This window comes from Bacillus cereus group sp. BfR-BA-01355 (genome assembly GCF_022663675.1).
In the GTDB taxonomy this organism is placed as follows: Bacteria; Bacillota; Bacilli; order Bacillales; family Bacillaceae_G; genus Bacillus_A; species Bacillus_A thuringiensis_S.
In genome coordinates this window covers 1-41,430 of sequence record NZ_JAKUFY010000046.1, presented here as the reverse complement: position 1 = coordinate 41,430, position 41,430 = coordinate 1, and the positions used below count along the sequence as shown (strand labels likewise).

Genomic DNA, 41,430 nt, shown 5'->3' with positions numbered 1-41,430 from the left:
ACGAAAGCACCTGACAAAACGTTAACGGCTAATCTATGTGCAGAAGCAAATAAGCGTGGGTTACTTTTATTATCAGCAGGAACGTATGGAAATGTTATACGTGTGTTAATGCCTTTAATTATTACAGATGAGCAACTTGAAGAAGGATTAACAATAATTGAAGAATCGTTGCAAGCTTGTTATGAGCAAACAAACATCGCTCGCGTTTAAAAACTGAAGTATAAATAGCAAACATTCTAGCTGACTCTATATTAAATGCAGAAAATTCACTTTATAATAAAGGTAGTGAAGTGGATCGATGGATTTGAAGTTAGGGGTGGCTAGGATGGTTGCAGAAAAGGAACGAGTGTTAATGGATTTAAAAGATGTATTTGAATATGCGTTTGACGAAATTTTTGTTACAGATGAGCAAGGGATCGTTGTGCGTGTAAATAGTACATGTGAAAGGCACTACCAACTAGCTGCCGAAGAGTTAGTGGGTAAGCATGTAAAAGAACTACAAAAGGATGGAATCTTTTATCCATCAGCGACATTAGAAGTGATTGAAAAAAAGAGGCCAATTGAACTCGTTCAAACTACAAAATCAGGAGAGTATTTACACGTTCGTACAAGGCCTGTTTTTGATGATGAGGGAAATTTAAGAAGAGTGATTAGTTATTCTCGCGACCTTACTGAACTCTATCAATTACGTCAAAAGGTAGAGGAAATGGATAATCAGCTAAAAACATATAAAAAAGAATTAAGAGAAACATATGAGCATGAAGGACTTATTTTTAAAAGTCTAGCTATGCAAAAAATAGTCGATACAATCAAAAAAGTATCTGTAGTGGATAGTACTGTTCTCGTTTTAGGCGAGACTGGAGTAGGAAAAAGTCGATTAGTACGCCATTTACATGAGGTGAGTCATCGGAAGAATGAAAGTTTCTATGAAATTAATTGTGCGGCATTGCCAACTAATTTAATTGAATCGGAGCTTTTTGGATATTCAGGTGGATCTTTTACAGGTGCAAATCGTGAAGGGAAAAAGGGACTATTAGAATCCGCGCATAAAGGAACTCTTTTTTTAGATGAAATCGGTGAAATGCCGATTGAAATTCAAGCGAAGCTTTTGCAAGTATTGCAAGAAAAAACATTTCGTCCTATAGGCGGAAGAGAATTAAAAAAAGTGGATGTTCGAATTGTCGCGGCAACAAATAGAGATTTAAGCGAGATGGTGAAACAAGGAACATTTCGGAAAGATTTATACTATCGTCTGAATGTCATTCCAATTGCAATTCCCCCGCTTAGGGAAAGAACAGAAGATATTTTACCGCTTATTTATCATTACTTGCAGCACTTTAATAAAAAGTACGGACGTGATGTGAAACTAGCACCGGGTACATTACAAATGTTTGTTGGATATCCGTGGGAAGGAAACAATAGAGAAATAGAGAATGTAATTGAGAGAATTGTTATTACTGTCGATGATGTTGTAACGGTAGAGGATTTGCCACTCTCTATGCAAGAGGCTGCAGTTGAACAATCGGGGCAAAGCCTTTATAAAATGCTGGAAGAGGTAGAGAGAAATATTATTCTTAAAGCGTATAAAACGTATGGATCAAGTTATAAAGTGGCTGAGTTTTTGCAAATTAGTCAATCTGCTGCTACTAGGAAAATTAAGAAGTTCATAGAGGGGGAAGAAAACATTGGATAAAAAGGCGACTTTCGTAAGTATAGATAAAAAGGCGATGTATATAAATGGTGAGTGGATTACACTACAAGAACAAATTGAAGTAAATAATCCTGCGACGAAGGAAATATTTGCAACTGTACCAAAAGGCGGAGTAACAGAGGCAAAGCAAGCTGTTGATGCTGCACATGAAGCTTTTAAAACGTGGTCTAAGTTAACGGCAGCGGATCGTGCAGCGAAGTTAAAAAAGTGGTTCACACTTATTGATGAAAATAAGGAAGAGATCGCAGCGATTATGACGAAGGAACAAGGAAAGCCGTTTGCAGAAGCGCTTGGTGAAGTAAATTATGCAAATAGCTTTGTTGAATGGTATGCAGAAGAGGGGAAACGTGTATATGGTGAAATGATTCCTGCTTCTCATCCGAATAAGCGCATTTTAGTTATGAAGCAACCAGTTGGCGTTATGGCAGCTATTACACCATGGAACTTTCCAGCTGCTATGATTACGAGAAAGGTAGCCCCAGCGCTTGCAGCAGGCTGTACAGCAGTTGTAAAACCTGCAAGTCAAACACCACTAACTGCATTAAAATTAGCTGAATTAGCACATGAAGCGGATATTCCAAAGGGTGTAATTAATATCGTAACAGGTAGTGCAAAAGCAATTGCTGATACGTGGATGGAAGATGGTCGTGTGCGAAAAGTGTCCTTTACAGGGTCAACGGAAATCGGAAAAGAGTTAATGGCTAGTGCGGCGCAAACGATGAAAAAAGTTTCACTTGAGTTAGGTGGTCACGCTCCGTTTATCGTAATGAATGATGCAGATTTAGATAAAGCAGTAGAAGCGGTGATTGGTTCGAAATTCCGTAACGCAGGACAAACGTGTATATGTACAAACCGAGTATTCGTTCAAGAAGAAGTATACGAAGTATTTGTAGAGAAGTTCCAAAAGGCAGTAGGGCAGTTGAAAGTAGGAGACGGTTTCGGTGACGGAACGACTGTCGGACCACTTATTGATGAGAATGCAGTTTCAAAAGTACAAGAACATATTGAAGATGCTATTCAAAAAGGTGGAACAGTTTTATATGGTGGTCAAAAGGTCGCAGAGTTAGAGGGACATTTCATTCAACCGACTGTAATTGGGTTGGCAAATGATACGATGCTTTGTATGAACGAAGAAACATTTGGGCCAGTGGCACCAGTTGCGAAATTTAAAAAAGTTGATGAAGTAATCGAACGTGCAAATAATACACCATACGGTTTAGCTGCGTATATTTTCACGAAAGACATTAGCCAAGCATTCCAAATTAGTGAAGCGCTAGAGTACGGTATTATTGGTCTAAATGACGGTCTTCCATCAGTTGCACAAGCACCATTCGGTGGCTTTAAAGAAAGTGGTATCGGCCGTGAAGGAGGCCATTTCGGCATCGAGGAATATTTAGAAATTAAATATATTTCATTAGGACTATAAGTAGTATACTAGAATCTCTATAAGGTAACAGAGAAGGAGATTCTAGTATGGTATATTGGCTATTATTACTTGTTACAATTATTTTTGAAGTGGCTGGAACAATTGCGATGAAACTATCAAATGGTTTAACAAAGCTCGTTCCAAGTGTATTGATTTTCGTATTTTATGGAATTTGTTTCAGCGTGTTCGCCATCGTTGTGAAGAAGATTCATTTAAGTATTGCTTATGCTATTTGGTCTGGCGTTGGAACATTACTTATTACAATCATTAGTGTGTATTTTTTTAAAGAGCACATTAGCTTATTCCAAGCATTTTGTATTCTTTTTATTGTTTTGGGTGTCATTGGTCTTAAGGTTTCATCGGCATCCTGAAAGCTATCTTTTGTAGAAGATAGCTTTTTTCTATTTGTGCAGTTAGCAATTAATACGACAAAATATGACAAGAAAGAGTAAAGCGTTTTGTTATGATACATATGAAATATTGTCTTATGTGGAGGAAAGAGTATGTTAAAAAAGGTGAGTCAAATTGTTTTAATTTTTGGCATAGCTTTTAGTTTAAGTGCTTGCACTGAGACTAAAGATAGTAATGAAAGTAAACAAGAAGATGTTCAAGATAAAGTGTATAAAATAGGGGAGACAGTAGACGTAGATGGTTTGCAAGTAACTATCGATTCAGTTAAATTAGGATATCCGGATTATGATGAGGATAAAAAGAAAGAAGAGATTTTGGGGGTTATTTTCAAAGTGGAAAATAATAGTAAAAAGGAAATACCTTTTGCATTTTATGAATTTGAGATTATCGATAAGAAAGGTACAAGATTTAAAGAATATAATAACCCTGATAGCTTTATTAGTAAAAAGTTAGCACCAGATGAAAAAATTCAAGATATCATGCTATTTGACGTAGCGAAAGAAAATACGTATATCGCTACGTATAGACCGGAGTTTACGCGTGAAAATAGAACGATAAAATTTGAATTGAAACCAAATAAATAAAAAACACATTGGATTATCCAATGTGTTTCTTTATGGTAATAGATTTAAAACGCCCAGTTACCTTTACGGAAGATAGGCTCATGTCTGCCATCAGCTGTAATACCATCGATATCAAGCTCAGCGGATCCAATCATGAAGTCGTTGTGTGTAATACTAGCGTTTGCACCGTTTTCAGCAAGTTCTTCTTTAGACATTGTTTTTCCGCCAACTAAGTTAAATGCATAAGCATTTCCGATTGCAAGGTGGCAAGATGCATTTTCGTCAAATAGTGTATTGTAGAATAAAACATTTGTGTTTGAAATTGGTGAGTCATGAGGTACTAAAGCTACTTCTCCTAAGAAGTGAGAACCTTCATCTGTTTCTACTAAATGTTTTAAAGCTTCTTCACCAGCTTCAGCTTTATAGTCTACGATACGTCCGTTTTCAAATGTTAACGTGAAATTATCGATAATATTACCTGCAAATACTAACGGTTTTGTACTAGAAACTTGGCCGTTTACACCTGTTTTAAGTGGCATTGTAAATACTTCTTCAGTTGGAATATTAGCCATAAATGGTACGTTCTTTTCATTTAAGCTACCAGCACCAGCCCATACATGTTTTTCTGGAAGTTCGATTGTTAAATCTGTTCCAGGACCTGTATAGTGAAGAGCTTTATAATGCTTTTCGTTTAAGTAATCCACTTTTGTATGTAATGTTTCATCATGTTCTTTCCATGCTTCTACAGGATTTTCTAAATCAGCACGAGTAGCTTTGAAAATAGCATCCCATAACTTTGCTTCTTGTTCTTCTGGCGCTATGTCAGGGAATACTTTCGCAGCCCATTCTTTCGTAGGAACAGAAATTACACACCAGCTTACTTTATCGGCTTGTACGTAATCACGGTATACTTTCATCGCTTCTCCAGCTACTTTATGAGCTGTTGCGATACGTGTTGCTTCTACACCTTTTAATAAATCAGGGTTTTCTGCATAGATAGACATAAATGCAGCGCCTTCTTTTGCTAATTCCTCACGAGCATGTGCTTTCCAAGAAGGGAATTCAGAGAAAGCTTCTTCAGGAGCTAGATCGAACTTTAAGCGTGTTAAAGTCTCATCATTCCAATCCACATATACGTGTTTTGCACCAGATTTATATGCTTTCTCTGTAACGAGGCGTACAAATTGTACAGCTTCAAGAGGTGCACTAATTGATAAAGTTTGTCCAGGTTGAATATTAACACCAACATTAACTGCAAGAGCAGCATATTTCTCTAACGTTTGTTCAAATGACATATGTATAATCTCCTTTAATTTGAAAAATTTCTTACTATATATAATACAAGAAAATTCTAAAAATATATATAAATATAGCGCAAAAAGAGAGCTCAAAATGTATTGAGCTCTTACATTTACTTAATTGAAGAAGCAAATTGCTCTACAGTCGTTGTATGGTGTATACGAACGCGCTTCATCTTTAACAATTCATCAGGTTCACCCTTCGTAATGAATTGCCCAGGCTTTGTCGTCGTCGCAAATTGATAATACTTCTTCGTTTCTGCAACAACCTTATCATCTACATGGCCGAATGGATATGCGATTGCGATAACAGGCTTACCTGTTATTTTTTCTAGCTTTTCTTTTGAACCTTTTAACTCTTCCTCATAGTTTGTAATTTTCGGCAAGTCTGCATGTGTTGCAGTATGAGATTGCACCGAGAAAATGCCGGAATCAACCATTTCTTTTATTTCAGAAGTAGACAATGCTCCTTCTACATCAACGTTATCAACAATCATATATTCTGTTGCTGCCGGTTTGAAAGTATCATCTTTTAGCTTTTGTAAAACGCGAAATGCATTCATATTATTTTTCATACCGTCATCAAATGTAACGAAAATCGGCTTATTTACTTTATTTATATCACTCCAGCGTTCAAACGTTAACAGCGTATAACCATTGTCCTTTAAATGTTTCATTTGTGCTTCAAAGTTAGCTGGTGATACGAATAAGTCTTTAATACCTTGACCATGATAATCATCAATTGCGTGATACATAAGAACAGGAACCTTTTGTTCGAAAGTAATAGTAGATTTCGTAAGCGAGATTGTTTTCCCATCTTCTTTCATTCCTGTTGCTTCAATTTGGAACTCACCGCGTTTTCCTTCAAATTCTTTTATATCAAAAGGAAGTGTAAATTGTTTCTCTTTTTCTTTAGAAGAAAAAGATTTAGCACTTTCCTTTCCATCAGCTGTGCGCCAAATTTTATATTGTACCTCAGTTAAATTATCTTTTATATCTGTCATATGAATAGTAGTGTCTGTAGATTCGTATGTGATGGGAGTATAAGAAATTTTACCTTGTTCTTGTACAGTCTCTTTTTGTTTAGCTACTTCTTGAACCTTTTTCTCTTTTTTAGGTTCTTGGCTTACATTGCTAGTATTGCAGCCTGCTAGAATGGCAGACGTACATAAAGCAATTGTTGCGTATTTTCTCATAAAAATCACCTTCTATTGTGTAGTATGTTGCATATTGACATTAAAATCCCCACCGCTATAAGAGTGGTGGGGATATACCCTTGTTCATCATATCATTTGAAGAAAATGAGGGGAATATGATTTTTAGGAGGCTATTAAGGTAATAGATTAGTGACTTTGAATAGATGTATTTTTTTGTTTCTTATTAGAATTAATAATAATATAACCGACTACAAAGATAAGAGGAATAATAAAGACATAGATAGGCATTCCCCATACATAATAGCTTTTTAGGGTTAAGACTAGTAAATGTAAGAAATCGACAAGGGCATGAATTTTCATAAGGTCCTCCAATAAGTTTTTTACAAATTATAACATTTAAAACTTATTATTTGTATAATTTGGAAAGTGATTTAAGCTAATTTTAAAGTAAGAAGAAGACTTATTAATATGCAATTTTGCATACGGGTATGGATTCTATTAAAATATAAAGATTTTATACTATAATAAAAACCGCTATAAAACTAAGTAAGGATAATGTATGGAGTGGAGAATAGAAATGAAATATAAAAAAATAATATATATCTTTTTCATATCGCTATTTATAGTTGGTTGTCAAAGTGAAGTGAGTAAAGCAAATAGTGTGGAAGAGTATATTCCATCGCATCTTATGAATGCGGAAGTGACGGCGGATATTATGACACTAGAGATGGATCGTGATACACGTAAAAAAGTAGAGGTTATTACTAAAAAGATGAGTGATCATGTAAAGAATGATAAAGGGTGGTACATAAACTATATATCAGGGCATATAGATAAACAGGTGAAGCCGTATCATCCTAACTTTGGTATTACAGAAGAAGAATATAACTTTTTTAGAAACGCCGTTGAGAATAGTAGTTTATCTAATACAAGTGATGGAAAACTTCAATTTAAGCAAAAAAGTAACCATGAAATTGAAATTGTTTCAAGTAGAAACCTAGAACTATTCCAGCATCTAGTAATTGATACAGAGAAGAATATAATAAAAACTTCTTTTGGAGAATGTCAGTATGTTGGAGAAATAAAGCCATCTTCAGAAAAAAGAATATTAGGTCGAGTAAATGGCAAACAATGGATGTTACAAAAAGAAAATTTAATCTATTTATTCTCTTTAGGAAAGCTTGAAGGAGAAGATAAATCTGTTATGGTTATTTCAGTAAAAGGCATACACGAAGGAAAACTTATTAGTAACGAGGAAGTAGTCGAATTCCGTTCGATTTCATAAAGAATCAAAAAAATCACCTTACTCGTTAAAGTAAGGTGATTTTTTATTAAATAAACAATCCAGCGATTGTTGCAGATAAAATAGAAGCAAGTGTTGATGCAAATAGCATTTTCCAACCAAATTTAGAAACAACGCTTCCTTGTTTTTCAGAAAGGGCACGGATTGTACCAACGATTGCACCAATTTGGCTAATACTTGCGAAGCTAATTAAGAATACTGTAACGATTCCAACTGTACGTGGAGCTAATGTTGTAGCTGTGTCTTTTAAATCAAGGATTGCTACAAACTCGTTTAAAACAATCTTCGTACCCATAATACCACCAGCTGGGATAATATCTTGAGTTGGAATACCCATTAAGAATGCGAATGGAGAAAGTACGTAACCGAAGATTTGTTGTAAAGTAACAGCATGTCCCATTGCGCCTGAAGCTGCACTAATTACGTAGTTTACAACTTCCATCACACCGATAAAGGCGATCATTAATGCGGCAACGATACCAGCTACTTTTAAACCATCAAGCGCACCGTTAATCATTGCGCCGATAAAGCTGTCTCCGAATAGAGTTCTATCAAATTTTTGAATCACTTCATCTTCTTTTTTCGTATCAACTGGTGTTAATAACGAACAAACGATTAAGCTTGAGAATAAGTTTAGCGGAAGAGCTGCTAGTACGTATTTTGCATCTAACATCATTACGTATGATGCTGTAACAGAAGCAGAAACGGAGCTCATCGCAGAACAACAAATGATAAACATACGATTTTTATTGAAATGCTGTAAATCGTTTTTAATGACGATTAACGCTTCACTTGAACCGAAGAATACAGAGTTTACTGCGTGGAATGACTCAACGCGTGGCAAACCAGTAATTTTTGAAATTGCACCGCCGACAACACGAACGATGAATGGTAAAACACCTAAATAACTAAAGATTGAAAGTAGTGCTGAGAAAAATACGATAATTAATAATACGTTTAAGAAAAAGACAAAATCTCTGTGAATTCCATTAAAGAGAAAATCGACACCTGTCGTACCAAGTTTAATTAGTTTGTTGAAAACTTTACTAATGAAAATAATGATTTGTTGACCAATCTTTGTAGCAAACATAAACCAACCGATTAAAATTTGGAAACCAATCATAATTGCAATTGCACGGAAGTTGATTTTACTTTTGTTGTTTGACAAAGCAAAACATAAACCTAACACGGCAAGAATACCGATAATGCTCATTACATATTGCATGTAGTTGCCCCTTTCAGAAGTTCGTATAAAGTTTGTACATAAAACGTTCGTTATATTACTAAAAATAAAAGAACGAGGTTTTATGTCATACGTAAGATGTCTGACCTTTTAGAAAAATAAAAATAAAAAAAGACCCATATGGATTCACTTTCATCTATGAGAGAAAGCTAATCAATATGAGTCCTTTTTTACGCATAGGCTAATATTCATTAGTTTTCCCCATAGTCCAGCAATTTAAGGTTGCCGGGTAGAAACTCTCGATCCATATTATCAAGTATATATGAGGTAACATCGTCCGTATTAAATTAGTAGTAGCGTAACATTAACAGAGAAGTATCGTCAATAGCTTTTTTTCTTCCAATAGAAAAAGACCATATAAGTATGATAAAATGTAACGCAGTGTTATGAAAAAGAGAGGTCGGAAAATGAGTACTAAAATGACGCCACCAGTTGAGAAAAACGAGTTTATAGATGTAGTATTTGAAGATTTAACACATGATGGTGCCGGTGTTGCGAAAGTAAAGGGCTATCCTATTTTCGTTAAAAACGGATTACCAGGTGAAGAAGCGCAAATTAAAATTATTAAAGTGAAGAAAAACTTTGCATTTGGTCGTTTAATGAAGCTTCATACAGAAAGTCCATATCGTAAAGATGCAGAGTGCCCGGTATATAACCAGTGCGGCGGTTGTCAGCTTCAGCACTTAACTTATGAAGGACAATTACAGGCGAAAGAAAAGCAAGTACGTGACGTTATGCAGCGCATCGGAGGAATAGGCGATGTTCCTGTTCATCCTGTACTTGGTATGAAGAACCCGTGGGTATACCGCAATAAAGCACAAGTACCAATCGGAGAACGTGAAGGTGGGCTTGTAGCTGGTTTCTATCGTCAAGGAACGCATGACATCATTAATATGGAATCATGCTTAATTCAGGCAGAAGAAAACGATACATTAATTCAAGAAGTAAAACGTATTTGTGAAAAGCACGGTATCACTGCGTACAACGAAGAGCGTAACAAAGGAACACTTCGTCACGTAATGGCTCGTTACGGACAAGTAACAGGGGAAATTATGCTTGTCTTCATTACACGTACAGCAGAACTACCAAACAAAAAAGCAATTATTGAAGAAATTGCAGCGAAATTCCCAGAAGTAAAATCGATTGTTCAAAACGTAAATACGAAGCGTACGAATGTAATTTTCGGAGATAAAACGACAGTACTGTACGGATCAGAATATATTTATGACTTTATCGGTGACATTAAATTTGCGATTTCAGCACGTTCATTCTATCAAGTAAACCCAGAACAAACGAAAGTGCTATACGATAAAACGTTAGAATACGCAAAATTAAATGGTAACGAAACAGTAATCGATGCCTATTGCGGAATCGGATCAATCTCGTTATTCCTAGCGCAAAAAGCGAAAAAAGTGTACGGCGTTGAAATCGTCCCAGAAGCAATCGAAGACGCAAACCGAAACGCAGCACTAAACAACATGACAAACGCTGAATTTGGCGTAGGAGAAGCAGAAGTAGTCATTCCAAAATGGTACAAAGAAGGCGTAATCGCCGACACAATGGTCGTAGATCCACCGCGTAAAGGCTGTGACGAAGCATTACTAAACACAATCATCGACATGAAGCCAAACCGCGTCGTATACGTATCGTGTAACCCAGCAACATTAGCACGTGACTTAAAAGTACTAGAAGAAGGCGGATATAAAACACAGGAAGTACAGCCTGTTGATATGTTCCCGCATACGACTCATGTGGAGTGTGTGGCTTGGCTTAAGTTAGTATAATAGGAAAGCAGTTGATATAGGAAAATCTATACCATCTGCTTTTTGGTTTACAAAAATACCATTCATAAGCGATTTTAGTTAAAATAAATATTGCTGATTTTCACAAATTATAAATTGAGATTTTGAAATTGTATTCATAGTGAGAGGATTTGAATTTGAAATGATAGATAATTTTTGGCGTGAATTACCACGACCATTTTTCGTACTTGCACCAATGGAAGATGTGACAGACGTTGTTTTCCGTCACGTAGTAAGTGAGGCTGGTCGTCCAGATGTATTCTTTACAGAGTTCACAAACTCAGATAGCTATTGTCATCCAGAAGGTATGAAAAGTGTACGTGGTCGTTTAATTTTTACAGAAGATGAACAGCCAATGGTGGCACATATTTGGGGAGATAATCCTGAATATTTCCGTCAAATGAGTATTGGTATGGCAGAGTTAGGATTTAAAGGCATTGATATTAATATGGGCTGCCCTGTACCGAATGTAGCATCAAGAGGAAAAGGTAGTGGTCTTATTCTACGTCCAGACGTTGCAGCAGAACTTATTCAAGCTGCAAAAGCAGGCGGACTACCTGTCAGCGTAAAAACACGACTTGGCTTTAAAGCGTTAAGTGAGTGGGAGGATTGGTTAACGCACATTTTCAAACAAGATATTGCGAACCTTTCTATTCATTTACGCACAAGAGAAGAAATGAGCCAAGTAGATGCGCATTGGGAACTAATTCCGGAAATTAAAAAATTACGTGACCGTATCGCACCAAATACGTTAATAACAATCAATGGAGACATCCTTGATCGTAAAATGGGACTGGAACTTGCTGAAAAATACGGCATTGATGGTGTAATGATCGGACGAGGCATCTTCAAAAATCCATTTGCTTTTGAAAAAGAGCCAAGAGAGCATAGCAGTAAAGAGCATCTAGATCTTTTAAGACTACAACTTGATCTTCAAGATCAATATGCAGAAGTACTGCCACGCTCAATCACAGGACTTCACCGCTTCTTCAAAATTTATGTGAAGGGCTTCCCAGGAGCTGCGGAATTGAGAAATCAATTGATGAGTACGAAATCGACCAATGAGGTGCGTGCTTTGTTGGATAAGTTTGAGGATAGTGTTGGTGTTGCTCAGGATAGTGAGACGGTTTAACTTTTAAGCAGTTAAATCATTTCATATGTAGTGTATGACATGAGTGAGTTGAAAATAAGCGTAGAGCTGGAAAAGAACAGTGTATTTGAGAAATCAAAGCACTGTTTTTTTCTTTTAGTTAATGTTAAGAGAGAAATCTTTTTAAAGGCATATAAAAAACACGTAAGAGCTCTGTAGATACAATGATAGAGAAAAGTTCGGGTAAGACTATAAAACATATCTTTAAAATGTTAAAGTATTAATTTAGCGGACAATAACTAAAAGGTTAGATTTAAACATGATAATTTAAAGCACGTTATAGGATAAACTTTAACTGCTGAATAAATAATCAACATTTCAGGAGGAAACCCAATGGCAATGAGCAACAACGATATATTAAAAAGAGTACGATACGCTTTAGATATAAGAGATATAGATATGGTGGAAATCTTTAAACTCGGCGGGATGGAAGTAACGAAAGAAGACGTAGTTGATATGCTTACAAAAATAAAGAGAGCTCCTCAGCATGAAGCTGAAGATGCGGATGTAATCGAAGATGAGTACGTAAAAACATGCGATATGATGATGTTAGAGGCATTTTTCAATGGATTTATTACTTTAAAAAGAGGAAAGCAAGATCCGAAACCAGGGCAGCCTGCACCTGTACAGAGTAAGGAGAGTGCCAATAACCTTCTTCTAAAGAAAATGAAAATCGCACTATCTTTAACGAGTGAGGATGTACTTGATATATTAGATAGCGTAGGCGTTACGGTAACAAAAGGAGAGTTAGGCGCTCTATTAAGAAAAAAAGGTCATAAAAATTACAAAGAGTGCGGCGATAGATACGCAAGGAATTTCATTAAGGGATTAGGTGTAAAGTATAGAGGATAATGAGTTCGTTAAAGCAGTAAATGATATAATAGGTAGAGTAGGACGTTCGTATCCTACTCTTTTTTATTTGTAAAAATACTATGCTAGGTGATGAAATGGTACATACATATTTAGGTGAGACAATTAATTTTCATATAACTTATAAGAAGAAAAAGTCCGTGCGTCTTTTTGTGGATTCGTATGGAAATGTGGAAGTGCAGGCTCCGAAAGGGACACCTGTTGAATACTTAGTCCAGTTGCTAGAGGAAAAGTGGGATTGGATTCAGACAACTCGTAAGGAAATGGCGGAGCGAGCGCGTGGACCACAGGAAAAGGATTACGATCAAGGAGAAGGCTTTTTGTATTTAGGGAATACGTATCCGATACAGATTTCCCAAGATGCAAGTATTGAGCAAGACAATGCGATTTTTGAAGGGGATAAGTTACATATTTATGTAAAAGAGCTAAAGGATGAGAAAATACAGCAAGCTTTAAAACGATTTTACTATAAGCAGTGTAAATCTTTAGTAGAGAAGAGTATTAAAGCGCATCAAAGTAATTTCAAAACAAAACCACGTTCTATTCGTATTACAGATAGTAGTCGTACTTGGGGTACTTGCGATTCGAATTTACAACTAACATTCAATTGGAAGCTAGCAATGGCACCACAGCGAGTAATTGACTATGTAGTCGTTCATGAAATGTGTCATATGGTTCATTTAAATCATGATCGCTCTTTTTGGCGTCTTGTCGGGAAGATAATGCCTGATTATAAGGAAATGGAGAACTGGTTAGCTTTATCTAGTTGGAAGATGACGGTCTAATGTTGCGCTTTGTATAGGTTGCAATTATTGTCAATCTTTGTCGGTAAGTCGATATATTTCGAAAATCGCTGATATATTTAGAGTTGCGCCGATATATTTTGAAAATCGCTGATATATTTGGAGTTGCTATCGATATGTTCAATGAAGAGAAAGTAAAAGGAGATGTCATAGCAGACATCTCCTTTTTTCGAGTATATAGATTATCGCCCAAACTTCACAATGAAAGTATCTGCTGTTTTCTCCATCTCATACCCACGATACCCCTCCGAAAGCAAAGCCTGCTGTCCACTAGCATCACTCATTAGAATACTTTGAACATCCGCCCAATCTCTTTCATTATCTCCGCGCAATTTCTTCACAAAAACATACCGCAGACTACCACCATACTTTTCCTTCAACACAGCAATCTCCATCCCTTGCGCAAATTTATCCTTCAAACTCGGGATGTTAAAAGGAGCAACGGTGCAGCATACATAATCATATTTGCTATCTTCTTTTTGCAATTCGTCCATGATGACGTTTGCTAATATTTTTTGCATACCATTTCCTCGGCAGTTCGGATGAACGTTTGAGATTTCTTGATAGATGACGCGGTGCAGTTCACTTTCTGGCAAACCAATATCAAGCCCTAAATGTTCATCATCGATAGGCGGGACGAGTAGAGCGCGAAATGCGATGAGTTCGTTTTCGATAAAAGCACCGATCATCATGCCGTTTCCTTTTAGAATGTATTGAAATTCTTCTTGTGAGAGTGGTTGTAAACGACTTTTATCTTCTAGTGCTTCAACTACAATGTTTTGTAGTGATAAAATTTGTTCGATGTGCTCTAGTGATAGTAATGTAACGTGAAATGATTCGTTATTTTGTTTTAATGTTCCTTCGTATAGAACCGTCATATGATAGTCCTCCTTTAGCGTACAACGTCTTGAAAGACGGTTAGTTCTTGTAGTGTATCTTCGTTTATTTCAATGCCGAGTCCCGGCTTTTCGTTTAAGCGAATGAATGGTACATCGTAATGTAAGTTTCCGATGTCTTTTGTGAATTTTAATGGTCCTGTTAGCTCTACGCTCGTAATGATTTTCTTTGAGAAAGCGACATGGAATCCTGCGGAAGAGGCAACAGAGGATTCGACCATTGATCCCACTTGGCATTCAATGCCGGCCATTTCAGCTTGATGAGCGAGCTTTACAGCTGGATATATGCCGCCGCATTTCATTAGTTTTATATTCACTTTATCGGCAGCTTCTAATTTAATAATTTGGCGCATTTCACGAGAACTTTTTAGTCCTTCATCAATCATAAGCGGGAGATCTGTTTTAGAACGAATATGAGCCATGGCATCAATATCGTCCGCGATAACAGGTTGTTCAATCCAGTCAATGTTTAAATGTCCTAATGAACGCAGTGCTGTTAATGTGTTCGCGCTATTTTTCCAGCCTTGGTTTACATCAATGCGAATAGCGATGTCATTTCCTACACGTTCTCGTACAGCTTCAATACGTTTCACATCTTCTTTTACATTCGTACCAACTTTCATTTTGAAAGATTGGTAACCTTTTTGAATCATAGAAGCAGCTTCTTCAGCCATATCTTCAGGATCGGCAATACTTAAAACGTGAGTGACAGGGAATTCTTCATGATAGCGCCCACCAATTAATTGATATACAGGTTGATTTAGTTTTTTGCCCATTATATCAAAACAAGCAATATCAATTGCGGCTTTCGCTGTTGGAACACCGTAAATTGTATTGTCCATCATGTCGTGTATTTTTTCGATATTCATTGGATTTTTCCCGATTAGAGCAGGGGTTAGCGTATGTTTTAAAGTATGGAAAGTACTTTCCCATGATTCACCTGTGACGTGATCATCAGCAACGCCTTCACCGTAACCGATAATACCTTCATCTGTTTCCATTTTGACGATAATAGAGGGCATATCAGGATAAGAGCCATAACTAATAACAAACGGACTGCGAAGCGGTAAACGAATTGCGTAAAGATGAATAGCTGTAATTTTCATTGAATAGAAACTCCTTCCTGTTTACAATAGTTTTATACATTTGATATAGTTGACGTTAAATAGTCGTTAATTAATGATAAGGAGTTAGAGAAAATGATGATAAAAATTGCAGTTGTCGGTTCAAAGGAGTTTATGGAGAACCTTTTTCCTATTGCTCAAAAATTAGAAGGAATAGAAATTGATTCCTATATTTACCTTCATCCGGCAGAATCTTCTGAACTATTAAAGTGTCTAAAGCCTTGTGATGTCATCTTTTTCTCAGGTGCTTTACCTTATTATATGGCAAAAGAAGTAAGAGAACAATTACGAATTCCAAGTACATACTTACAGCAAGACGAGACAACTGTCGCATCTTCCATTCTTTCTATCATGTATCATCAAAGTATTCAACCACATAACATTTCCATCGATTTAGTAGACCGCTCGTTTATTACAAATGTGTTCCATGATATCGGTATAAAAGAAAGTCCGCAAGTGTTGGATTATGAAAATATGCTGTGGAGTAAAGATGAAATAAATAGAGTTATCGATTTTCATGTAGCTAAATATCAATCTGGAGAAGCTCATTTAGCTTTAACTAGTATTCACGCTGTTTACGACGAGCTTCAAAAAATGGGTGTTCCTTCAGAGCGTATGATTGATCCAACACAATCCATTATACATGGGCTAAAAGATGCAAAAATAAAAGCTGAGTTAGCAAAAAGCTATTCAGCTACTGTTGGTACTTGTATTATTTCGTCCTTAGAATTACGAACGAGTTTGCTTGAAAAACTAGATGTCATTTCAAAAGAACTACGTGGTTCATTTAAACAAGTGGATGAAATGACATGCATTTTGTATACAACTCGTGGTGATATCGAATCAATTATTAAAACAAATGCGATAGATAACTTGTTTGCGAGTGTAGAAGGAACGATAGCTATTGGATTTGGTTATGGAAAAACCGTGAAAGAAGCGGAGCAAAATGCAAAAATCGCTCAAAGTTTTGCAAAGAATAATCCAATAGATCGTTGTTTTTATATACTAACAAGTGATAAAGATTTGTTTGGTCCATTCCCGAAAGAACAGAGAGTACAAAGTTTGAAAAATGATAATCCGGAACTAATGAAAATAGCGAAGGAAACGAAGCTTAGTCCGGCCAACTTGTCAAAAATTATTCAATTTAGTCAATCGCATCCGTCATTGAAATTTACAGCAGCTGACCTTTCTGAGTACTTACAAGTGACTCGGCGATCGACAGAAAGGTTGTTAAAGAAATTAGTTGATTACGGGTATGCTCATATTTGCGGCGAGGAAATGCCCTATCAACAAGGGCGACCTCGCGCACTATATGAACTGAATTTACCGCTATTTTTAAGCTTCTAGTTGAGCTTTTTGTTTCTTTAGCAGTTCTGCTTTTTCAATGTCTGATAGTTTTACAATTGTGAAACCTGTTATACCATAAATGATTGAGATAATAGGTACGATGAAATTCAAAATAGCATAAGGAGCATATTCAAATGCACCTACGCCAAGTGTAGCGAGAATAAATACACCGCACGTATTCCAAGGAACGAAGACAGAAGTTAATGTTCCGCCATCTTCTAATGCTCTGGATAAGTTTTTTGAATGTAGTCCTTTTTCTGTGTATGCATTTGCGTACATTCTTGAAGGGACAACAATTGAAATATATTGTTCAGAGCAAGTAAGGTTTGTTGCAAAACAAGATGCGATAGTAGAAGCGATAAGCCCTTTTGCTGATTTCGCTAACTTTAAAATTTGATTTACAATTGAGCGAAGAATACCTGTATGTTCTAATACTCCTCCGAAAGTCATAGCGACAATTGTCATAGAGACTGTATTCATCATCGAATCTAAGCCACCGCGGTTAAATAGTTCGTCTACTAGCTTGTTTCCAGTGTCTATAACAAATCCAGCTTGGAGTGCACCGACAGATGCTGAGACAGAACCACCTTGAATAAAGACTTGTGATAAGAATCCTAAAATAATACCGACGAGAATGGCTGGTATGGCAGGAACCTTTTTAGCGACCAATACCATAACGGCTACGGGTATAATGAGTAGGAAAGGTGAGATAACAAAGTTTTGTTGCAATACTTGTAACGTTTGATCGATGCTCTTCGCATCAATATTGTTAGCGCCGAAGCTTCTTCCTAAGACCGCGTATACGATAAGAGTAATAATTAAACCGGGAACTGTAGTAAATAACATATGACGAATGTGTGCGAATAAATCTGTATTTGTTAATCCTGCGGCTAAGTTAGTTGTATCTGAAAGCGGTGACATTTTATCGCCAAAATAAGAGCCTGAAATAATGGCACCAGCAACCATTGGAGCTGGAATTCCCATACTTAGGCCAATTCCCATTCCAGCAACACCAATTGTACCCATTGTAGACCAAGAGCTACCAATCGCTAATGCAACGATAGAACAAATGACAGTAATGGAAACTAAAAATAGTGATGGAGTTAAAAGTTTTAAACCGTAATAAATCATCGTTGCGACAATTCCACCGCCAATCCAAGCACCAATTGTTAAGCCAACAAGAATAATAATGACGATAGCGGGTAATGCAAGACGAATCCCTTTATACATTGCTTCTTCAAGATCATTCCATTTGTAACCGTAACGCCAAGCGACAATAGAAGCAACGGTTGTACCGATAATAAGTGGAACGTGAGGGCTTTGTTTTAATACAACAATTGTAACCATCATAACTGCAACGGTAATGATAATAGGGATAATCGCTATTCCAAAAGGTATTTCTTTTTTCATAAAGTTCCTCCTTGTTACGTATGTTTGTTTGTATTTTTAAAATTGTCGTAAAATAGACGTTTATTAGGTTATGATAACTAAAAGTTTATGTAAGCGTCAACATAAAAAAAACAGAAAATAAGGAATGTTCTAGTTGTTTGTTTAGTTTGTAATATAGGTGAGTAGTAAGATTTTTAAGTATTTAAAAATAAACAATTGACTTTTTTCTTAAAATTCAATATGTTCATAAAAACATCTGTTTTTCATAAGTATAATTAACCCGAATCGTTTGTAATGTGGGAAGGAGACTGGAACGTTGAAAACATTAGAACTACAAGAGCGCTTAACGGAGATTTTTCAGCATTTACACGAAAACCCTGAAGTAAGTTGGAAAGAATATGAAACGACAGCGTATATTACTGACTTTTTAAAAGAAGAAGGAATTTCATATAGAACATTTGATGATTGTCCAGGTGTAATTGCTGAGATTGGAGGCGGGAATCCAGTTATTGCGATTCGTGCTGATATGGATGCACTTTGGCAAGAAGTAGATGGAGAATTTAAAGCGAACCATTCATGTGGTCATGATGCTCATATGACTATTGTAATGGGACTTATTTTACAATTGAAAAATATGAGATGGAAAAGTGGTACGGTTAGATTTATTTTTCAGCCGGCAGAAGAGAAGGGTAATGGTGCTTTGAAGATGGTGGAGAAAGGTGCTGTAGATGATGCTGATTTCTTATTTGGTGTCCATCTAAGACCGATTGAAGAACTATCTTTGAAACAAGCTGCCCCATCAATTCGCCATGGAGCAGCTGGATTTTTAGAGGGGATGATTCATGGGGAGGATGCACACGGGGCGAGACCACACCAAGGTGTGAATGCAATTGATGTCATTTCCATGATTAATATCGGTTTGAAAAATATTTGGTTGCCACCGCAAAGTTCCTATTCAGTAAAAATGACGAGATGCCAAGCTGGTGGCGATAATTTAAATATCATTCCGGGAAATGGTCATTTCAGTTTAGATGTAAGAGCAGAGAGTAATATACTATTAGAAGAATTAAAGGAAAAGATTGAGCATGTAATAGAATCAGCTGCATCGATGGGGTCGAAAACTTCATATGAATGGATGGATCTTGCACCAGGAGCAGAGGTTTCCGAAGAAGCAGAGCGCTTTATGCGTAAAGGTATTATCGAAGTGTATGGGGAAGAGAGATGTACGGGACCTCTCTATACGACAGGAAGCGATGATTTCCATTATTACACAGTGAAAAGACCACATTTAAAAGCTGTCATGCTTGGACTAGGAGCAGACCTACAACCTGGATTACACCATCCGTATATGAGGTTTGATCATAGTTGTATTATGGATGGAGTAGAAATATTGAAACAAACTGTATTGAAAGTGTTAGAAGACAGGGGCTAGAGAGCTCCTGTTTTTTTGTCGTGGATTGTCGGTAAATCGATATATTTGAAAAATCGTTGATATATTTGAAGTTACGATAGATATATTAAGAAAATCGTTAATATAATTTCACGTACCTATTAATTTGATTAAAAATGAATCTCCAGTACATGGTGTATAATAATAAGTACCATTTTTTAATAGGAGAAAACGAATGAACGAACAATATTACGATGCAGTTTTACATATAAAAACAGTCGGTGAGCAAAAGGGGTTTAACAAGTCTATGCATTATCACCGCTATGAACCGACGCCCTATAGCGGATTAGATGAGTTACTGAATCAATATGAAATACGAAGTAGCGACCGAATTGTAGACTTTGGGTGCGGAAAAGGAAGATTAAACTTTTATATGCATCATAAATGTGGTGCATCAGCAGTTGGAATTGAAATGAATGAAGAGTTTTATAAAGAAGCGATGGATAATCGAGATCGTTATGCAAGAAAGGTAAGAAACGGTAAAGATAAAATTGATTTTGAATGTTGTTTAGCGCAGGAATATGAAATTGATCCGCGTGATAACCGGTTTTATTTCTTTAATCCATTTTCTGTACAAGTGTTTATGAATGTAGTAAATAACATTTTGCTTTCGGTAGAAGAGGCGGAGAGAGAAGTCGATATTATTTTATACTATCCTTCTGAAGATTATATTTTCTTCTTGGAGAATCAGACAGCGTTTGAGTTGAAGCGGGAAGTAAGGTTGCCAGGGGCTTATGAGAAGAATGGGAATGAGAGGTTTTTAGTTTATAGATTGGAGTGCTAATGTATGGGGGCTTGGGGAGTAGCGATATTATCAGATGATATTGCTAAAGATATTCAGTTAATTTATAAGGACTTATTAGGAAATGAATATTCAAATGAAGAAGCAAGTAGGGTTGTAATTGATGAATACCAGACTGAACTAGATGATGAAGAGATACTTGTTTTTTGGTTAGCATTTGCTTATATACAATGGAAGTTAGGAAGGCTTCAAGACAATGTTAAACATGAGGCATTGCAAATAATAGAGAGCGGCGCAGATTTAGCACGCTGGGAAGAAGAACCTACATTACAGAGAAAACGTGAAGTAGTGTTAAATAAACTTAGAGAACAGTTACATTCTCCGCAGCCACAAGCTAAAAAAATACCGAAGAGATTTATAGCAAATACTTCTTTAAAAGCAGGTGATGCTGTTAGTTATGAATTAGTGTCGGGGAAGTATATTATTCTGAAAGTCATCGAGATTATTGAAGAATGGTATGGGGATCGATATCCTCTATTTGAAATATGTGATTGGGAAGGGAAAGAGATTCCTTCAAAAGAACAAATTGACCAATTAGACTTAAAGAAAAGAATTTATGAAGATGGAAAGCAGGAAATAATTAAGCTTGCTATTTATGCTTCAGGAAAAAGAGATAACCCAGAAAAAAGAATACAAGTAGTAGCAGAAGATGTAAATGTAGTATTAGATATAGAACCACCATATGATTTAATATGCTGGAAGGAATTTGACGAACATTTGGATACAATGTAATAAAAAAGACGCGCTACCTATTGGTAGCGCGTCTTTTTTATTAGTTACGGATTAAGTAATCAAATGCACCTAAAGCTGCGTTTGCACCTGAACCCATAGAGATGATGATTTGTTTGTACGGATTATTTGTACAGTCACCTGCAGCAAACACTCCTGGTACGTTTGTAGCGCCGTGCTTGTCTGTTACGATTTCACCGCGAGCGCGTTCAACTGTTTCGCCTAACCAGTCTGTGTTTGGCACAAGACCGATTTGTACGAATACACCTTGTAATTCAACGTGATGAACTTCTTCAGTTTCACGATCGATGTAAGAAATACCGTTTACTTTATCAGTACCAGTAATTTCTTTCGTTTGAACGTTTTTCAGAACAGTTACGTTTGGTAAGCTGTTAAGACGCTCTTGTAATACAGCATCAGCTTTTAATTCTGGCATGAATTCAAGAACAGTTACGTGCTTAACAATACCTGCTAAGTCGATAGCTGCTTCAATACCAGAGTTACCTCCGCCGATAACTGCTACGTCTTTTCCAGTGAATAATGGACCGTCACAGTGTGGGCAGTATGCTACACCTTTATTTTTGAACTCAGCTTCACCCGGTACGCCAACGTTACGCCAGCGAGCACCTGTTGAAACGATTACGCTCTTACTTTTCAGAATAGCGCCGTTTTCAAGTTCCACTTCAATAAGTTCTTTTTTCTCTAAACGTTTCGCACGTTGTAGATTCATTACATCGATATCGTATTCTTTTACGTGCTCTTCAAGACTTGCTACTAGCTTAGGACCTTCAGTCTTTTTTACGCTGATGAAGTTCTCAATGCCCATAGTATCCATTACTTGACCACCGAAGCGCTCAGCAACGATACCAGTGCGGATGCCTTTACGTGCTGCGTAAATTGCTGCACTTGCACCAGCAGGGCCGCCGCCAACAACAAGAACATCGTATGGATCTTTATCAGAAAGCTCTGATGCATCTGGACCGTTACCCATTTTAGCTAAAATTTCTTCAAGTGTCATACGACCGCTTCCGAAAGATTCGCCGTTTAGGTAAACAGTTGGTACTGCCATGATGTCTTTGCTTTCTACTTCCTCTTTGAATGCAGCGCCATCAATCATAGTATGTGTAATACTAGAGTTAAGAACGCTCATTACGTTAAGAGCTTGTACAACATCAGGACAGTTATGACAACTTAGGCTGATATAAGATTCAAAATGATATTCGCCTTGAATGTTTTTAATTTGATCGATTAATTTTTGTTCAACTTTTGGAGCGCGTCCACTTACTTGTAGTAAAGCTAACACTAATGATGTAAATTCGTGTCCTAATGGAATACCAGCGAATACGACACCAGTGTCTTCACCAGGGCGGTTTACGCTAAAGCTTGGTGTTCTCTCTAATTCAACTTTTTCTACTGTAATCTTAGATGACATAGTAGCTAATTCGTCTACTAGAGCTAACATATCTTTAGATACGTTATCGTCTCCTGCGCTTACTTTAAGTAAAATATCGTTCTCCATTAACTGAAGGTATTGGGATAGTTGTGTTTTTATATCTGCATCTAGTATCATTTTGATCGAACTCCTTAGATTTTGCCTACAAGGTCAAGGCTTGGTTTAAGTGTTGCAGAACCCTCTTGCCATTTAGCTGGGCAAACTTCACCTGGGTTGTTACGTACGTATTGAGCAGCTTTAATTTTGTTAACAAGAATGCTTGCGTCACGGCCGATACCGTCAGCATTGATTTCCATAGATTGGATAACGCCGTCTGGATCGATGATGAATGTACCACGAGCAGCAAGACCTTCTTCTTCCATTAAAACGTTGAAGTTTGTAGTGATTGTGCGAGTTGGGTCACCGATCATGATGTACTCGATTTTGCCGATAGTTTCTGAGCTATCATGCCATGCTTTGTGAGTGAAGTGAGTGTCTGTAGATACAGAGTATACTTCAACGCCTAAGTCTTTTAGAGTTGCATATTGGTTTTGTAAGTCTTCAAGTTCAGTTGGGCAAACGAATGTGAAGTCAGCTGGGTAGAAACAAACTACACTCCATTTTCCTTTTAAACTTTCGTCAGTAACTTGGATAAATTCTCCATTATGGTAAGCATTAGCTTTAAACGGTTTTACTTCTGTGCCGATTAATAACATGTTAAAATTCCTCCTAAATGTTGGTTTGAGCATCAAAAAATAGTGTGCTCATAAAATATATTTTTTAATTAACTATAATAATTCTAATTCGATATTAATTATCATATAGAATTGGTTATTTTGTCAAGCGAATAAACCAACTTTATTCCAATTTAATTAATATTTATTCTCAATTAAGGCTATCAGGGAATAGAAAGGTAATTTTAAGTCTATAAATTTTAGATGAGTGTTTGAAAAGTTTAGTGTGTATGTTAGAGATAGTGTGTAAGTTTAATTTTTTAGGAAGGAAATATTTCTTAGAAGTTGTGGTTTTGAAAAGGAACTGCTTACTTCTATTTTACAAAGAATTTTGTGATAAATAAAATAAAATGAATCGGAAATTTTTTGAACAATTTTTGTCATCTCAAATATATAATTAGGAAGTATATTAAGATGATAGTTAGAAACATTGACTCAAAGTGCTAACAAGATATAATAAAACCTAGATATATCTTTCAAAAAGAAGAATACATATTTATAGGATGAAAAAATTCAACCTATTATTTTTTATAGCTTTTAGAAAACGCTTACAATTAGTGTGGAGGGGAAACCATGTCTAAGTTCACGAAGTATTTTTTAATGGAAGCTAAAGATGTGATTGCATATGTGAAAGAGAAATTGTCTAAGTTTGAACATGCAAAGGAGTTACAGTGTAAAGAAATAGGTGATGGCAATTTAAATTATGTGTTCCGCGTTTGGGATGAAAAAGAGAACATGTCAGTCATCGTAAAGCAAGCTGGGGATACAGCTCGCATTTCAGATGAGTTTAAGTTGTCGACAAACCGTATTCGTATAGAATCAGATGTTTTGCAGTTAGAGGATGAGTTAGCACCCGGACTTGTTCCTAAGGTGTATTTATTTGATAGTGTGATGAATTGTTGCGTAATGGAAGATTTATCGGATCACACAATATTACGTACAGCACTTATAAATCATCAAATATTTCCGAGGCTTGCGGATGATTTAACTACTTTTATGGTAAATACACTTTTATTAACATCGGATGTTGTAATGAATCATAAAGAGAAGAAGGAACTTGTGAAGAATTATATAAATCCTGAATTATGTGAGATTACAGAGGACCTCGTATATTCAGAACCATTTACCAATCATAATAAGCGTAATGAGTTATTTTCGTTAAATGAGGGATGGATTAGGGAACATATTTATAGTGATAAAGAGCTTCGTATGGAAGTAGCGAAACGTAAATTTTCTTTTATGACGAATGCACAGGCATTACTTCATGGTGATTTACATACTGGTTCTGTTTTTGTAAGAGATGATTCTACAAAGGTTATTGATCCTGAGTTTGCTTTTTATGGACCTATGGGATATGACGTTGGGAATGTAATGGCGAATTTAATGTTTGCTTGGGTGAATGCAGATGCAACGATGCCACCTGGAGCGGAGAAAGATACGTATATGGATTGGTTACAAACTACGATGGTAGAGGTAATTGATTTATTTAAGAAGAAGTTTTTAGATGCTTGGGATATTCATGTGACCGAGATTATGGCGAAGGAAGAAGGCTTTAGCGAAGTATATTTACAATCTGTATTAGAGGATACGGCTGCAGTGACAGGTCTGGAATTAATTCGCCGTATTGTTGGATTAGCGAAAGTAAAAGATATTACTTGTATTGAGAATGAGGAAGCACGTGCTAGAGCGGAGCGAATTTGTCTTCAAGTAGCGAAGAGTTTTATTTTACGAGCGAATCAATATAGAACGGGTACACGTTTTGTAGAAACGTTAAAAGAACAGTCAATGCACTACGCGAAGTAAGGGGAGAATATGATGGAAGAGCAATTAATACCCATTCAGTGGAAAGATGATGCTTTAGTTTTATTAGATCAAACATTATTACCGAATGAGGTTGTCTATGAATCTTTCAAGACAGCTGAAAGTGTGTGGGATGCCATTCAAGTAATGAAAGTACGAGGAGCACCAGCAATTGGTGTTTCGGCAGCGTACGGTGTGTATTTAGGAACAAAGGAAGTTATTCAAAGTAAGATGGAAGACTTTATAGAGGAAGTCAAAAAGGTATGTGCATATTTGGCAACATCAAGGCCAACAGCAGTAAACTTATTCTGGGCACTTGAAAGAATGGAAGCGGTAGCGACAGAGAACGCGCACTTATCAATCGTCCAGTTGAAAGACAGATTACTAGAAGAGGCAAAAGAGATTCATAGAGAAGATGAAGAAATTAATCGTCAAATTGGAGAGCATGCATTAACATTATTCCATGATGAAATGGGAGTATTAACACATTGCAATGCTGGTGCGTTAGCGACGACTAAGTATGGTACTGCGACAGCACCAATGTACTTAGCGAAAGAAAAAGGATGGGACTTAAAAATCTATTCAGATGAAACTCGTCCTAGGTTACAAGGTTCAACGTTAACAGCATTAGAACTACAGCGAGCGGGAATTGATGTTACTGTCATTACGGATAATATGGCAGCTATGGTCATGTCACAAGGAAAAATCGATGCTGTAATCGTTGGATGTGACCGCGTGGCAGCAAACGGTGATGTAGCAAATAAAATTGGCACATTAGGCGTATCTATTTTAGCTAAATACTACAACATTCCGTTTTATGTAGCAGCGCCAACACCAACAATCGACTTAAAAACACCGACAGGAAAAGAAATTCCGATTGAAGAAAGGGATGCTTCTGAAGTGATTAATCGTTTCGGACAATATTCAGCTCCGAAAGAAAGTAAAGTATATAATCCAGCATTTGATGTTACTCCATATGAAAATGTAACAGCGATTATTACAGAAAAAGGGATTGTAAAGGCACCGTTTACGGAGAATTTAAAAAAGCTATTTCAATAAATAGATAAATATAAAAGTCAGTCATCATAAGCTTCATACTTAGGGGGATGTATATGTTATTACAAAAAGAAAGAGAAGAAATTGTAGCGTATGGAAAGAAAATGATCTCTAGTGGTTTAACAAAGGGGACTGGGGGTAATATTAGTATTTTCAATCGCGAACAAGGTCTTGTTGCGATTAGTCCAAGTGGTTTAGAGTATTATGAAACAAAACCTGAAGATGTAGTTATATTAAACTTAGATGGTGAAGTGGTAGAGGGAGAGAGAAAGCCATCAAGCGAACTAGATATGCATCTTATTTATTATAGAAATCGTGAAGATATAAATGCGCTTGTGCATACACATTCTCCTTACGCAAAGACGATTGCGTCATTAGGATGGGAGCTTCCTGCTGTTTCATATTTAATTGCTTTCGCAGGCCCGAATGTTCGCTGTGCACCGTATGAAACATTTGGTACGAAGCAATTAGCGGATGCTGCTTTTGAAGGCATGATTGATCGTCGTGCTGTGCTACTTGCAAATCACGGTTTAATTGCTGGTGCAAATAATATAAAAATGGCGTTTACTGTTGCAGAAGAGATTGAGTTTTGTGCTCAAATTTATTATCAAACGAAAAGCGTCGGAGAACCGAAGCTTTTGCCAGAAGATGAGATGGAGAATTTGGCGAAGAAGTTTGAAGGGTATGGGCAGCAGTAGAATGAAACAAAAACACCCTCAAGAAAAGATCTTGAGGGTGTTTTTTACGCTTTCTTAAGCAACAAATACATAAAGTAAGGAGCCCCAATTAAAGCAACGACAATACCTGCTGGGATGCCGTTAGGTTCAACGATGTTTCGGCCAATTGTATCTGCTAATAGCAATAGCCATCCGCCGATTAAAACGGCAATAGGCATGAAAATTTGATGTCTTGGACCTACTAAAGATTTCGCGATATGAGGAGCCATTAGTCCGATAAAGCTAATTCCTCCTGTTACGGAAACAGCTGCAGCTGCAAGCGCAACGGCTGCAACTAATAAGTATCTGCGTTCTTTTTCAATTTCAATTCCAACACCGATTGCGACTGGCTCGTTTAATGCTAGAATGTTTAATCGATTTGCTTTATAGAAAACGAACGGAATTAATACGATTAACCATGGGAGCATTGCTAAAACGAAGACCCAGTCATCTCCCCAAATGTTTCCGGCAATCCACTTGGCGATAAAGTCCACTTTCATACGATCAGCGGATGAAATAAGGACAATCATCATTCCAGATAGTGCAAATGAAAAACCAATACCGGTTAATGTTAGTCGGATTGGCTGAAGCCCAGTTGATTTACTATATGAAAATACGTAAATTAGAACAGCTGTCAGAAAAGCCCCGATAAATCCAACGACTGGTAGTAAGTAAAGAAATGAACCTACATCTATTGGAAAGTATAAAAAGAAAATAGCAACAGCAACACCGGCCCCAGAGTTGATCCCGAGAATACCAGGTTCAGCTAAATCATTTCGAGTAATTCCTTGGAATATAGCCCCTGATAAAGCGAGAGCCATACCAGCTAATAATGTAATCACAATTCTAGGTAGTCTTAAAGAGTATAAAACAAACTCCTCTTTAAAAGTCCCTTGTCCCATTAATGTTGGGAGTAGTCGATCATAAGATAAAGATGCTGAACCAAGTCCCATTCCAACTACAATGGTGGTGATGGTCAGTATTAGTAAAGCGAGTATAATAAGACGTTGTTTTCTTAGAATAGATTGCATCATGAGAATGTTTTTCCTCCTTTACGTACAATGAATAGGAAGAATGGTAACCCTACAATCGCGACAATTGCCGCAACTGGTGTTTCGTACGGAGCGTTAATAGTACGTCCGATTGTATCTGCAAGTAGCATAAAGGAAGCTCCAGCAATTGCTGACATCGGTATAACAAATCGGTAATCTGGACCGACAATTGGGCGTACCATGTGAGGTACCATTAAACCGATAAATGCCATATTTCCAACAAGCGCTACAGATGCACCTGCAAGTAAGATAATAATGATAAATAAAATAGTTTTAATAACAATAATTTTTTGACCAAGTCCAATAGCCACTTCCTCACTGAAACTAAGAACTGTTAATTTTTTTGCTAGTAAGATAGCGATAAAGATACTAATTGAAATGACTGGAATAATAATTTTTAATTGGCTCCAAGTTGTTCCAATTACGCCCCCAGCAGTCCAAAGTGATACATCTTGTGAAATTTTAAAATAAATGCCGATTCCTTCTGAAATTGCGAGTAGAAATGCGGAAACTGCAGCGCCCGCTAATACAATTCGAAGAGGAGAAAGGCCGCCTTTTTTCACCATACCAATTCCAAATACCATGATTGCGCCAATTGCCGCACCGATAAAGCAAGCTAATGTTAAGTAAAGATAGCTGATGGAAGGATTGAAAGCAAGTGTCAGTGCAAGCGCAGCATTTGCTCCACCAGATAGCCCTAATAAACCAGGATCTGCAAGTGGATTTCGTGTTAATCCTTGCATAATTGCTCCAGAAACGGCTAATCCAGCTCCTACAAAAATAGCAGCAACTTCACGTGGTAAACGTATTTCTCGAATAATAGATATTTTGTCTCCTTTAGCGGAGGAAGTGAGTGCTAACCATACATCTTTTATCGAAGTATCTGCAGCACCTAATACCATTGCAACCATAAAAATAAGAAAGAATGCAATTAAGCTTAAAATTAGTTTGTATGTAAAAGCTATAGAACGTGGATTTTCATGATCTTTTGTCATTCGTTTCACATCTTTTCTGTTCATAGAATAAAGGAAGAGGAATTCTTAAATTAAGAATTCCTCATGTTTGTATTATTTACCAAGAAAGTTTTTCTTGAAGAAGTCTAGTTGGAAATCTAATGTAAGTGGATCATTGAAATAGAATTCCATCATGTTTGCTTCATATACGCGATTATTTTTTACTGCTGGGATGTTTTTATATGATTCTGTCTCTTGGAATGAGTTATCAGTCTCTTTATTTTTACTTACGATTAAGTAATCACCAGCAAATTCCGGTAATACCTCAGTAGATAATGCGTAGTAACCTTCTTTTAATGCTTTTTCTTTTACTTTTTCAGGCATTTTTAATTTCATTTCTTGGTACAGGATTTCTGTTCCGCGGCCCCAGTTCTCGCCGTATACATAAAGCTGTTTGTTGAAGTTTTCTACAACAGAAACTGTTGCATCTTCACCGATTTTTGCTTTAATTTCTTTACCAGCTTCTTGTGCACGTTTCTTGAAGTCATCAACCCAAGTTTTTGCTTCTTTTTCTTTGTTTAATAACTTACCAATTTCTAAATGCTGTGTTAAGTAATCAACTTTTCCGTAAGTGTATGTTACAGTAGGAGCGATTTTCTTTAACTTATCGACATTTTTAATATTTGATAAACCGATGATTAAATCTGGATTTAGTTCAGCGATTTTTTCAACATTTTCATCTGATACTTCAGCAACATCTTTAAGTTTGCTATCAAAACGTGGGTTTTGTTTAGACCATGAATCTACCCCAACAAGATTTACATCTAATGACATTACGTTACCAGCGAATGATGATAATACAACAACGCGTTTTGGATTTGCAGGAACTTCTACTTTACCATTTTCAGATTGGTATGTAATTGTTTCTGATTTACTACCTTTTGCATCGTTCTTTTTGTCTGTAGAGCCATTGCTACAAGCACTCATAACAAGAACGAAAAGAACTGTTAGTGAAATAAATAACTTTTTCATCGTCTTTCTCCTTTAACATAGATGATATGTGTATACAATAATTTGTTTAACTGTAATCTTTTTGAAAGAGTAGTGGTAATGCAAAATAATCTATTAAAAATCTTGAATATGAGATTTTATAATATAGTATTAACCATATTAATGAAAGAAGATGTAATCTCAATTTGCTAATTATTAACAAATTGATAATGATTATCACTATTGATTCTTTAAATAATATAATTTTATATAGGTGTATTGTCAATAGTAATTTTGATTGTAAATTTTGCGGAAACAGGTTATATTTTATTGAGAATGATAATCAATGACTAGTAGCTGAGGAGTGACACGAATGAATCAAGAAGAATTGTTTGATGTAACTGTGATAGGCGGAGGACCTGCAGGGCTTTATTCAGCTTTTTATAGTGGACTCAGAGAGATGAAAACGAAAATAATAGAATTTCAACCACAGTTAGGTGGAAAAATACATGTTTATCCAGAGAAGATGATTTGGGATGTAGGAGGGCTGCTGCCAGTTACAGGTGATAAATTAATTGAACAACTTGTACAGCAAGGGCTAACATTTAAGCCAGAAGTGGTATTAAATACAAAAGTAGAATCGATTATTCGTAACGAAGATGGCACTTTTACGTTAAAAGCAAGCAATGGCGAAGAACATTTTTCAAAAACAGTTATCGTCGCAACTGGAAGTGGTATATTGAAACCTCAAAAGTTATCAATTGAAGGTGCTGAGCGATTTGAAGTATCTAATTTAAATTATACAGTGAAATCTTTAAAGCGTTTCAAAGGTAAGACGGTCATTATTTCCGGCGGAGGAAATTCTGCGGTTGATTGGGCAAATGAATTAGAACCAATTGCGAAAAAAGTGTATGTAACATATAGAAAAGAAGAATTATCTGGTCATGAAGCACAAGTAAAACAACTGCTGAACAGCTCGGCGGAGTGTTTCTTTAATACATCGATTACAAAACTCATTGCTGGTGATAATCATGAAGCGATCGAATATGTAGAATTGACAAATCATGAAACAGGTGAGGTTTCTCATTTACCTATTGATGAAGTTATTATTAATCATGGATATGAACGTGACATTACATTATTAGAAAATAGTGAGTTAGACGTTGCGATTATAGATAATTATTATATTGCAGGTAATGCAAATAGTGAGTCTTCAGTAGATGGATTATATGCTGCTGGAGATATTTTAAAGCACGAAGGGAAACTACACTTAATTGCAGGTGCATTCCAAGATGCTGGAAATGCTGTGAATAAAGCAAAGCAATTTATCCAACCAGATGCAAGTGAGTACGGAATGGTTTCTTCTCATAATGAAGTATTTAAGAAGAGAAATCGAGAACTGATTAAACAGATGATGAAATAATAAGGAACAAGTATACCCCCACATACTTCTCTATTCAAATGGATGAGAGATGTACGTGGGGTTTTTCCTGTTTACTATATTTTCAATCATTATAATGACACCGGTTTCATCAGTTCATATGATATGAACATTTTATTGGTAAAGCATCCTAGAAAACAATTTAGCTATGTTTTGCTTACGCAGAACATGGCTAAATTACGCTGTCCCTTTAGCGCGTTCATTAGGAAATGGCATATTTAGTATAGAAGCAATATATTGTTTTCCATGTTTTCGAGCCAATGATTCTAATATTTGACGGACGCGTTTTGTAAGATGGCCTTGTTTTTTGATGGCTTCACAATATGCGTCATAGAAAGCATATTTAGCCCAAAGGAAATCATCTTGTTGGAATAAGAAATGATTTTTGTACCATTCACCAATTGTATGATAACAATTGTTTTCATGTATTGCTGTGCTTTGAGAAAGAAAACGATCAGATAAAGATACATTCAAATGAGAAATTGTGTTTTCTGTTTCAACTTGTAGTGTTTTTTCTAACATTGTAATGATGTGACGAGTAGCCATATGTTAACTCTCCTTTGTGTAAATGGGTAATACCATTCTATATTTAAAAAATTCTTACTATATAATACTATACAATATATGGAATGCATCTACCTGCTTTTTGAACTGCATTTACAAAATCTTTTTTATTTGTTTACAAAAATAAAGTAAAGTAAGATACAGTATAGATGAAAAAATAATAAAGGAATGAACGCATTGTATATAACAGTAGAAGAGACTGCGGAGTATTTGAATTTACCGAAATCGTATATTGAAGAGTTAATTCAGCAAAAGAAAATTCGTGCGCTATTCGATGGAGAGCAATATTTAGTAAATCAAGAACAATTCAATACACATTTAGAACAAATGGAGAAATATAAGCAGTTAGTGGAAGAAATATTAAATGAACCAATTCCAGAAGATATGGATGTTAAAGACGAAGACTAAACTTTGGGAAATCCCGTATGAAGATATGCAGAAATGTATCTTCATACGGGATTTTTGTTTAAATGTATCAAAATCCTAATGGGCACGCAGAATTTCTTATATTTTTGATAGGTAGTAGTCTACCATGTTAAAAGCATATTTTTTTCTAGCTAGGACAAACATAGAGAACGTAACCTGTACAGATACATATACTATCAGTGCAAAAGCTTATAAATTAATGGAAGGGGTTTTCTCGTGAGTTTATTTCATTGTGATTTTCTGAAAGACTTAATTGGATCTTTTGTGAGAGTAAACAGGGGTGGTCCAGAATCTCAAAAAGGAACAATAATATCAGTATGTCCGGACTACTTCGTATTGAAGAATGAAAAAGGTGAGCTTTATTACTATCAACTTAGCCATCTGAAAAGTATTACGAAAAATACAAAAGACTGTGGATCAAGTGATTGTGATTGGGAAGATTGCGAATGTGCAGACGACTTTGAAGCACTACTTCTAAGCTTCAAATATTGCTGGGTGAAAATTAATCGCGGTGGTCCAGAGAAAGTGGAAGGCATTTTACAAGATGTTTCTTGTGACTTCGTTACATTAATTGTAAAAGAAGAAGTTATATTAATTGCAATAAAGCATATTAAAAGTGTTAACTATAATGCATTAGCATGCGGAGAGAGCGATGAGAGCGAAGATAGTAATAGTAAGGAAAGTAGTAGCGATAATTCAGGTCGAGCTCGCGCACAAAGACAGTCAAGTAGAGGAAGATAATAAGAAAGGAGGATACAAATTTGGAAAGTATATTATGCTGTGAGCAAATTAAATGCTTAGTCGGTGAGACTGTAAAAGTAAATCTTCGTGGACCAGAGAGTCGAGTGGGGGTACTTGTATCGTTAGGGAGAGATTACCTTACATTACAACTTCCTCTTGGTGAATTAGTATATTACCAATTGAAACATGTGAAGAGTCTAGCTAAGAAAGTGAAAGAAAGTAAATGTGGCGATTCCTATGTTTCATGTTTCTGCTCTGATGATGATACTTTTGTCGATGTATTACGTGACTTGAAGTATAAGTGGGTAAAGATTAATCGTGGCGGTCCAGAATGTGTGGAAGGATTATTAAGTGAAGTGCATGAAGAATGTATTACACTAGTAAACTGCGATGAAGTCATTTATATCATTAATTATCATATTAAGAGTGTGAGTCAAGTAGTGAAATGTAAAAAGAATGAAGATGAATAATGTTTAATAAATAAGAGGGGCATTATGAGGGAAAGAGAAGAACAATTTCTTATTTCGATAGTATGAAAAGGAATTACTTACTATTAAGACAAAACATTGCCCTGATTATTTTTTTTGAAACGGAAGATAGGAAAGCTGATATTCATAGGAAGGAGGATATAGATGAATGAGTTGAATAAAAGTATTGGAGAAAATATATATGTTAAATTAATCGGTGAAAAAAGATTTAAAGGTGTATTAATTGATGTAGGAAATGATATCGTCGTTCTTTACAATGGACAAGATTACGTATATATATCTTTATATCATGTACAATACTATAAATTTTTAAGACCATATGACGAAGAAATATCAAAACCAGATGTTGATTCTGTAATTAAGAGGGAATCCCCTTCAATTTCTTTGAGAAAAGTATTAAGTACTTCTAAAGGTATTTTTACAGAAGTTTATGTAGCAGGAAATGCTCCAATACATGGTTATGTTACAAGTGTGATGAACGATTATATTGTTTTTTATAGTCCGGTTTATAAAACGGTATATATATCTTTAAAGCATTTAAAATGGTTAATTCCGTATAAAGAAAACCAAGTACCGTATGCCCTCAATAAAAATGAACTCCCCGTAAATCCGTTAAATATTACGTTAGCTAGAACGTTTGAAGAACAGCTTATTAAAATGACAGGGAAAATTATGGTGTTCGATTTAGGTGAGGAGTCCAATAAAATTGGAAAAATGGCGAAAATTGATGAAGGTCATATTGAAATATCAAAAGCACGTGATGCAAAAATGTATGTGAATATTCAACATGTAAAATCCGTCCATTGTCCGTAGATTAGTTGGAAGGGCTGGCTTTTTCTTTTATATGCAGAAGAAAAGGTCGAGCCTATTTATTTAGTTTAATTTGGATATGAGGGGAAAAATGAATTGAATATAAATATATTATAGTGTGATCTTTTTAAAAATAATTTTGCACTACTTTATAAAGAAATATGTACGAGCTATCTTTTTATGTATTCAATTTATTTTTTGAGGAGGAGCTGCTCAACTAATTTATTAAAGGGGTTTTGTTTGTGGAGCAGTTTCCGAATTCGTTATCAATTACATTGCTTGGTAGTGCTGGTGGAGCAGCAAAAGCAGTTTTAGCAATTTTAAATCAAGCGATAGCAAATGAAAAAGATCCAATTTATGAAGTATTAAAGAATGCCAAATTTCATTTGGTGGATATAAAACAAAAAGATAGGACTTATTATGATGAGTTGTTTTCGAATTTGAAAGGTCGCTTATATTTATATGAAATAAACCTTCAAAATGTAGTGGAATTTAAACAACATTTAAAAGAAAAAAGAACGAGTGTTGTGATTGATGTTTCAGGAGCAGATACAATTAGAGTATTAAGCTGCTGTAATGAACTAGGAATTTGTTATATTAATTCAGCCTTGGAAAATGAGGCCGTAGATCAGGACGATAGCTTAATCGGCTTTCAGCTTACGGAAAGATATACAAGGTTTGAGAAGGAGAAAGAGAAATTTACAAATACAAAAGCGATTATAGGTTCAGGTATGAATCCAGGTGTTGTTCAATGGATGGTTGTTGAACTTATGAAGGAACGACCAAATGAAAGGCCAAGAGCATGTTATATTGTAGAACATGACACGTCGTTTTTGAATGATACAGCGCTTATAAAGCCACATACACTTTATGCTTCATGGGCAGTAGAGCGATTTTTAGATGAAGCAATCTGGAGTTATCCGATGTATATGAGTCAACATCGTCCTCTTTACTTTTATGAAGATGTATATGCTTCAGAGTATAAAGTGAAGTTGGGAGAAAAAGAATTCTATGGTTGTTTAATGCCACATGAGGAAGTATTAATTTTAGGGAAAAACTTTAATATGGAAGTTGGTTTTCTTTACCGAATTAATGAGTATACAACAAATATAATTAGACAGAATTTAGACCAAGTAGAAGATTTATGGAACTGGAATCGTAAAGTGTTTAATCCAGCGGAAGAAGAGGTTGCTGGAGAGGACTTGGTCGGTGTGTTACTCGTTTATGAAAATAGTGAGACATATATGTATAATGTGATGAATAGTAGCCAAGTTTTTCGTAAATATAAAACGAATGCAACGTATTTTCAGGTAGGGTGCGGGATTTATGCGGGCTTGTCCAGTTTACTTTTAGATCGATTTGAACAAGGTGCTTATTACGTCGAGGAGTTGTTATTAAATACAGAAAGTAAGTACGGTGAGTATTTAAATTTATATATGAAGGATTTTGTAATGGGGCATAATAATTTTACTGATGGATTGTTACATGACAGGGTAAGATGGGTGTAATTTGTTACCAAAAGGAAGGAGAGATCTCCTTCCTTTTAGTATTATAAGGTTAAATATTGCCCTGAAAGCAATTTCATACTTATACTTTAAGGAGATAACAATGAAAGTTTTTTGTATCGATCAAGGGGAGTTTTTATATGAACAAATACAAGAGCTTGATTTATGAAGAAAGAAGAGCCTTAAAGGTATTTATATTATTATTCTATATTATATTCTTTTTATATGACGCTATATATTATTTTGTGTATCCTGCTATGAATATTAGTGGAACAGCGGTAGGTTGGCCAGAAGGTAGTCTTGGGATAGGTGTGCCTATATTTGTAATAGCAATATTTCCTATTTCTATATACCTTCAAAAAAGAGGGTATGTATATTCTGTAAAATATTTATTTTTATTTGGGTACATGTTTATCAATCTTGTTAATAATTTAATGATTTATTTGCGAACGGATAGACCTTTTGAACATGGTAGTATGGTAGAAATGTTATTAATTTTATTTGCCCCAGTTTTCGTGAATAGAAAATACTTTTATTTAGTTTCCTTTAGTGTAATTGGAAAGTACGTATTTTTCACATTGCTATTACAAGATTTAAAAGTGGTAATTCCACTTGTTTTATGTGTATTCTATTTCATTATTTCACATTCTTTATTAAAACGATTTCAATCTTATGTAAGAACAGTGGTTGAAATGATGAACAATATGAAAGAGACGGAAAATTTAGCTGTGATTGGAACTATGTCTACAACAATTGCCCATGAAATTCGAAATCCGTTAACAGCGTTAAAAGGGTTTACGCAAATGCAAAAAGAAAGAAATCCAGCTGATACGATGAGCTACGACATTATGTTACAAGAAATTGAAAGGGTTAATGGATTTGTTAGTGAATTGATGTTGTTAGGAAAACCAAAGCCAACAAATTATGAAAGGTGTAATATACGAGACATCCTTCTATATGTTGTGCATCTAATGGAAAGTTATGCAACGCAATATAGAGTTAAATGTCATTTACAAGTAGATGGGAATTTACCGGCTATAAACGGTGATGATAAGCAATTAAAACAAGTGTTATTAAATATCATTAAAAATGGAATAGAATCAATGCCAGAGGGTGGAGAAATTCATATCCGTGCATATCAAAAAACGCAAGGACATTTGTGTATTTCTGTTGAAGACCAAGGATTTGGTATAGAGAATGAAAAGTTGGAAAAAATCGGCAAGGCGTTTTACACAACAAAGGAGAATGGTACAGGACTTGGATTAATGATTACATATAAAATTATTAAGGAACATCAAGGGAGTATCACGATCCAAAGTAGTCTAGGAGTAGGAACGAAAGTCGAAATTTTTCTGCCGACCGTTTAATGTATTGGGAGAAAAGATTTTTCAGAAAAGTGTTCTTGTTGTGTAAATATAAACATTTTATAAAATGTTTCAAGAAGGGTTTTTTTTATAAAATACTTCGTTTATAATGGAGGAAAATATCGGCATGAGATTGATTGCTCATGTAACGGTTCAGTAGTGTTATGAAAAGATAAGAAGGGGTGCACGCGCATCCTTTTTTCTATGCAGATATTATGAAAGAGGTGGTATGATGGAATTAACATTAAATTCGACTGTATGTTTACACACGATTCAATTTCGAAAAGAGCAAAAGAATTATATTGTAAAAGATACAATTACAGGAGAAAAATATGAAATGCCGCCACTTTGGATTGATGCATTGGCAATGATGCGTGACGGTTTTTTATTGGGAGAAATTGAGGAGAAATTAAAAGAAGAGTATCCATCTGAAGAAGTGAATATGTTAGCATTCACGAGGCAACTGTTAGAACTAGAACTTGTTGAAATGGTAGATGGAGAAGAGATAGCTTGCACAAAGAAGAAAGAGATAGATTGTTTAGCTTGGGTGCGTCCCCGTGTGGAACAATTCTTTCTTAATTTAAATAGAAAATATAGAAGCAAAGACCAGTAGTGGCCTTTGCTTTTTTTAATCCCGCTATTTGCCGGGCAGTAAGACCCCCATCTCAAAATTCAGCGGAAGCAAAGAAGTTAGGTGTGGGATGAACAAAACCCCCACTGATTAAAGGTTCACTTTATAGGTTGTGTTTAAAATATAACAGCAAATGCTCTTGCGAAAGCACCGTCACTATTTTTAATTTTTAAAGGTGCGGCTGAGAAAAAGAAACGTTTTGTTTCGATAGCATCTAGATTTGTTAAGTTTTCGATTAAATAAATATTATTCCCTAGTAATATGTGATGAATCGGTGATGTTTCTGTTGTGACTTCATCAGGAGAAATGAAATCTAAACCGATAGATTTTACCTTTAATCGCACTAGTTCTTTAGCTAATTCTTCAGAAAGGTAAAATGCTTCTTTCTCATAAGCTTCTGTATTCCATTTAGTGGATAGATTAGAATGAAAAATAACAATATCACCTTCTTTTATGACAGTATTATGCAATACTGCCTTAGGTAATTTTCGCTCTTGAATATGTGTTACATCTATAAGAACAGCTTCGCCTACAAATTGATCCAGCGGTAATTGATCGATGGTCGTTGCGCCTGAAATAAAATGCGCAGGGGCATCACAATGTGTGCCAACGTGAACGACAGAATGAAAATCTGTAACTTGATAGCCTGATTCTTCAACACTTGTAACAGCTTCTAGTTGTATTTTAGGTGTTCCAGGAAATTGAGACATATTATTTTCAAATGTTTGCGATAGATCAATTACTTTCATTTTACATACCTCCAATATATATTTTTCAAATAATAAAAAGCTCATCCTTCAGTATCAAGAAAGATGAGCTTTACATGCTAGTTGAGTTTTATCTTCCAAAATGCAATGCATTTTGCAGGAATTAGCACCTATTCAGTTTGTATAAACTGAGGTTGCTGGGCTTCAAAGGGCCGGTCCCTCTGCCTCTCTTGATAAAGAAGTATTTAATTTTGAAATCGGAATTTTCCGATAGTTAAATTGTAATTCATTTCCTTTTTTCGTGCAATACAAAATAGGTATTCACCCAAATAAAGCTGCTCGCATATTGTAGCTTATGTAAATAGAATGCTGCGAAGGAGTGAGTGCAGTGACAGGAAATGTATTGAATTATTATGCTGGTGGTAATACAGCTAGGGGATTTCACAATTTATACGAAGAGAATTTAAAAGGATTAGACAGATTATTTATCTTAAAGGGTGGCCCAGGAACGGGAAAATCTTCTTTAATAAAGGCAATAGGTCGGGAATGGGTTGAAAAAGGATATGATATTGAATTTTTACATTGTTCTTCTGACAATAAATCGGTTGATGGTGTAATTATCCCAAAATTAAAAGTAGGAATTGTTGATGGGACATCGCCGCATGTTATTGAGCCAAAAATGCCAGGAGTTGTTGAAGAATATATAAATTTAGGAATTGCTTGGGACTCAAATAAACTAAGAAAGCAGAAGTTAGAAATTGAAAGATTTGTTTCAGAAGCAAGCAAAGCTTTTCAGTCTGCTTACGCACATTTTAAAGAGGCATTGGTTATACATGATGAGTGGGAGAAGATATATATTGATAATATAGATTTTAATAAAGCAAATGAACTAACCGATCAGCTAATCCAGAAATTATTTGCAGATAAAAGCGGGAGACAATCGCTTGTAAAACATCGTTTTTTAGGAGCTGCTACACCGAAAGGAGCAGTTGATTTTGTTCCTAATTTAACAGAAGGGTTACCACATCGTTATTTTATAAAAGGGCGCCCAGGCTCTGGAAAATCAACGATGCTCAAAAAGTTAGCTAAGGCAGCTGAAGAAAAAGGGTTTGAAGTTGAAGTATATCATTGCGGATTTGACCCGAATAGTCTTGATATGGTTATCGTAAGAGAATTAGGATTTGCAATTTTTGATAGCACCGCACCACATGAATATTTTCCAAGTCGCGAGGGTGATGAAATTATTGATATGTATGCCCTTATTGTTACGCCAGGGACGGATGAGAAATATGCGAAGGAAATTCGTGATGTCTCCATTCAGTATAAAGCAAAAATGAATGAGGCGATGTCTTTCTTAGCGAAAGCAAAATCGGTTCGTGATAAATTAGAACGAATTTATATTGCTGCTATGGATTTTTCAATAGTAGATGCATATAAAGAGGAGATTCAAAAAGAGTTTGAACGAATTGCTGCTACTGTAATTGAAAAGCAACAATAGACGTTTCATTAGGCTGTCAGTAATTTCTGACAGTTTTTTTAGTATGTAGTAAAATTAATAGTGTATTGTCGAATTTCCAAGGAAATAATCAAAAAATGGAGTTGTTATGAAATGAGAGAGAAAATCGAGTTGGAGTTAGAAAGAATTGAAAAAGAGAATGATGTGAAAATTTTATTTGCGGTGGAATCAGGGAGTCGTGCTTGGGGGTTTCCATCGAAAGATAGCGATTATGATGTTAGGTTTATTTATATACATCCAGTAGAATGGTATTTATCAATTCATGATAAACGAGATGTAATTGAATATCCAATTAGCGATGATTTAGATATAAGTGGTTGGGATATTAAAAAGGCATTGCAACTATTCGCGAAGTCGAATCCAGCTTTACTTGAGTGGATTCGATCACCAATTTTTTATTCGAAAAACTCTAATTTTCCAGAACTACTTCAACAGATGAGTGAGAAGAATTTTGATCCAAAAGCAACGATATATCACTATTTACATATGGCGTCGAAAAATTATCGTGAATTTTTGCAAGGTGAGAATGTAAAGCTGAAAAAGTACTTTTACGTATTACGTCCCATTTTAGCTTGTAAGTGGCTAGAAGAGAAAGCAACTTTACCTCCTGTAGAGTTTGATCGATTGATTACAGAATTACCATTAGAACGTAGTGTATTAGATGAAATTGAAAAGTTGTTAATAAAGAAAAAAGCAGGTACTGAATTAGATGTTGGATTGAAAATTAAGGTGCTAAATCAATTTTTAGAAGAACAAATTCATTACTATGGGCAATATGTAAAAGGAATTGAAAAGGGATCAGGGATCGATATTGAGGTTTTAAATACACTATTTCGAGACATGCTGTTTGAAGCATATGAAAAAGAGCACAAGTAAGTTGAACTGCACCCCAATTGTTAGACACAGTCTAACAATTGGGGGTGCAGTTTTTCTATGGCTAAATTTACAGCTGATGAAAAAATACAAATCGTTCTACGTTATTTGAACGGAAATGAAAGTTATCGAGAAATGGGTAGATCGCTCGGTATAA

At 35.7% G+C, this 41,430-nt stretch carries 41 protein-coding genes and 2 riboswitches; of the genes, 28 read left to right on the top strand and 13 right to left on the bottom strand.

All coding sequences use genetic code 11. The features are described 5' to 3' along the window. From MR167_RS16675 to MR167_RS16655, 5 genes are all read left to right on the top strand, one after another. On the top strand, positions 1–210 hold a 210-nt coding region (locus MR167_RS16675; protein WP_346657770.1), incomplete at its 5' end, for an aminotransferase class III-fold pyridoxal phosphate-dependent enzyme. 115 nt (positions 211–325) lie between these two features. Further along, entirely contained in the window at positions 326–1,693 is a 1,368-nt protein-coding gene (locus tag MR167_RS16670) for a sigma-54 interaction domain-containing protein (RefSeq protein WP_000225139.1), read from the top strand. Further along, entirely contained in the window at positions 1,686–3,137 is a 1,452-nt protein-coding gene (gabD, locus tag MR167_RS16665) for an NADP-dependent succinate-semialdehyde dehydrogenase (RefSeq protein ID WP_000358123.1), read from the top strand. The genes MR167_RS16670 and gabD overlap by 8 nt, the downstream gene beginning before the upstream one ends. A gap of 47 nt (positions 3,138–3,184) precedes the next feature. Then, positions 3,185–3,508: a DMT family transporter gene (locus tag MR167_RS16660; RefSeq protein WP_000263262.1), complete on the top strand. Its 324-nt coding sequence runs from the start codon at positions 3,185–3,187 to the stop codon at positions 3,506–3,508. A 132-nt stretch (positions 3,509–3,640) separates the two neighbouring features. Next, positions 3,641–4,132, top strand: coding sequence for a DUF4352 domain-containing protein (locus MR167_RS16655; protein WP_000915107.1), 492 nt, complete (start codon positions 3,641–3,643; stop codon positions 4,130–4,132). Between the two features lie 44 nt (positions 4,133–4,176). Here the strand turns inward: MR167_RS16655 and MR167_RS16650 are convergent, their stop codons facing one another. Then, positions 4,177–5,406 carry an aminopeptidase gene (locus tag MR167_RS16650; protein ID WP_016078573.1) on the bottom strand — a complete coding sequence of 410 codons (1,230 nt, stop codon included), beginning with the start codon at positions 5,404–5,406 and terminating at the stop codon, positions 4,177–4,179. Between the two features lie 116 nt (positions 5,407–5,522). Next, positions 5,523–6,605 (bottom strand): polysaccharide deacetylase family protein, encoded by a 1,083-nt coding sequence (locus tag MR167_RS16645; RefSeq protein WP_199670341.1) that lies wholly within the window; start codon positions 6,603–6,605, stop codon positions 5,523–5,525. A gap of 538 nt (positions 6,606–7,143) precedes the next feature. Here MR167_RS16645 and MR167_RS16640 point away from each other — a divergent pair. Further along, on the top strand, positions 7,144–7,851 hold the full coding sequence (locus MR167_RS16640; protein ID WP_199670340.1) for a hypothetical protein: 708 nt from the start codon (positions 7,144–7,146) through the stop codon (positions 7,849–7,851). A 46-nt stretch (positions 7,852–7,897) separates the two neighbouring features. Here the strand turns inward: MR167_RS16640 and MR167_RS16635 are convergent, their stop codons facing one another. Continuing rightward, the gene (locus MR167_RS16635) at positions 7,898–9,094 is read right to left on the bottom strand and encodes a NupC/NupG family nucleoside CNT transporter (protein WP_001200491.1); all 1,197 of its coding nucleotides are present in this window, start codon (positions 9,092–9,094) and stop codon (positions 7,898–7,900) included. Between the two features lie 202 nt (positions 9,095–9,296). Next, positions 9,297–9,398, bottom strand: a riboswitch (purine riboswitch). Positions 9,399–9,519: 121 nt separating this feature from the next. Between MR167_RS16635 and rlmD the strand changes: the two genes are divergently transcribed. The 4 genes from rlmD (at position 9,520) to MR167_RS16615 (ending at position 13,719) form a co-directional block, all read left to right on the top strand. Then, positions 9,520–10,896: a 23S rRNA (uracil(1939)-C(5))-methyltransferase RlmD gene (gene rlmD / locus MR167_RS16630; protein ID WP_053565387.1), complete on the top strand. Its 1,377-nt coding sequence runs from the start codon at positions 9,520–9,522 to the stop codon at positions 10,894–10,896. Between the two features lie 160 nt (positions 10,897–11,056). Further along, a complete protein-coding gene (locus MR167_RS16625; protein WP_000566702.1) occupies positions 11,057–12,046 on the top strand; it encodes a tRNA dihydrouridine synthase in 990 nt (329 codons plus the stop codon). A 351-nt stretch (positions 12,047–12,397) separates the two neighbouring features. After that, positions 12,398–12,916, top strand: coding sequence for a YehS family protein (locus MR167_RS16620; protein WP_001251723.1), 519 nt, complete (start codon positions 12,398–12,400; stop codon positions 12,914–12,916). 95 nt (positions 12,917–13,011) lie between these two features. Next, a complete protein-coding gene (locus MR167_RS16615; RefSeq protein ID WP_000233759.1) occupies positions 13,012–13,719 on the top strand; it encodes a M48 family metallopeptidase in 708 nt (235 codons plus the stop codon). A gap of 200 nt (positions 13,720–13,919) precedes the next feature. Here the strand turns inward: MR167_RS16615 and MR167_RS16610 are convergent, their stop codons facing one another. Together MR167_RS16610 and MR167_RS16605 are read right to left on the bottom strand one after the other, a co-directional pair. Next, entirely contained in the window at positions 13,920–14,615 is a 696-nt protein-coding gene (locus tag MR167_RS16610) for a GNAT family N-acetyltransferase (RefSeq protein WP_242315028.1), read from the bottom strand. A gap of 14 nt (positions 14,616–14,629) precedes the next feature. Then, positions 14,630–15,739 carry a mandelate racemase/muconate lactonizing enzyme family protein gene (locus MR167_RS16605; protein ID WP_242315026.1) on the bottom strand — a complete coding sequence of 370 codons (1,110 nt, stop codon included), beginning with the start codon at positions 15,737–15,739 and terminating at the stop codon, positions 14,630–14,632. 93 nt (positions 15,740–15,832) lie between these two features. Here MR167_RS16605 and MR167_RS16600 point away from each other — a divergent pair, with 93 nt between their 5' ends. Next, a complete protein-coding gene (locus MR167_RS16600) occupies positions 15,833–17,104 on the top strand; it encodes a hypothetical protein (protein WP_000972820.1) in 1,272 nt (423 codons plus the stop codon). Here MR167_RS16600 and nhaC read toward each other — a convergent pair. Then, positions 17,093–18,514, bottom strand: coding sequence for a Na+/H+ antiporter NhaC (gene nhaC / locus MR167_RS16595; RefSeq protein WP_000711513.1), 1,422 nt, complete (start codon positions 18,512–18,514; stop codon positions 17,093–17,095). The genes MR167_RS16600 and nhaC overlap by 12 nt on opposite strands. Positions 18,515–18,809: 295 nt before the next feature. Between nhaC and MR167_RS16590 the strand changes: the two genes are divergently transcribed. The 3 genes from MR167_RS16590 (at position 18,810) to MR167_RS16580 (ending at position 21,477) form a co-directional block, all read left to right on the top strand. Beyond that, positions 18,810–19,925 carry a M20 peptidase aminoacylase family protein gene (locus MR167_RS16590; RefSeq protein ID WP_086396625.1) on the top strand — a complete coding sequence of 372 codons (1,116 nt, stop codon included), beginning with the start codon at positions 18,810–18,812 and terminating at the stop codon, positions 19,923–19,925. Positions 19,926–20,118: 193 nt separating this feature from the next. Further along, on the top strand, positions 20,119–20,727 hold the full coding sequence (locus tag MR167_RS16585; RefSeq protein ID WP_097980821.1) for an SAM-dependent methyltransferase: 609 nt from the start codon (positions 20,119–20,121) through the stop codon (positions 20,725–20,727). Between the two features lie 3 nt (positions 20,728–20,730). Continuing rightward, complete coding sequence (locus MR167_RS16580; protein ID WP_242315024.1) at positions 20,731–21,477, top strand: hypothetical protein; 747 nt, start codon at positions 20,731–20,733, stop codon at positions 21,475–21,477. A 40-nt stretch (positions 21,478–21,517) separates the two neighbouring features. Here the strand turns inward: MR167_RS16580 and ahpF are convergent, their stop codons facing one another. Both ahpF and ahpC read right to left on the bottom strand, forming a co-directional pair. Then, a complete protein-coding gene (ahpF, locus tag MR167_RS16575) occupies positions 21,518–23,044 on the bottom strand; it encodes an alkyl hydroperoxide reductase subunit F (RefSeq protein ID WP_000599506.1) in 1,527 nt (508 codons plus the stop codon). A gap of 14 nt (positions 23,045–23,058) precedes the next feature. Then, entirely contained in the window at positions 23,059–23,622 is a 564-nt protein-coding gene (gene ahpC / locus MR167_RS16570; RefSeq protein WP_000924420.1) for an alkyl hydroperoxide reductase subunit C, read from the bottom strand. Between the two features lie 591 nt (positions 23,623–24,213). Between ahpC and mtnK the strand changes: the two genes are divergently transcribed. From mtnK to MR167_RS16555, 3 genes are read left to right on the top strand one after another with little or no spacing between them, the layout of a single operon-like run. Beyond that, positions 24,214–25,443, top strand: a complete 1,230-nt coding sequence (gene mtnK, locus MR167_RS16565) for an S-methyl-5-thioribose kinase (protein WP_242315022.1) — start codon at positions 24,214–24,216, stop codon at positions 25,441–25,443. 12 nt (positions 25,444–25,455) lie between these two features. Beyond that, positions 25,456–26,499, top strand: coding sequence for an S-methyl-5-thioribose-1-phosphate isomerase (mtnA, locus tag MR167_RS16560; protein ID WP_000392488.1), 1,044 nt, complete (start codon positions 25,456–25,458; stop codon positions 26,497–26,499). 53 nt (positions 26,500–26,552) lie between these two features. Further along, positions 26,553–27,194: an L-fuculose-phosphate aldolase gene (locus MR167_RS16555; protein WP_000926560.1), complete on the top strand. Its 642-nt coding sequence runs from the start codon at positions 26,553–26,555 to the stop codon at positions 27,192–27,194. 44 nt (positions 27,195–27,238) lie between these two features. Here the strand turns inward: MR167_RS16555 and MR167_RS16550 are convergent, their stop codons facing one another. From MR167_RS16550 to MR167_RS16540, 3 genes are read right to left on the bottom strand one after another with little or no spacing between them, the layout of a single operon-like run. After that, the gene (locus MR167_RS16550) at positions 27,239–28,246 is read right to left on the bottom strand and encodes a FecCD family ABC transporter permease (protein WP_000983742.1); all 1,008 of its coding nucleotides are present in this window, start codon (positions 28,244–28,246) and stop codon (positions 27,239–27,241) included. Further along, positions 28,243–29,283 carry a FecCD family ABC transporter permease gene (locus tag MR167_RS16545; RefSeq protein ID WP_002153558.1) on the bottom strand — a complete coding sequence of 347 codons (1,041 nt, stop codon included), beginning with the start codon at positions 29,281–29,283 and terminating at the stop codon, positions 28,243–28,245. Before MR167_RS16545 ends, MR167_RS16550 begins: the two co-directional genes overlap by 4 nt. 48 nt (positions 29,284–29,331) lie before the next feature. Further along, complete coding sequence (locus tag MR167_RS16540; protein WP_000732570.1) at positions 29,332–30,249, bottom strand: iron-hydroxamate ABC transporter substrate-binding protein; 918 nt, start codon at positions 30,247–30,249, stop codon at positions 29,332–29,334. Positions 30,250–30,580: 331 nt separating this feature from the next. Here MR167_RS16540 and MR167_RS16535 point away from each other — a divergent pair, with 331 nt between their 5' ends. Beyond that, positions 30,581–31,630 carry an NAD(P)/FAD-dependent oxidoreductase gene (locus MR167_RS16535; RefSeq protein ID WP_001070938.1) on the top strand — a complete coding sequence of 350 codons (1,050 nt, stop codon included), beginning with the start codon at positions 30,581–30,583 and terminating at the stop codon, positions 31,628–31,630. Positions 31,631–31,825: 195 nt separating this feature from the next. Here the strand turns inward: MR167_RS16535 and MR167_RS16530 are convergent, their stop codons facing one another. Continuing rightward, the gene (locus MR167_RS16530) at positions 31,826–32,194 is read right to left on the bottom strand and encodes a hypothetical protein (RefSeq protein ID WP_000235474.1); all 369 of its coding nucleotides are present in this window, start codon (positions 32,192–32,194) and stop codon (positions 31,826–31,828) included. Between the two features lie 186 nt (positions 32,195–32,380). Between MR167_RS16530 and MR167_RS16525 the strand changes: the two genes are divergently transcribed. The 7 genes from MR167_RS16525 (at position 32,381) to MR167_RS16495 (ending at position 38,159) form a co-directional block, all read left to right on the top strand. Further along, on the top strand, positions 32,381–32,620 hold the full coding sequence (locus tag MR167_RS16525; protein ID WP_179958937.1) for a helix-turn-helix domain-containing protein: 240 nt from the start codon (positions 32,381–32,383) through the stop codon (positions 32,618–32,620). Positions 32,621–32,854: 234 nt separating this feature from the next. Then, entirely contained in the window at positions 32,855–33,379 is a 525-nt protein-coding gene (locus MR167_RS16520) for a spore coat protein (protein WP_149185674.1), read from the top strand. A 20-nt stretch (positions 33,380–33,399) separates the two neighbouring features. Further along, a complete protein-coding gene (locus MR167_RS16515; RefSeq protein WP_000443833.1) occupies positions 33,400–33,849 on the top strand; it encodes a hypothetical protein in 450 nt (149 codons plus the stop codon). A 162-nt stretch (positions 33,850–34,011) separates the two neighbouring features. Continuing rightward, the gene (locus tag MR167_RS16510) at positions 34,012–34,680 is read left to right on the top strand and encodes an LSm family protein (protein ID WP_001004281.1); all 669 of its coding nucleotides are present in this window, start codon (positions 34,012–34,014) and stop codon (positions 34,678–34,680) included. A gap of 239 nt (positions 34,681–34,919) precedes the next feature. Beyond that, positions 34,920–36,185: a hypothetical protein gene (locus tag MR167_RS16505; RefSeq protein WP_000434727.1), complete on the top strand. Its 1,266-nt coding sequence runs from the start codon at positions 34,920–34,922 to the stop codon at positions 36,183–36,185. A 137-nt stretch (positions 36,186–36,322) separates the two neighbouring features. Continuing rightward, positions 36,323–37,549: an ATP-binding protein gene (locus MR167_RS16500; protein ID WP_001046099.1), complete on the top strand. Its 1,227-nt coding sequence runs from the start codon at positions 36,323–36,325 to the stop codon at positions 37,547–37,549. A gap of 229 nt (positions 37,550–37,778) precedes the next feature. Continuing rightward, entirely contained in the window at positions 37,779–38,159 is a 381-nt protein-coding gene (locus MR167_RS16495; RefSeq protein ID WP_000424116.1) for a hypothetical protein, read from the top strand. Positions 38,160–38,293: 134 nt separating this feature from the next. Here MR167_RS16495 and MR167_RS16490 read toward each other — a convergent pair whose 3' ends face one another. Next, positions 38,294–38,926, bottom strand: a complete 633-nt coding sequence (locus MR167_RS16490; protein WP_063546317.1) for a cyclase family protein — start codon at positions 38,924–38,926, stop codon at positions 38,294–38,296. Positions 38,927–39,011: 85 nt separating this feature from the next. Further along, positions 39,012–39,124: riboswitch (SAM riboswitch) on the bottom strand. Positions 39,125–39,272: 148 nt separating this feature from the next. On the opposite strand from MR167_RS16490, the gene MR167_RS16485 reads away from it, so the two are divergent. The 3 genes from MR167_RS16485 to MR167_RS16475 all read left to right on the top strand — a co-directional run. Then, positions 39,273–40,382, top strand: a complete 1,110-nt coding sequence (locus MR167_RS16485; RefSeq protein WP_000147472.1) for a PRK06851 family protein — start codon at positions 39,273–39,275, stop codon at positions 40,380–40,382. Between the two features lie 111 nt (positions 40,383–40,493). Further along, positions 40,494–41,276: a nucleotidyltransferase domain-containing protein gene (locus MR167_RS16480; protein ID WP_001208228.1), complete on the top strand. Its 783-nt coding sequence runs from the start codon at positions 40,494–40,496 to the stop codon at positions 41,274–41,276. A 57-nt stretch (positions 41,277–41,333) separates the two neighbouring features. Continuing rightward, positions 41,334–41,430: IS3 family transposase (locus MR167_RS16475; protein WP_016098213.1), on the top strand; the 97-nt coding region annotated here is incomplete at its 3' end.

Excerpts from the sequence above, each read along its gene's own strand:
- MR167_RS16670 (WP_000225139.1), top strand. The coding sequence starts at position 326 with ATGGTTGCAGAAAAGGAACGAGTGTTAATGGATTTAAAAGATGTATTT.
- MR167_RS16660 (WP_000263262.1), top strand. The coding sequence starts at position 3,185 with ATGGTATATTGGCTATTATTACTTGTTACAATTATTTTTGAAGTGGCT.
- MR167_RS16655 (WP_000915107.1), top strand. The coding sequence starts at position 3,641 with ATGTTAAAAAAGGTGAGTCAAATTGTTTTAATTTTTGGCATAGCTTTT.
- MR167_RS16650 (WP_016078573.1), bottom strand. The coding sequence starts at position 5,406 with ATGTCATTTGAACAAACGTTAGAGAAATATGCTGCTCTTGCAGTTAAT.
- MR167_RS16645 (WP_199670341.1), bottom strand. The coding sequence starts at position 6,605 with ATGAGAAAATACGCAACAATTGCTTTATGTACGTCTGCCATTCTAGCA.
- MR167_RS16640 (WP_199670340.1), top strand. The coding sequence starts at position 7,144 with ATGAAATATAAAAAAATAATATATATCTTTTTCATATCGCTATTTATA.
- MR167_RS16635 (WP_001200491.1), bottom strand. The coding sequence starts at position 9,094 with ATGCAATATGTAATGAGCATTATCGGTATTCTTGCCGTGTTAGGTTTA.
- rlmD (WP_053565387.1), top strand. The coding sequence starts at position 9,520 with ATGAGTACTAAAATGACGCCACCAGTTGAGAAAAACGAGTTTATAGAT.
- MR167_RS16625 (WP_000566702.1), top strand. The coding sequence starts at position 11,057 with ATGATAGATAATTTTTGGCGTGAATTACCACGACCATTTTTCGTACTT.
- MR167_RS16620 (WP_001251723.1), top strand. The coding sequence starts at position 12,398 with ATGGCAATGAGCAACAACGATATATTAAAAAGAGTACGATACGCTTTA.
- MR167_RS16615 (WP_000233759.1), top strand. The coding sequence starts at position 13,012 with ATGGTACATACATATTTAGGTGAGACAATTAATTTTCATATAACTTAT.
- MR167_RS16610 (WP_242315028.1), bottom strand. The coding sequence starts at position 14,615 with ATGACGGTTCTATACGAAGGAACATTAAAACAAAATAACGAATCATTT.
- MR167_RS16605 (WP_242315026.1), bottom strand. The coding sequence starts at position 15,739 with ATGAAAATTACAGCTATTCATCTTTACGCAATTCGTTTACCGCTTCGC.
- MR167_RS16600 (WP_000972820.1), top strand. The coding sequence starts at position 15,833 with ATGATGATAAAAATTGCAGTTGTCGGTTCAAAGGAGTTTATGGAGAAC.
- nhaC (WP_000711513.1), bottom strand. The coding sequence starts at position 18,514 with ATGAAAAAAGAAATACCTTTTGGAATAGCGATTATCCCTATTATCATT.
- MR167_RS16585 (WP_097980821.1), top strand. The coding sequence starts at position 20,119 with ATGAACGAACAATATTACGATGCAGTTTTACATATAAAAACAGTCGGT.
- MR167_RS16580 (WP_242315024.1), top strand. The coding sequence starts at position 20,731 with ATGGGGGCTTGGGGAGTAGCGATATTATCAGATGATATTGCTAAAGAT.
- ahpF (WP_000599506.1), bottom strand. The coding sequence starts at position 23,044 with ATGATACTAGATGCAGATATAAAAACACAACTATCCCAATACCTTCAG.
- ahpC (WP_000924420.1), bottom strand. The coding sequence starts at position 23,622 with ATGTTATTAATCGGCACAGAAGTAAAACCGTTTAAAGCTAATGCTTAC.
- mtnK (WP_242315022.1), top strand. The coding sequence starts at position 24,214 with ATGTCTAAGTTCACGAAGTATTTTTTAATGGAAGCTAAAGATGTGATT.
- mtnA (WP_000392488.1), top strand. The coding sequence starts at position 25,456 with ATGGAAGAGCAATTAATACCCATTCAGTGGAAAGATGATGCTTTAGTT.
- MR167_RS16555 (WP_000926560.1), top strand. The coding sequence starts at position 26,553 with ATGTTATTACAAAAAGAAAGAGAAGAAATTGTAGCGTATGGAAAGAAA.
- MR167_RS16550 (WP_000983742.1), bottom strand. The coding sequence starts at position 28,246 with ATGATGCAATCTATTCTAAGAAAACAACGTCTTATTATACTCGCTTTA.
- MR167_RS16545 (WP_002153558.1), bottom strand. The coding sequence starts at position 29,283 with ATGAACAGAAAAGATGTGAAACGAATGACAAAAGATCATGAAAATCCA.
- MR167_RS16540 (WP_000732570.1), bottom strand. The coding sequence starts at position 30,249 with ATGAAAAAGTTATTTATTTCACTAACAGTTCTTTTCGTTCTTGTTATG.
- MR167_RS16535 (WP_001070938.1), top strand. The coding sequence starts at position 30,581 with ATGAATCAAGAAGAATTGTTTGATGTAACTGTGATAGGCGGAGGACCT.
- MR167_RS16530 (WP_000235474.1), bottom strand. The coding sequence starts at position 32,194 with ATGGCTACTCGTCACATCATTACAATGTTAGAAAAAACACTACAAGTT.
- MR167_RS16525 (WP_179958937.1), top strand. The coding sequence starts at position 32,381 with ATGAACGCATTGTATATAACAGTAGAAGAGACTGCGGAGTATTTGAAT.
- MR167_RS16510 (WP_001004281.1), top strand. The coding sequence starts at position 34,012 with ATGAATGAGTTGAATAAAAGTATTGGAGAAAATATATATGTTAAATTA.
- MR167_RS16500 (WP_001046099.1), top strand. The coding sequence starts at position 36,323 with ATGAACAAATACAAGAGCTTGATTTATGAAGAAAGAAGAGCCTTAAAG.
- MR167_RS16495 (WP_000424116.1), top strand. The coding sequence starts at position 37,779 with ATGGAATTAACATTAAATTCGACTGTATGTTTACACACGATTCAATTT.
- MR167_RS16490 (WP_063546317.1), bottom strand. The coding sequence starts at position 38,926 with ATGAAAGTAATTGATCTATCGCAAACATTTGAAAATAATATGTCTCAA.
- MR167_RS16480 (WP_001208228.1), top strand. The coding sequence starts at position 40,494 with ATGAGAGAGAAAATCGAGTTGGAGTTAGAAAGAATTGAAAAAGAGAAT.